Genomic DNA, 57,671 nt, shown 5'->3' with positions numbered 1-57,671 from the left:
GGACGAGCACCTGGTCTGGTCGAGTGTGCGCACTCAGCGGCACCGGTTGTCGATCCAGCTGCGGGAGACTCCGCGCGGCGGGACCCAGATCAGCATCCTGCTGACGTTGTCGGGTGATCAGGCACTTTCCCATCTGCGCAAGCGGATCGACGAGGCCATCGCGCGGCTGCGTGACCACCTCAACGCAGTGCCCGCCGAGCTTCCCCCCACGCCACGCGATCACCGGGGCTCGACGCTCAGCGTCGCCAGGACACTCATCAAGGCCGGCGTACTCGCCCCAGCCCGGCCGGATCGCACGATCAAACAGCTGACCTCCCTGGCGCGCTGGGGCGCCACAGTTGTCGGCGGGTATCAGGCAGCGACCGCTCACGGTCCGCACGTGATCGCGTACCAGGACGAACGCTCGAAGTACACGTTCGCCGAGCTCGAGGAGCGGACCAACCGGCTGGCCAACGCACTGACCAAGTACTGGGTCACCGCCGGGTCACGTGTCGCATTGATGTGCCGCAACCACGGCGTGATGCTCGAGGCGTTCATCGCGTGCGGCAAGCTCGGCGCGGACGTCGTGCTGATGAACACCGGCCTGGCGGCCAACCAGGTCGCCGAGGTCGTCCGGGAGCACGATCCCGTCCTGCTGATGGCCGACGACGAACTCGCATCGCTGACCCGGTTCGTGTCCACCGACCTGCCCAGGATCCGGACCTGGCCGGAAGGCAACCACCTCGGCCCGACCGTCGACGACCTGATCGCGGGCGCACCCGCGGACAAACTCACCCCGCCCAAGCAGCCTGGCAAGATCGTCGTGCTGACGTCCGGAACGACCGGCGCCCCGAAAGGCGCACGCAGGCCCACACCCCGCGGGCTGGGTGACGCGGCGGCAATTCTGTCGCGGATTCCCTTGCGGGCTGGGGAAAAGATGCTCGTCGCAGCGCCACTGTTCCACACGTGGGGCCTCGCGGCGATGCAGCTCGGCATGCCGCTGCGCGCGAGTTTGGTGCTGCAAAGGCGTTTCGACCCACAGGCGGCGTTACAGGCGATCGAGGAGCACCAGTGCACCTCGATGTTCGCCGTGCCGATCATGTTGCAGCGCATGCTCGACCTGCCGGACAGCCTGCGTTCCCGTTACAACACCTCGTCTTTACGTGTGGTCGCGAGCAGCGGATCGGCCTTGCCCGGACGGCTTGTCGAGCAGTTCATGGATGTGTTCGGCCCCGTGCTCTACAACCTATACGGTTCAACCGAAGTATCCTGGGCGACCGTCGCCGACCCCACGGATCTGAAAGCGGCCCGCACCACCGCAGGCCACCCTCCACTCGGGACTCGAGTCGGAATCCTGGACAGCAATGGAGTTCCCGCGCCACCGGGCACAGTTGGCCGGATCTTCGTCGGCAACGACATGTTGTTCGACGGCTACACCAACGGCGCGGCCCAGGTCTCGATCCAGCACGAGCTGATGGACACCGGCGACCGTGGCTACCTCGACGCCGACGGCCGGCTGTTCGTCGCCGGCCGGGACGACGAGATGATCGTGTCCGGCGGCGAGAACGTCTTCCCGCGCCCCGTCGAGGATGCGCTCGCCGCACTCCCCCAGGTGCGCGAGGCCGCAGTCGTGGGCGTGACCGACAACGAGTACGGCCAGCGCCTCGCCGCGTACATCGTTCTCAAACCCGGCGCACACCTTGACGCCGACACCGTGCGGACGTACGTGCACCAACGGCTGGCACGGTTTGCCGTTCCGCGGGACGTGATGTTCGTGGACAACCTGCCGCGCAACGCCACTGGCAAAATCCTCAAGCGGGTCCTGGAAGACGGTCATTGGTGACGTATTGACGTATTGGTCTAGTCCACCTACGTTGAGAATGGTTCGACCAAACCGCCGGCCAGGCGCGGGCTTCGCGGTTCCCTGCTGGGCGCGGTGCATTGCCGCACCGCTTCACCTTCCGGAGAACGCATGTCCAGATCTCCCCGGCGAAGGTTCCTCGCCCTCACCAGCGCCCTGGTCACAGCACTGGCGCTGGTTTCTCCCACGGCCCAAGCCGCTCCCAATGGCAACGTCCTCGGCTACTTCGTGCAATGGGGCGTCTACCAGCGCAACTACCACGTCAAGAACATCCGGACGAGCGGCGCGTCAAGCAAACTGACGCACATCAACTACGCGTTCGGCAACGTCGTGAACGGCCAATGCGTCCTGGGTGACACATACGCGGACTACGACAAGTTCTACGACGCCGCGTCCAGTGTGGACGGTGTCGCGGACACCTGGGACACCGGCGCCCTGCGCGGCAACTTCAACCAGCTGCGCAAACTCAAGCGCCTGCACCCCAACCTCAAGATCCTGTTCTCGTTCGGCGGCTGGACGTGGTCCGGCGGCTTCGGCCAGGCGGCGACCAACCCCACCGCGTTCGCCAACTCCTGCTACAACCTCGTCAACGACTCACGTTGGGCAGGCGTCTTCGACGGCATCGACATCGACTGGGAGTACCCCAACGCCTGCGGCCTGAGCTGCGACAGCAGCGGCCCCGAAGCCCTGACCAGACTGGCCCAGGCCCTGCGCAGCCGCTTCGGATCCAAACTCGTGACCGCCGCCATCACCGCGGACGCGTCGGCCGGCGGCAAGATCGACAAAGCGAACTACGCCTCGGCGGCCCAGTATTTCAACTGGTACAACGTAATGACCTACGACTTCTTCGGCGGCTTCAACACAAACGGCCCCACAGCGCCGCACTCGCCACTGACCTCGTACACCGGAATCCCCCAGGCAGGCTTCAACTCGGCTGAAGCCATCGCAAAACTCAAGGCCAAAGGCGTACCCGCCAGCAAACTCTGGCTGGGCATCGGCTTCTACGGCCGCGGCTGGACCGGCGTCACCCAGGCAGCCCCCGGCGGATCGGCCACAGGACCGGCCCCCGGAACCTACGAAGCCGGAATCGACGACTACAAAGTCCTGAAAACCAAATGCCCAGCCAACGCAACAATAGCAGGAACAGCCTACGCAAAATGCGGCTCCCAATGGTGGAGCTACGACACCCCCAGCACAATCACCGGAAAAATGACCTGGGCCAAAAACCAAAGCCTAGGCGGCTCCTTCTTCTGGGAACTCTCCGGAGACACAACAAACGGTGAACTGATCACCGCAATGAAAAACGGCTGACAAAAAGAGCCCTCGGGGGCAACTACAACCACCCCGAGGGCCCCAGCCACGCCGAAAACCAACCTGAAGACCCAAAAAATCTCTTCCCTTCCCACGACGCTAACGCGCTGGAACGTAACCAACACAATATGACCGGCGCCGGAAGCCGAAAAAGACGCTGGAAGCCGGGAACACCAACGTAACCAACAGCGCTAATGTGCCCAGCAATGCCCCCTTCAAAACCACTACCGGAACACCGCTATGACCGTGAACAGGCAGCAAGCTCCAACAAGAACACCCAATAGAGTGACGTCATTGCCGGGTTGTTCCGGTATGGTGAACATATGGGCGAGAATACGCTGTTTGCCCTCCGGGACACCAACCCGCCGGCAAACATCCCTATTCATCAGATGAACGCCAACCAGGTCCTCGACGGTCTGGTCGACGTGGACAAGGCCCGGGCTTTCTGCGACGCGCGCAAAGCCCGGCTCCTGGCCCGGTTCGCCGAATTGCGTGAACCCGGGCGTGCCGGAACCGACCTCGCCGACGGCGCTCCTGAGGAAGTCGCCCTCGAACTGGCCATGAACCCGCACACCGCAGCCATCCACATCTCCCAAGCCCGGGACCTGGTCACCCGGCTGCCCGCGACTACCGATGCGTTGGAGGCGGGTGAGATCGATTATGTGCGTGCCAAAGCGATGAACGACCTCACTTCGGTACTGACCGAAGACCAAGCCCGGCGGGTGGAGTCGAAGGTTCTGGCCTTCGGTAAGCGCGCCAATCCCAGCCGGTTCCGCCAGAGCATCCGCTACCACGTGATCGCCGTCGATCCTTCTGCTGCGGAGCGTTTGCGTCGTACCGCGAAGGCCGACCGTGATGTGACCGGCCGGGATCTGTCCGACGGCATGGGCCAGCTGGCCATCACGTTGGAGCCGCATGAAGCCCAGGCTGCCTATGACCAGATCAACATGCTGGCCAACAAGGTCAAAACACCGGACAAGACCTTGGCTCAGTGCCGGGCTGATGTGTTCATGGATCTGGTGCTGGGTAAGAACAACGAGCGGCTACGGGTAAACCTCAACGTCACCGTGCCCATGTCCACGCTGTTGGGGTTGACCCGGCTACCCGGTGAGATCAGCGGTTATGGCCCGATCACGGCCGAGTATGCCAGCGAGCTCGCGCGGGATGCGATGTGGCGGCGCGTCATCACCGATGACCATGGCCAGGTGTTGGAGGTCAGCCGGCGGCGGTATGCCTCAGCAGCCTTGGCACGCCACATCCGGCTTCGGGATCGGACCTGTCGGCAGCCTGGTTGCGGGCGCTCGGCCGATCGCTCGGAGATTGATCACACCGTGCGGTACGCCGATGGCGGTGTGACCTCAGCCGACAACACCAACGCCTTGTGCCGTAAACACAACCTCATGCGCGAGCGCAGCGACTGGGACATGACCCAGCCCTTGCCGGGCACACTGGTGTTCAGCACACCCGCCCACCGCGTCCACACCACCACACCCGAACCCTACGAACCCGCACCCTTCTAACCATCACCCAAGTACGTCGGTAGCCGGGTCTTTGTCCTTGCTTGCTGCCTGTTCCCGGTCAATGCGGTGTTGCGGTTGTGGTTTCAGGGGGTCATTGCTGGGCACGTCAGCGCTGCTGGTTACGTTGGAGTTCGACTTCCAGCCGAACGCTGCGGAACCAGCGCTGGTTACCTTGCGTTGGGTACGTTCCAGCGCCTAGCGCCGTGGGAAGGGAAGAGATTTTCCAGTTCCTAAGCCATTTTCCAGTGGGGCTGGGTCCAGTCCGTTCGTTTCTGGCCTGGGACACAGTGATGGGGTGAGCGGGTCCTCCCAGACCGCTCACCCCATCACTGGGAAATCTATTAGGTTGTTGCTTTTCTCAGGCTGCGGTTGGGGTTGAGCAGAGGCGGCGGGCTGTGGCTATTACCGCGTAGGCTGAGGGCAGCATTTGGTGGGGGCGTGGTTCGTTGATCCAGTGCCAGCCGCCGTTGCCGGCTTCGGTCGGGATCACTGTGTAGGCACCTGCCCCCGCGTGCCTGACTTCTTGGCCTTCGAGGCCGTCGACTATGTCGCCGCTGACCATTGTCGCTGCCTGGGTCAGGAAGGTCCATCGGCCGCCGTCCGGGTGGGCGATGAGTGGCCCGGCCAGCATCGCTATCCCGAGTTGGGCGTGCACCTGCTCGGCCAGGGCGGCCGGCATGGTGATCGCGTCCAGGGTCTGCCCCAGGGCCACCGCCAGCTGGCGCTGCCCCACCTGCACGGCCACTGGCCAGCCGAAAAGCTCCTCGTAGTGGGCCCGGGCAGCCGCCAGATCGCGCAGCCAGGCCGGGGCCGGTTGTGTCATCGTTGTCATCACTGTTCCCCTACATCGCCTGTGTATGTATTGCTCCATTCGAGCGATCCCCGTGTTCGCTGTTCTCATCGTACGTCACCAAACGTGACGTCGAACACAGGAATACCCCCTAGAGGCAAACTCCCCTTGCAGGCGCGGTTAGGGGTTTCCAAATACCCAGGTCAGCGGGTTCAGAGTGGGCGTGTCGCAGCGACACGCCGGACGCGGCGCTCGGTGAATACCCCGAAGATCAGCCCGATGGCCGTCCACAGCACCAGCTGCGTGCCCAAAGAGGCGAGCCGGAAGTTCCACAGCAGGCTCGCCGGGAATCCTTCGGGCACCTCGTTGATCCTCGGCAGCAGCAGCGCCACGACAGCCATGACCACCACGTAGCCGAGTGCGCCGAGCAGGATCGCGTTCCACGACCCGAGCCGGTCGGTCAGGCGACGGGCCAGAACGATCGCCAGCACGGCCACGACCAGCGAGATCAACACGGTCACGAAGTACAAGGTGGTGCGCTCGTTGATGGTGTCCGGGTTGCCGACGGCAGGCGGGTTCGCCGGGTACTTCAGGTACGGCACCAGGAACACGACCAGGAACGCCCCGACCGCCAGCACTCCCGCTGTGGCGCGGGCGCTCAGGTTGCCGATGCGGCCGTAGGCGAAGGCGAACGCGAGCGCGAACATCCCGCCGAACGCGAGCCCGTACGCACCGACAGCGGTGGCCAGGCCGACGGTGCTCTGAGTTCCCCGGCTCACAAGCTCTTCTTCAGAAGCGCCGTGTTCATGGGGCGCGGCGGACTCCTCCACCGCGATGGCGTTGTCGACCTGCGGCTCACCGAAGACCGACGCGAAGGCGAACGCGAACACGGCTGCGAGCAGTCCGGCGAGCATGCCGCGGACCAGCAGTTTTCCCATATTCATGTGTGTTGCCGAGCCCGATCAGTGGCAGGGGAAGCCGAGCAGGTGCCGGCCGTCGTGCACGAACTCATGGACCAGGTTGTCCGCGCCGATCAGTGCGCCCTGCTCACTGCCGACGAAGTACAGCAACATCAGTCCGAGGATCACCGTGAACACAGCCCACGGCAGGATCTGACGGACGGGAACAAGGACCGGAACCGGAACGGGAACTGCTGCGGTAGTCACCGGCGTGACCTCCTCGGGCTGACGCGACCCAACAGGCAAGCGGACCGGAGTGTCTGACTAGGCGGGTTTCCCGCATACAGTGGCGCGACCGTGCCGGATTCACACCGGCTTACTCCGACCAGTTGGTCTCAACTGGCGACAGGACCGTAGGCAGGAGCCACTGACCGTGTCAACGCCAGGAGACGCCGCTCACCCGAATGCCTCGACCAGGCTTGTTCTGGTCAGTCACGCCGGCACGACGGCGACCCGCCGGGCGGCCTTCCCCGATGACGAGCCGCTCGAGCGGCCCAGCGCGATACGACCGGTCGACCTTGGCCGTATCTCGTCGTTCCGCACGGGTCCCGAGCTTCGGTGCCGGCAGACCGCGGCCGCGCTCGGCTGGGACTGCTCGGTCGATTCCGCGCTGGCGGATCTCGACTTCGGGACGTGGCGCGGCCAGGCCCTGGACGAGGTCGTGGACACGAGTTGGCTGACCGATCTCAGCGCAGCGCCACACGGCGGCGAGTCCGTGCACGACCTCCTGGCTCGCGTGAGCGCATGGCTGGACGGGTTGCGTGGGCTGGGTGAGCGCGTGGCCGCAGTGACGCATCCAGCGGTCATCAGGGCCGCTGTGGTGCACGTGCTGAGCGCGCCGGCGCAGTCGTTCTGGCGCATCGATGTCGCGCCGCTCTCGTACACCCAGCTGTCGCATCGTGGCTCGCACTGGACCCTGCGCGAAACCGGCCACGCGGTGAATCAATAACCAACTCTAGGCATCGGTGAAGTCAAGGATTTACCATCTGACACGTCACTCCAGGCCGCTGGGGGTTTGCCGTGAACGAGATCGAGTTCCGCGTGCTCGGGCCACTTGAGGTCAGCATGACCGGGCAACGTGTCACGCTGGGCGGGCGCAAGCCGCGGATGCTGCTTGCCACGCTCCTGCTCGAGCCCAACACCATGGTCGGGGTCGACACGCTGGTCGACGTGCTGTGGCCGGATTCGCCACCGCGCTCCGCCGTGGCCAACGTCCGGACCTACGCGCACGCCCTGCGCAACGAGATCGGTGCCCGCGTGTGCACGCGGCCGGGCGGATATCTCGTCAACGTCGACCCGGACGAGCTCGACATGACGGCGTTCGAGGCCAAAGCCGAACTGGGCCAACTGGACGAGGCCACTGCGCTGTGGCGCGGCCGGATGCTGGCGGATCTGCCACGCAGCCCGGTCTGGGAGCCGACCCTGGCCCGGCTGGAGGAGTTACGGCTGTCGGTGATCGAACGCAGCCTGACCGTCCGCGAGGACACCATCCCAGAACTACGCGGCCTGCTCGCGGAGCACCCGCTGCGCGAGGAGCTGTGGCGGCACCTCGTCCTGGCGTTGCATCAGTCCGGGCGCACGGCCGAGGCGCTGCACGCCTATCACGAGGCGGAACGGATTCTGGCCGAGGAACTCGGCACGAGACCGGGCCCGGAACTGCGCCGGGCCGGTGACGAGATCCGCACCAGCGCGTTCCCGGTGTGCCAGCTGCCGATCGACATTCCCGACTTCACCGGCCGGATCGCCGTCGTACGCGAGATCGAGGACCTGCTGCACGGCCCCAAACCGGTCGTCGCCGTGCTGACCGGCGCGGCCGGTTCCGGAAAGTCCACTGTGGCCGTCCATATCGGACATAGGATGGCGCCGTCGTTCCCCGACGGCCAGCTGTACGTCGAACTGCGCGGTGACCGGGACCCGTTCGACGTGCTGGCCTATCTGCTTGACGCACTGGGCATCCAGGACATCCCGGGCACTCTCGAAGCACGAGCAGCCCGCTACCGTTCGGTGCTGGCGCGCCGGAAGATGCTCGTGATCCTGGACGACGCCACCAGCTCCACTCAGGTCACGCCGCTGCTGCCCGGGTCCGGGGGCTCGGCGGTCATGGTCACCAGCCGGACGCGGATTCCCGACTTGCACGGCGCGGTACCGATCTCTGTCAAGCCGATGAACGACAACGAGGCACGGGACCTGCTGGCCAGGATCACCGGCCGTAACCGGGTCGCCGACGAACCCGATCACGCCACCGGAATCCTGCGCGCGTGCGGGAACCTGCCGCTGGCCGTCCGGGTCGCCGGCGCCAAACTCGCGGCCAGACCCGCGATCCCGTTACGGGTGATCGCCGAACGGCTGCGTGACGAACGCGGCCGGATCGACGAACTGACCGCCGGGAACCTCACCGTCCGCACCAGTGTCACCGACAGCTACATACGGCTCACTCCAATGGCCGCACGGGCGTTCCGGTTCGCGAGCATGCTCGGCCCGGTGTCCTTCCCCGGCTGGGCGGTCGCCGCGCTGCTGGACCGGCCCCGCGCCGACGACACGCTGGACTCGTTGGTGGACGCCAATCTTCTGCACGTCACAGTCGACGTAACCGGTTCACCTCGCTACCGCATCCCTACTCTGTTCCGGTGTTACGCCGGCGAACGGCTGGCCGCCGAGCCACGCCAGGAACTACAGGCCGCCACCCGCCGGGTACTCAGCGGTTATCTCGCGCTGGCAACACATGCGGCAGCACGCATGCCAGTGCCGTTCTTCGGTGTGCTGCCGCACAACACTGTCACGGGCAACGGCCCCGGCGATCCGGCCGGCTGGTTCGACGCCGAGCGCACCGCGATGGCCGCGTTGCTGGAACTGGCCGCACGTCTGGGAGTCCAGCAGGACGCCTGGCAGATACCGGCCAGTTATGCCACGTACTTCGATCTGCGCGGGCACCACGCGGACTGGCTGAGAACCCACGAGATCGCGCTGGACGGCGCGCGCCAGGCCGGTGACCCGCACGGCGAGGCGATCGTGCAGCGCAATCTCGGCCAGGTGCACCTCTATCAAGATCGTTACGTACAAGCGGAATCCGCCATGCGGGAGTCGTTGCGGCTGTTCACCGAAGCCGGCGACGACAACGGCGCCGGCATCGCGCTGGCCGGAATCGGTACCACGCACCGGATTCACGGCAGGCTCCGCGACGCCCTGGCACACCAGCGCAAGGCGCTGGGGATCTTCATCCGGACGGAGCAACCCCATCTCGAGGCCGCCGCCCGCGTGGCGGCCGGCACGGTTCTGCTTGCCCAGAAAGAGTTCTCCGCCGCCGAGTCCTGGTTGACCGGGGCCCGCAAGCTGTCGGCGGCCATCGGCGACCGGCACCGCGAGGCGCACGCCCTGCAGCGGCTGGCCAAGCTGCGGGAGCCCGCACAGGCGCTGGACCACCTCGCGGAGGTCGCCGATGTGTTCCAGCAGCTGGGAGACGATCACTGCCTGGCCTACGCCCGGCATGCCACCGGCGAGCTGCACCTGCGGGCCGGAGATCGCGACCGCGCACAGGCTTTGCTGACGAAGTCGCTGGACGCGCACCTGCGCACGGGCGACCGGCGATCGGCCGCGGAGGTATCCCAGTTACTGGACGAGATCGGCTGAGTACTGAGTGGATCATCGCCTGCCGACACCCGGTGGACAGGGTCGAAATGATCATCAGTATCTTGTGCGGCCATGGCGGGCGTTGAGGAAATCCGAGCGGGAATCGCGATGGCGAACGAGAAGTCGCAAGCCGGGATCGCAGCTATCACACAAGCTTCACTACAACTCGACGACGCGCGCAACGCGCTGCTCGCCGCGACCCAGGGCAGCAACCAGGCCGACGTGGCGCAGGCGCAGGGGCTGCTGACCGAGGCGCTGCAGACGTTGTCCACCGCGCAGGCGGCCGTGCAGGCGAGCATCTCGTCCGCCGAGGGTTACGCGGCGCGGCTTTGACGATCGCGGAGCTGGCAGGTGCGCTGCGTGAGGTGACCGTCACCCTGGAGCAGGCTCAGGTGACCACTTCGAGCGCAGTGCCGTTACTGACTGAGTCAAGAGCGACCCTGACGGCGGTAGCGAGGGACCCGAACGGGTACCAACCCGTCGAGCTCGACCTGGCAATGGCACAGTTGAGTACGGCCCGGGATCTGATCGCCCAGGCTCGTCAGTCGATCTTGGACTACTTGATGAGGCTGTAGATGTTGGGCAGAGGCGAACGCCGGCAGCGTGCTCGAAACGCGCTGGAGGAGCTGCGGAAGGCGTTGCGGCTCGCGCTCGGCGCCGCCGCGGCGGCCAGACAGAACGCGCAGACCCGCAAGGACCAGCTCGAATTCGAGCAACAGGTGATGCGGCTGGGACTGGCCAGGGCGAGGCTGGACCCGGCGATCCTGGAAGCACGTCAGCAGCCCGCGTTGGCTCAGACGTGGGACAAGGTGATCGCTGAGCGCGACGAGCTCTACGCCGAATGGCACCCGAAAGGGCCCCATCGGTTGCGGGAACTTGTCAAGGAGCACTCGCCCGGGGTCGCGGGAGCACCCTGGCAGGAGTGGCTCGGCAACCCGGTGAGCCAGAAGACGGGCGGCGAAACGCCCGCGATGTGGCGCATCGGCCGGGCCGTGGTCGAGCAGGCACCGCACGAGGAGGAGTTCCCGGTCGCGGTGCCGCTGCTCGACCGCGCCCACCTGCGGGTGACTTCCGTGCCGGACAGCCGGTCCGTTGTGGACGCTCTGGTCGAGACGTTGCTGTTGCGGCTGTTGAGCACATACCGGCCCGGCCTCATCCGGGTGCATCTGTGGGACATCGGTCACCTGACCGGATCGTTGCCGAACCTGCAGCCGCTGACCGCGGCGGGGCTGCTGACCGTGCACGACCCGACCCGGCTCGACGATTTACTCGCCGACATGGCCGGTCACATCCGGCGAGTGCACGCCAAGGCGATGCGGGCGGGCGAGACGTCGCTGCGTTCGGTGTGCGTGACCAACGACGAGCGGATCGAGCCGTGGCGGGTCGTCGTGCTGTTCGGCAACGGCGACCGGCTACCCGACGAGCAGCAGCGTGAGCTGCAACGAGTCGCCCGCACGGGGCTGGACGCGGGTGTCCATCTGATCTGCGTGGACGTGCCGCTGTCGGCGAACAGTCCAATGGAGACGATCATGTTCTCCGACGCGCAGCATGCGACGACCACGATGACCGGCACAGGCGTGGCCTTCCATCCTGACCCGGCACCCGATGGGGGCATGGCCAGCCGTGCGGTCACGAAGATCGCCGAGGACCTGATCACCCGCCGGGGCAAGCCACGGACCTTCGCTGATTTACTGCCCGGCGAACTGGGGCAGCTCAGCTCGCGTGAGGAACTTCGCGCGCCGGTCGGGTTCGCTGACGGTGTTCCGGTCGAGGTGGTGCTCGGCGATGCCACGCCGCACGCGCTGATCGCCGGGCCCAGCGGGTCGGGCAAGACCAACTTCCTGTACGCGATGCTCGGCGGGCTGGCCGCCCGGTACTCCCCGGACGAGCTCGAACTGTACCTTTTGGACTTCAAGGAAGGGGTCTCGTTCGCCGGGCTCGCGCCCGGCCGCAAGGATCCGAGCTGGTTGCCCCAGGCCCGGCTGGTCGGCGTGAACGTCAACACCGACCGCGAGTTCGGCCTGGCGCTGCTGCGTTTCCTCACCCAGGAGCTGGCCAGGCGTGCCGAGGCGGCCAAACGCCAGGAGGTCACCAAGCTCTCCGAGCTGCGGGAGGCCGAGCCCGAGGGGCACTGGCCACGGATCGTCGCGGTGATCGACGAGTTCCAGGCACTGTTCGGCGGCCGGGACCGGATCACCCAGCAGGCCACGGTCCTGCTGGAGGACGTCGCCCGGCGGGGGCGTTCGCAGGGCATCCACCTCGTGCTGGCCAGCCAGGACATCGCCGGGATCGAGGCGTTCTGGGGCAAGCCCGCGGTGTTCGAGCAGTGCACCCTGCGGATCGCGATGCCCAAGGCCAAGCGGGTGCTCTCCGAGCACAACAACGCCGCGATCAGCCTGCCGCGCTGGCACGCCGTGATCAACCACGATTCCGGTGTGTCACACGGTAACCAGGTCGCGCACATCCCGGACGCCTCGGCCAAGGGCACGTTCGACGATCTGCAGAAGAAGCTCTGGGCCACCGGCACCTCACTGGCGCCTGCCCTGTTCGACGGCGCGCACCAGCCGTTGCTGGGTGACGCCGCGGACTTCGTCGACCCGTCCGGCCCGTTGCTCGGCCAGGTCATCGAGGTGTCCTGCCGCGCTGCGGCCGTCTCGCTGGACGCGGTGCCGGGCCGCAACCTCGCGGTAATCGGCACCGCGACCGAGGACGCACTGTCCATTATGGAAAGCGCGGCGTACTCGCTGGCCCGTAAACACGAGCCCGGTTCGTGCGATTTCAGCGTCTGGTGTGCGGTACCGGCCTTGCAGGAACGCGTCACCCGGTTGGCCCGGATCCTGGTCGCTGTCGGGCATTCGGTGGACCTGCGCACAGGTGAGGACATCGCGCAGCTTGTGCCGTCGTCAGGTGAGCGGCCGAGGTTCATCCTGTTCTTCGCCGTGGACTCCGCGCACCAGTGGCTGGAGCGTAAGGAGCCACCGGCGATGCGCAGTGGACTGGACGACTTCCGTGCCCTGTTGAAGAACGGCCCGGCCAACCACGTGCACACCATCGGCTGGTGGCGCGGCACCGGACGGCTCAAGGACACGCTCGGGTTCGGCGGCGCCGACGACATCGGCGCATGGGTCGCACTGGACGTGCAGGGCGCAGAGCTCAACTCGCTCGCCGCCGGTCAGGTCATCGACTGGTCGCCACGGCCCAAACGCGCGATCTTCTTCGACAAGTCGATCCACAGTTCGCCGGACGTGATCATCCCCTTCGACACCCTGGACCCCTCGTGAGCACCGATCCCGTGGCGGAGTACAAGGAGATCCTGGACGTCACCCGCCAGGCGGCCCTGAAACTGAGCGAGCGCGAACGCCGCCGCCAGGTCGAGATCGTCACCGAGATCGCCGCGGCAGGCAAACAGATCAAGGCCGCCGAGGCGGCCGAGGCCGAGCTGGGCAAGCAGATCTCCGACTGGTGGCGCCAGGCCACGGCCAAGCTCGTGGCCCTGAACTGGATCACCGCGGGCCGGCCGCCCGAGCCGGATCCGGCGGGCCGGCCCGAACTGCTCGACGACTACATCGCCGAGATCGAGCCGGCCACCAACGTCCTGTTCAACGCCCTGAGAAAGGCCGCATGGCCTAGGAAGCCCTCCTGAGCCGCAGAGTGAGGATCTGGAAGGGCCGCAACGACACCGGGATGCCCTCGCCGGTCACCTCGGCACTGCCGAGCGGCCTTTCCAGCAGGTCTGTCACCTCGGCACCGGCCAAGGCGAAGCTGGTCGTCAGCATCGCCTTGGCACGTCCGCCCAAAGCCTCGTAGAGCCGGACCACGACATCGCCCGACTGGTCGTCGGCCAGCTTGACCGCCTCGACCACGATCGCCGCAGTGTCCACTGTGATCAGTGGCTCGGGAACCACGCTGCCCTGCGCAGTTCGCACGGGCAGGTTCAACGCATACCCTTCGGAAACGGCGTCCGAGATCGACGCGCCCGGCAACAGCGCGTAGGTCATCACGTGCTTGCCTTGGTCCGCTTCGGGATCCGGGCACCGCGGCGCGCGCACCAGACTGAGCCGGACCGTGGTCGTCGTCCCGCCGTCTTCGCGTGTGGTCCGGCTGATGTCGTGGCCGTAGGTCGAGTCGTTGAGCACGGCCACGCCGTACCCCTGCTCGGCGACGTGCACCCAACGGTGGGCGTAGATCTCGAACCGGGCGGCATCCCAGCTGGTGTTGGTGTGCGTCGAGCGGTAGACGTGCCCGAACTGGATCTCCGCAGCCGACCGGTCGGCATGCACATCGACGGGGAAGGCCGCCTTGAGGATCTTCTCCGACTCGTGCCAGTCGATCTCCGTGCGGATGTCGATCCGCGAGGTTCCGGCCCGCACGCGAATCACCTGAGTGATCCGGGATGAGCCGAAGGAGCGGACGATCTCGATCGCGCCGTCGCCCTCGGTGCCGTCGCTGACCACCTTGATCGAGTCCACATCGGTCAGGTCGACATGCTTGCGCTTGTAGTGCGCGTCGATGTCCCAGGCATCCCAGTAGTTCGGCAGATCCGGGTGCAGTTGCAGCAGGTTTCCCGCTCCGGACAGTACTTCACGGTTGTTGACAAGGTCGGTCACTGAGCAGAACAGTCCGTTGTCATCGAGCTCGACCCGCACAAAACCGTTGTCCAGCAGCCGATCCGTCACGGTGACCGGCGCTGCCGCGATACAGGAGACGAACGCGGCGCCGAGTCCGGAGATTCCTGTCAGGTTCCCGTCGATGACTCCGCCGTTGAGGTGAGGGCTCGCGTTGAACAGGACTTTGCGGTGTCCTTCGCCTGCGAGGGCGGCGATCGCGGCATCGGTGATCGCGTTGAGCTCGGCTGCGACCGCAGCGTACGTGGCCTCGGCCTCCTTGTGCACCCAGGCGATCGAACTGCCCGGCAGGATGTCGTGGAACTGGTGCAGCAGAACGACTTTCCACAACCGGTCGAAGGCCTGGTACGGGTAGTCGAACGTGCCCGCCACGGCCGCGGTCGCCGCCCACAGCTCGGCTTCCCTGAGCAGATGCTCGCTCCGCCGGTTGCCCGCCTTGGTCCGGGCCTGCGTGGTGTAGGTGGCCCGGTGCAACTCCAGGTACATCTCACCGGACCACACCGGCGCGTCCGGGTACTCCTCCTGCGCGGCCCGGAAGAACTCGCCCGGCTTCTCGATCACGACCTTGGCCGTGCCTTCGAGGTCCTTCAGGCGCCGGGCCCGCTCCAGCATTTCCCGCGTGGGGCCGCCACCACCGTCGCCGTATCCGAACGGCACAAGCGACTTCGTGCCGCGGCCCTTCTCGGCGTAGTTGGCGACTGCGTACGCCATTTCCCTGCCGGAGAACTCCGAGTTGTACGTGTCCACCGGCGGCAGGTGCGTGAAGACGCGTGTGCCGTCGATGCCCTCCCACCAGAAGGTGTGATGCGGCATCTTGTTCGTCTGGTTCCACGACATCTTCTGCGTCAGGAACCACTTCGCCCCAGCCAGCCGGGCCAGCTGCGGGAAGGCCGCGGTGTAGCCGAAGGAGTCGGGCAGCCAGACCTCCTCGCACTCGTAGTCGAACTCGTCGAGGAAGAACCGCTTGCCGTGGATGAGCTGCCGGGCCAGCGCCTCGCCGCCGGGCAGGTTCGCGTCCGACTCCACCCACATGCCGCCGACCGGGGCCCACTGACCGGACTTCACGTTCGCCGCGATCCGTTCGAAGATCACCGGCTGGTGCTGCTTCACCCACGCGTACTGCTGGGCCTGCGAGCACGCGAAGATGAACTCCGGATATTCCTTGGCCAGCGCGGTAACGGTGGCAAAGGTCCGCGCGGTCTTGCGGATGGTCTCCCGCTGCGGCCAGAGCCACGCGCTATCGATGTGCGCGTGGCCGACCGCCGAAAGCGTGTGCGCGCTGGCGTGGGCCGGCCGGGACAGAACTCCGGCGAGCTCAGCCCGGGCGGCCTCGGCCGTGCCGGAGACATCCGCGACATCGATCGCGTCCATCGATCGCTCCAGCGCACGCAGGATCTCGTGCCGCCGCGGGTCTGAAATGGACAGTTCGGCCATCAGCTGGCTGAGCACTTCCATGTCCAGTTCCAGATGCCAGACTTCTTCGTCGAGCAGTCTGACGTCCGCGCCCGCGAGCACATACAGCGGCTCCTTGCCCGCGGTTGCCTTGTCCCCCATCGGAGTCGGCTGCATGCCGCCGCCGAGCACATCCGGGTTCGCGGCCGCTTCCAGCAGCAGCCCGACTTCCTCGGCGGTGATCGGGACGTGGTTGTTGCGTGGCGCGATGCCCTTGATCGGCTTGCCCGTCAGGTCGTAGGCCAGCGCCTCGGCCTGGAATCCCGACTGGGCCCGGGTGAAGCCGAGATCGATCACGGCCTCGACCCGATGACCGCGCCACTGCTCAGGAACCGTTCCGGTGACCCGGAACCAACTGGTCGACCAGGGCGCTCCCCACCGCTGGCCGACCGTCACCGGCTGATAGTCCGCAGCCAGAGCCTCACTCACCGGCACCGGTTCGTCCGGCACATGCCAGACCTCGATGTCCAACGGGACCGACCCGGCATACTTCGCCGGCGCGATCCTGGTGGTGAGCATCCGAGCCAACCGGTCCTCGACCAGCCGCCTGTCGTCGTGCACGGTTCCCTCCAGCGGTTATGTGACCCGCCGACGGGTATACCAGAGAGCCCTCTCATTCGGCCCAGGGAAGCGGGTGCCGTTCGTCGTTGCCGGGCGCCAGGGCGTGCCCGCCGACGGCCATGCACACCATCGCTTCGGCCGGGCCGTCGGCCACCTTGACCTGCCGCACCACACCGGCCGGCAGGATCACGGCCTGGCCGGGACCGGCCACGGTGCCTTCACCGTCCACAATGAACTCCAGAGAGCCGCTCAACGGCATCCAGACCTGCTCGCGGTCGATGATGTGCACCGGGCCCTGGGCGCCGGGCTGCATCGTCACCCGCCACGTGCTGAGCTCCTTGCTGCCCAGGCTTGGCGTGGCCAGGCTGTCGAGCTGGGCGTTCGGCGTCTCGGTGCGGCGCGCTGTCTTCACGAATATCACTTCGGTGACCCCCTTGAGTCAAGCAGCTTTACTTAGGTACGAGTAAAGCTTGTTGACTCAGATATGTCAAGATGGTTTCCATGACCGATGATCCGCTGGCGCGCACGGAGCTGACTTTCCTGCTCGGCCTGGGATTCCAGCTCATGCTGCGCGAATTCGTCACCCGGGTCGACGCCGCGGGCTACTCCGACCTGCGTCCCATCCACGGCATGGTCTTCCAGGCACTGCGCGCGGAAGGCGCGACGAGCACCGAGCTGGCCGGGCATCTGGGCGTGACCAAACAGGCCGCGGGCCAGATCGTCGACGAGCTCGAACGCAAGGGTTACGTCGCCCGCCGCCCGCACCCGGACGGCGGCCGACGCAAGCTGGTCGTCTTGACCGACAAGGCTTTCGAGCACCTCACAGTCGCCGGCGGGATCCTGCGCGGCCTGGAGGCGGAACTGGGCGAGCACGTGGACTTCGACGTCCTGCGCACCGAACTGACCAAGCTCGTACGCACGATGGCCGGGCCCACTTTGCCCGCCCTGCGCCCTTTCTGGTGACCTAAGGCAGGCTGACCACGTCCGCGAGGACGACGCCGGGCTCGATCAGCCGGGCCTCGGCCGGGGAGTCGTAGACCACCAGGAGTTCGTTGTCCGGCAACAGGGCGATGCCTTCGGCGTGGTCGTCACCCTCACCGAAGGGCAGATCGATCTCGCGGACGAGTTCGTCGCGGTGGACCACGTCGGCAGCCTGCAGGTCTGCGGCGCCGCGCCAACGGTAGACGCGGACAGGGCCGTCCAAGTCCATCGACGGGCCTGCCAGGATCAGCAGGTCGTCGCCGTCCACACAGAGGTCACGAATGCCGAGGCCGTCGATGTCCAGGAAGTGCTTGACGTAACGCTCGCCGTTGATCCTCTCCAGCTTCAGCTCGTCGCCGTCGGCCCGGGGTGCGAGCTGCAGGACGACCGCCCAGCCGCGCAGCACCGGGCCACGCAAACCCAGGAAGAGGCTCTCCTCCCCCGGCTGGCCACAGGCCGCGATGCCTTCGATGTCCAGGCCGTTGTCCTTGCCGGGGATCGCCAGGAACGGCGCCAGGTGATCGTCGTCCTCGAGGTAGTCGATCAGGCCGGGCTTGCCCAGGGCGGCACTGTGGTACCCGTCGCTGGTCTTGGCCACCGGCTGGTCGTCCTCGATCGCCAGCCGGGCGAGCACCCGGCGTGACGGCTCGGCGCTCACGCTCGCCAAACGCTTGGCGGCCTTGGCGTCGGAGTGTTCCTTCTTGAGCTTCTTGCGCTTGCTGCTGTGCGAACCGACCGCCCACAGGTACGGCCCCACCCGGGTGAGGCCTTCGACGTCGACTTCCTCGTCCGCGGCACCCGGCAGCTTGATCACGTCGGGTAACGGGAACGTGACGTGCTCGGCGTACTCGGCCGGACGCCCGATCTCGTCGGCAGTCAGCCGCTCGATCGTCGCCGTCTCGTCACCCGCGATCCACAGGTAACGCCCGTCGCTGCGCACCGCCGAGAGGTTGACGTGCGTCAACGACTCCACCGCACCGCTCTCGAAGCGCAGCCGTACCTGACGATTGATCGTCATCCGCCCCCCATTTTCCTGCGACGTCACTGCTGGGCGTCGACGATGAAGATCTGACCTTGCCGATGCTGATTAGCACGCGCCTCGGCCCGTTTCAAGACGCTCTTGCGGATCACTGCCCTTGTGGGCGGGAACAACAGCGCGATGGCGAGCAGGTCACTGACGAAGCCGGGCAGCACGACGAGCACGCCGGCCACCGCGATCAGCACGCCGTCGAGCATCTCGGCCTGCGGCGGCTGACCTGAGCGGATCTTGGACTGGAACGCCGTCACCGCCTTCATGCCCTCCCGGCGCAGCAGCACGACTCCGAGCACAGTCGCCAAGACCACCAACGCCAGCGTCGGCAGCAGGCCGATCACGTTGCCGATCAGCACCAGCACAGTGATCTCGATCGCGGTCCCCAGCAACAGCAGCATCAGGATGGGCATACCCGCTCAACGCACGAACCGCCCAAATAACTCCCTTAACCCTTCGTGGCGCCGCCGGTCAATCCCTTGACGAAGTGTTTCTGCAGGAAGAGGTAGAAAATCAGGACCGGCAGGGTGGCCAGGAACATCAGCGCGAACACGCTGCCGAAGTCGGCCTGGTACTGGCCGATCGAGCGGTAGATGCCGGTGGTGACCGTGGTGCCCTGGCTCGGGCCGAGGATGATCAACGGGTCGATGAAGTCGTTCCAGATCCAGACGCCCAGAAAGATCATCACGCTCGCGGTGGCCGGCCGCAGCAGCGGGAACACGATCCGCCAGAAGACCTGGCCGCGCTTGGCGCCGTCGAGGATCGCGGCCTCCTCCAGCTCCAGCGGCACGCTGCGGATGAACCCGGCGAAGACGAACACGCCGAACGGCACGTAGTAGCCGACGTTGAACAGGATCAGGCCCTGCAGTGTGGTCATCAGATTCGCGATGTTGAGCACGTCGGAGATCGGGATCAGGATCACCTGCGGCGGGATCATCAGGCCCGACAGCAACACCAGTGTCAGCACCCGGGTCCAGCGTTGCCTGGACCGGGCCAGGTAGTGCCCGAGCATCGCGCTCAGCACGGTCAGCACGGCCACGGACAGTGCCGTCACCACGATGCTGTTGGTAAGACTCACCCAGAACAGCTGATCCGGGCGAGTGATCACCGCTTCGATGTTGTCCAGAGTGGGCGGCAACGGCAACGCCGCGGGCTGCGAAGAGATCAGGTCGCCGCGCTTGAAGACGTTGGCCAGCACGAGGTACAGCGGCACGAAGAACACCGCGCTGACGAAGACCGCCACGAACGGCCGTGTCATAGATCCACCTCACGCCGTTGCAGCAGCCGGAGCACGATCGCGGTGACCACGGCGACGATCAGCAGCATCACGATCGCCATCGCGGAGGCGTATCCGACGTGGTTGGCGTCGAAACCCGTTGCCAGCACGTTGAAAGCGATGGTCGCGGTGGCCCCGGTGCCCGGCCCGCCGTTGGTGATCACCTTGACGAAGTCGTACGTCTTGAACGCGGAGATCAGCAGCACCACCGTGTTGATCGTCAACGCGGGCGCCAGCAGCGGCCACGTCACCGCCCGGAACCGCCGGACCGGCCCGGCGCCGTCGATCGCCGCGGCCTCAAGCAGTTCCTGCGGCACGCCCTGCAGCCCGGCCAAGTAGACCACGACACAGAACCCGAGCATCTGCCAGCACACGATCGAGGCCAGCGAGTACAACGCGATATCCGGATCCGACAGCCAGCCGGGCGGGTTACGCACCCCGAGGGCCCGCAGCAGCTGGTTGACCGGGCCTTCACTGTCCAGCAGCCGCGACCAGATGATGCTGACGACCACCGAACTCAGGATCACCGGAGTGAAGAAGACACTGCGCAGCGCGTTGTACAGCCAGCCGCGTTTGTCCAGCAGCAAAGCCACTGCGAGGCCGAGCACGTTCGGGACGATCACCACGATCAGCGTCAGGATCGACGTGACCTCCAGTGCTGTCAGGAACTCCTCGTCTTCGAACAGCAACCCGAAGTTGCGCAACCCCACGAACGTGGTCGGCGGGTTGAACGGGTTGTAGTTGGTCAGGCTGTAGTAGAAGCTGATCCCGATCGGCGCCAGGACAAAACACAGGTACACCAGCACTCCGGGCGCCGCGAACGACACGAAGTGCCATATCCGCGGCCAGACCGGCCGGCGGCGGACCGCGGTCGCCACGCCGCCACCCCTGCGTGGACTCTCCGGCGGCGCGGCGACCTCGGTGGCGGTCATCCCGCCTTTTCCCATTCGGTGTCCAGGTAGGCGCACGCGTCCGCCGCTGACTTGCGGCCGGTCACCAGGTCCTGGGCCACGGCGTAGAACTTCTCCTTGAATCCGGGCAGGAATCCGTCGTCCGCCGTCTCCCAGCCGAACGAGTTGACCACGGCCTTCTTGTCGACGGCTTCCTTGTAGAGCTCGTAACCGGCCTTGAGGACCGGGCCGATGTCGGAGGGCATCTGGTAGCCCTTGATCGCCGGGACCAGGCCGTCGGCCTTGACCGAGGCGTCGATCTGGCCCTTGTCGGTCTGGAACGCGATCGCGAAGCGTTTGGCGGCGTCCAGGTTCTTGGACTTGGCGTTGACGCTCATCCCGCCGCCGGTGTACGCCGGGACCACGAGTTTCCCGCTGTCGCTGGGGAAGTTGAACACGCCGATCTCGAAGTCGTGCTTCTTGGTGTCGGCGTTGGCGGCGAACCAGTTGCCCATCGGGTACATCGCGCCCTTGCCGTCCAGGAAGGCCTGCTCGGTGGCGGCGTAGTCCCGCGACACGCTGTCCTTGTCCAGCAACCCCTTGGCCGACAGGTCCGCGAACTTGGCCACCGCGGCCTGGAAGTCCGAGTCGGCGAACTTGACCTTGCCGGCCCGGCGCTGGGTCAGCCAGTCCGGGGTCTTGCCGTAGACGTCGACGCTGACCACACCGGTCATGATCATCGCGGCCGGGAAGCCGTCCTTGCCACCGCCGATCACGAACGGCTGCAGCCCTTTGGCCTTGAGTTTCTCACTGGCCTGGACCAGTTCGGCCCACGTCTTCGGGGTGGCGGTGATGCCCGCGTCGGCGAACATCTTCTTGTTGTAGTAGATCGGCGGGATGGTCTGGGTGTTGGCCGGCAGCTGGTGGTGCCCGCCCTTGATCGGGTTGGCGTCCGGGAACTGGAAGTCGCCCAGCTCCCCGGGTTTCCAGTCGTAGAGGTTGCCCGCCTCGGCGAACCCGGCCGGGTCGACCGCGATCATCACGTCCGGGAACTGGCCGGACTGCAGCAGCTGCTTGGCGTAGGCCGTGCGGCCCTGGGTGGTCGGCGCGACCTGCTTGTTGACCTTGATGTCCGGGTACTTGTCGGTGACCCGCTTGATCGCCGCGTCCCAGTAGGCCGGCGGCAGGTTCGGCGTCTCGAACGTGAGGAAGTTGATCTCCTTCGGCGTGCCGTCGCCGGCACCGCCCGTGTCCTGTTTGACCGAGCACGCGGTCAGTCCGACGGTCACGATGACCGCCGCGCCCAGCACCCCAAGCCTTCTCATCGCAGCCGACCTCCCTGTCGGTGACCGCCATCACAGCGGTCACTACGCAGGCCGGATTTTCATCGGATGACTGACCAGGTGTCAAGCCTTCTGCAAAGGATTACAGTATCGATACATCGGATGTATCAGGAGTAACTGACAGTCATGGACTAGGCGGACTGCCGGGCGGGGATGGCCAGGACGCCCTTCTCGATGGCGTACCGGGTCAGCTCGGAGCGCCGCCGCTGGCCGGTCTTGTCCCGGATCCGGTCCAAATAGGACCGGACAGTGCGGATGCTGATCGCGAGCTGGGCGGCGATGTCCTGGTCGCGCTCGCCGGAGGCGACCAGCGACAGCACTTCCCGTTCCCGGCCGGACAGCTCGATCATCGGCCCGGCCTGGCGCGCCGCGTTGAGCATGAAGGAGGCCAGCATCGGCGAGACGTAGCTCTCGCCCGCCCCGATCAGGTGCACAGCACGCAGGATCTCGTCACCGTCGACGTCCTTGGACAGGAAACCCCGTGCGCCAGCGGCCATCGCGCCGAGCACCTCACTCGGGCCGGCGTACGCGCTGACAACCAGAACCTTGTGGCCCATGGCGACTACTTCCATCACCGCGGCCGAATCCCGTACTCCCGGCAGCCGCAGATCCAGGATCACGACACTGTCGGCGTGCGTCCGGCGGGCCGCGAACTGGGTGACGGAGTCGGCGAGCGCGTCGAGCGTGATCCCCGGTGTGGCTTCGAGGAGCTGAGCCAGTGCCGAGCGGTAAAGCGGATGGTCCTCGATGACCCCGACGATGATCCCCTTGTCAGTCATCACACTCCTCCCCGGAAGCCTATGACGACCACGCTATGGGTTCACCCGCTCACGGCTTGACAGTCATTCACCCCTCATCCACGTGACCTCGACCCACAGCTGCCCGCCGCTGCGCACGGTCGACGCGGTGATCCCGTCATGGCCGATCTCCGGAACGCTGTCGGCCGGTGAGTCCGACACAACGCTGACCGTCACCGAATCCCCTGTTCCCACAACGGTTACCCGCGCGACACTGACCGCCGTGGCCAGCATCGCGACGGCCGGTTCGGTCAGTACGCGACGCGCTTCTTTCGGGACAGTGGGCCGTTGGCCACGTTCGGCGAACCGCACTGAGACACCGTTGCGTTCGGCCAGTTCGATGCAGCCACGCAGTTCGTGCAGCAACGGATCGGACGCGCCTTCGGCGAACAGCCGCCGCATCTTGGCCGCATCCAACGAACATCTCCGCCGGACGTCCTCGTCACCAGGGTCCAGGTCACCTGAGGCGAGACCGGCCAGCAGCGGCGCGGTGGTGTCGGCGACCACGGCATAACGGTCTCGGCGGTCGTTGTGCAGTTGGTTGGCCACGGCTTCGGACGTGCGCAGATCTTCCTCGTCCCGGGCGATCTTCGCGGCGGACACCGCGATTCCCCGCAGTACCATCGCGATCATGCCCACGGCCAGCAGGTAGCCCAGGCTGTTGAGGGTCGCGTTGACCACTCCGACAAAGGTCGCGGCCGACGAGCCACCGATGGCCACCTGCACGAACGTCAATGCGTACTGCGCGATGATGAGCCCCGCGTACACGAACAGCGATTCGGTGATCATCAACGCCGCCAACGACCAGGCCGCGTCCCCTTCCGACCAATGTGGCACACCGAGGCGGTACTCGGGCAGCACTGTCTGCGTCGCCAGGATCGCGACTACGAACAGCACCACCACAAGCGGCCAGCGCCACCAGGTGCTCGTGATCCCCCGCCACATGGTGAACGCCACCCACGGCGAGACCAGGGTGAACACGCCGAGTGCGACGAACTGCATGGTCACCGAGCTGTAGGCGTCCTGACCGGACAGCAGCTTGGGCAGGTCGAGTCCATAAAGGATGATCAGGTTCATGACCACGACGGCCCACCGCAGGCCCCAGTGGAACCGGCTCGCGATCAGCTCGGCGTCCCGGCCACCGGAGTCGCCCACGGTCACCGGGCTCTCCAGCCGGACCCGGGTGCCGTCCCCGGGTTTGCTGTCCACCTCGGCGTGGCCGCCGATCCTTGCCATTCGTTCGACGAGAGACCGTGCCACGCCGTAGCGGTTCTCCGGCACAGCCGCCGCGTCGAACCCGGCGCCTTCGTCGGAGATCTCCACCGAAACGGTGTCACCCTTGCGGTGGACCCTGATGAAGGCCTCGGACACGCCGGAATGCCGGACCACGTTGGTCAGCGCCTCCCGGGTGCCCCTGGACAACGCGATCCCGACGACCGCGAGCACGGTCAGCGATTCCGGGACTTTCCAGCGCACGGTCAACGGTGTCCGGCCGCTGACCTCCCGCAGCATCTCCAGCAGGTCGACCTCGCCTGCCGGGATGTCTTCCCGGCCACGGATGACCTCGAGATCACGGGCGGCCTGCTCGGCGAGCCAGCGTTCCGGTTTGGCCACGACCCCGGCACCGACCATGAGCAACGTGGCCGATGCCGTGTCGTGCAGGGCGGCGAGGTATTCACGCTCGTCAGCGCGCCGGGCGTCGGCGATGGTCGCTTCCCGGCGGATCTGCTCGTTGCGCGCGACGAGCAGATCCGCGCTTCGGGCACCATGTCTGACCAGCCGATACAGGCCGTACGAGAGACCTGGCTCGACGAGCATCCACAGCTGGACCGGTGCCGCGGCCAGCCACTCGTCCGGCCGGGCGAACGCCGCGCCGAACAGGAACGCCGTCATCAGGACCACGGTCGAGACCATGAGCGTCGGCAGATTCTGCTGCCACGGATACGTCACGACCGTGATCGACACGGCCACGAGCACCCAGCTCGAACTCTCGGCCGTGGTGCCCGGGCCGGAGGTCCAGACCTGCGTCAGGCACACTCCGGCCATCACCGCGACGTCGGCGACGATCAGCCACATCCCGTCGTCGCGCACCTTGCGGTACGCGTACCACGCGTTCCATCCGTTCAACGCCACGATGACCAGCGCGGTGAGCACGGGTTCCCTGGCCGGTTCCAGCAACAGCGAGACCAGGCTCGCCAATGCGACCACTGTCAGTCGCAACCCCAGTGCGTAGCGCAGCCCAGTGCGAAGCAGCTCCCGTTCGGCGGAGCCCATCAGCGGGCATCACTCATGGTTCCCATGTATATCAACGACTCCGGCATTCAGGGCCGGTATTTGTGACCACAGCCTCAGGCGTGTTCCAGCGCCACCTCAGGCAGCCGGCGCTCGATCCGGCGCGGCAGCCACCAGGCCGCCGGCCCGAACAGCCGCATCACCGCGGGCACGATCAGGCACCTGATCACCAGCGCGTCCAGCAGCACGGCCACGGCCAGGCCAAGACCGAACTGCTGCAGCATCCGGTCCGGGCTGAGCATGAACGCGCCGAACACCACGATCATGATCGCAGCCGCGGCCGTGATCACGCCACCCGTGCTGGCCATGCCCTCGCGCACGGCGAGCTCTGCGTCGCCGGTGCGGCGCCACTCCTCGTGCATCCGTGACAGCAGGAACACCTCGTAGTCCATGGACAGCCCGAACACGATCGCGAAGATCATCACGGGCACGAACGCCTCGATCGGCCCAGGCTGGACGCCGAACGCGCCGTCGCCGAACACCATGGTGACCACGCCGAGCGCCGCCCCGATGCTCAGCAGGTTCAGCACCGCCGCCTTGAGCGGCACCAGGATCGACCGGAACACGACCATCAGCAGCAACGCCGACAGCCCGACCACGACCAGGATGAACAACGGCAGCCGGTCGCTCACCGCCTCGGCGAAGTCGTCCGCCGCGGCCGTGGCCCCGCCGACCAGGTACGTACCTGGCAACTTCGGCAGGACGTCGTTGCGAAGCCGGTTGACCAGGTCGTGGGTCGCCACGTCCTGCGGTGCCGTGGTCGGATAGAGCAGTACCAGCGACGCGTCCGGCAGCTGGTGCGGCGGGAGGACCCTGGCCACACCTGGTGTCCTGGTCAGTGTCTCGACAAGCGCTGGTTGTTCGCCGCCTTTGGCGACCACGACCAGCGGGCCGTTGAAGCCAGGACCGAATCCCTTGGCGAGCAGATCGTAGGCCTGACGGCTGGTCGCAGTGGGCGCTTCGGTTCCCGCGTCCGCGAATCCCAGGCGCATTCCCAAGGCGGGCAACGACAACGCGGCGAGAGCAGCCACCGCCAGCACCAGAGCGGGCCACGGACGACGCTGGACCATCGACGCCCAAGCGCGCCACCTGTTTCCGTCCTGTCTGTGTGCGCGACGCATGACCGCGCGTTCAATCCGCTTTCCGAGCAGGGAAAGCAGTGCGGGCAACAGTGTCAGCGAAGCGACGAGTGTCAACAGGACAGTCAACGTCACCGCGAGCGCAACGCCTTGCAGCGAACCAAGTCCCAGTGCCAGCAAGCCCAGCAACGCGATGATCACCGTGCACCCGGCGAACAGCACCGACCGGCCCGCGGTGTCCAATGCCCTGGTGGCGGCCTGATCCCGGTCCGCGCCCCACAGCAGCTCGCTGCGGTAACGGGCGAAGATCAGCAACGCGTAGTCGACGCCCACCCCGAGCCCGACCAGGATCATCACCGGCGGCGCGTAGTCCGGCAGGTCGACCAGGTGCGAGGCCAGCATGATGATCCCGACCGTGCTGCCGACCGCGAACACCGCGGTGATCAACGGCAGCCCGGCGGCCAGCAGCGAGCCGAACATCAGCACCAGGATCACCAGCGCGGCAAGCATTCCCGCGCCTTCCGCGCCACCGCCGTCGGACTCCTCCGCGGCGCGGACCGGATCACCGCCGAGCTCGACCCGCAGATCGGTCGACTTCGCGGTGTCGATGATCCGCCGGACGTCCTCGCCTGGCACGCCTTTCGCGTCCAGCGTGACGGTCGCGAACGCGATCTGGCCCGAGACGGTCGGCTCCTCGATCGCGGCGACGTGCGGGAGTGACCTGATCTTGTCCAGGACCGCGGGGAACTTGCCCAGGTCTCCCTCGGCGACGACTTGGACCGTGTCGCCCGTCCCGTCCGGGAGCAGGTCCGCGACCTGCTGGGACTGGGTTCCGGGCAGGTCGTTGTCGTTGTGGTAGTCACTGCCGATCGCCTGCGAGGCAAGCGTGATCCCGGCCAGCGTCACCACCCAGAGAATCACGGCGAGCCAGCGGTGCCGTCGCGACCATCCCGCCAGCCGCTCGAACCGGCTGAGTGTCTGTGTGTTCACGCCGCAAAGGCTCGGCTACCAGCATGGTCGTAGTCGTCAGGCTGCGGCGGGCACTCGCCGTACCACCACGGTTGTTCCCTACTGGCGATCCCGTACGCCCCCGGTTGACGTCAGCCCAGCCAGCCCGGGGTGATCATCGCGGACTCGTACGCCAGGACGACCAGCTGCGCACGGTCGCGAACGTGCAGCTTGGTCATGATCCGGCTGACGTGCGTCTTGGCCGTGGCCGGGCTGAGCACCAGCTTCGCGGCGATCTCGTCGTTGGACAGCCCGGCCGCGACCAGGGTCATCACCTCGCGTTCCCGCTCGGTCAACGAGTTCAGCCGGGGGCTCGGCGCGGGCTTGTCCACCCGGCCGGCGAACTCCGCGATCAGCCTCCGGGTGACCGCGGGCGCGAGCAGGGCGTCGCCACGCGCGACCACCCGCACGGCGTGGATCAGTTCCATCGGCTCGGTGTCCTTGACCAGGAAGCCGCTCGCCCCCGCGCGCAGGGCGCCGTAGACGTAGTCGTCCAGGTCGAACGTGGTCAGGATGATCACCTTCACGGCCGAGGCCTGCACGATCTGGCGGGTGGCCGCCAGGCCGTCCAGCTCGGGCATCCGGATGTCCATCAGCACGACGTCCGGCTTCAGCTCGTGGGTGCTGCGGACCGCCTCGGCGCCGGTGGCCGCCTCGGCGATCACGGTGATGTCGTCCTCACCGTCCAAGATGGACTTGAAGCCGGCCCGCACGAGGCGCTGGTCGTCGGCCAGCAGGACGTTGATCACTCCGTCGCCCCGATCGGGAACCGGGCAGCGACCCGGACGCCGTTGCCGTCACTGTGCACACTCAGGTCGCCGCCGACGGCCTCGGCACGCTCAGTCATACCGCGAATTCCGTTGCCCGCCGTCACGTCTCCGCCGCGGCCGTCGTCGTCGACCTGCACTCGCATGTCCTTGTCGCCGTAGTGGATCCGTACGTGCACCTCGTGCGCGGACGCGTGCCGGGTCACGTTGGTCAGGGCTTCCTGGATTATCCGGTAGGCCGCCAGGTCCACCTCCGGCGGCAACGGGCGCGGCTCGCCGTCCACGTTCACCTTGATACCAGTGGCTCTCGTCCGCTCGACGAGCTCACTGAGTTGTTGCAGACCAGGCGGTTTGGTCGAGGCCTGCTCGTCGACCTGGCGCAGCAGGCCCAGCGTCGCGCGCAACTCCTTGAGGGCGTCCTTGCTGGCGTGCTTGATCGCTTCCAGTGCCTCGGTCTCGCCTTTCTTGCGGTGCAGCGCCGCGCTGGCCTGGACATTGATCAGCGAGATGTTGTGGGCGAGGACGTCGTGCAGCTCGCGGGCGATCCGCAGGCGCTCCTCCCCCGTGGCTCGTTTCTCGGCCTCGGCGACGAACGCGCGCCGGCTGTGGCGGGCCGCACCGAGCGCGATCACCGCGACCAACCAGCCCACCAGCATGAACAACGCGATGTCGTCGAGATGCCGACGAGGGCTGAGGATCTCGCCGGCCGCGATCCCGCCCATCGCCACGACAGCGATGACCGACGCGGCGACCAGCCGTCCGGCTGCCGCGACTGTGTACAGCGCGAACACGAACGCCGCCAGCAACGGACCGCCTGAGCCGACGAACGGGTAGTAGAGGCCGCAGCCGATGACCGTGCCGATCGCGACGGTGACCGGAAACCGGCGCCGGAACGCCAGAATCCCGCAGGTCAGCGCAATGGTGACAACGCCGGGCAGCTCGACGCCGCCCTGCACGGCTGTCGCCACGAGCACGCCTGCCAGCACCAATGCCGCGAACAGCGCGTCGCGCACCCACTGCTTCACGATGCTGAGTCTGCCACCCGTCGCGCTAGTTGACCGGTCAGTCAAGAGTCGATAGCGTGCCGGGGCATGCAGCAGGGCGTCATCTCCCGGGACCGGATCGTCCGGTCGGCTGCCAAGTTGTTCCTCACGCGCAGTTACAATTCGGTCGGTATCGCCGACCTGTGCACCGCCGCGGACGTGCGCAAAGGCAGCTTCTATCACTTCTTCCCGTCGAAAGCCGACCTCGCCAAGGCCGTGATCGACCTGCACGCGGCCGAATTCGAGCGCCAATTCGACGAAGCCGAATCAGCCTCCTCGGCCGAGCGGCTTTATGCCGTCGCCGGTGCGGTGGCACGTGTGCAGGGCGCTTTCGAGGCGAAATTCGGCCGGATCGTGGGCTGCCCGTTCGGCAATCTCGCCGCGGAACTCTCCACCACCGACGACGATCTGCGCGTACACGTCGCCGCGGTGTTCGAACGCTGGGAGCAGCGGATTCTGGCCGCGTGCCGGGGGGCGTCCCTGCGGGTGGAGCCGGAGACGCTCGCCCGGATGATCCTCGCCCAGATCCAGGGAATGATCCTGCTCGCGAAGGTCCGCGGGCTTGCGGCCGACGAGATCGCGGCCAATATCCGGACATTGATCCGCACCAGCCTCAAGGAGCCCTCTTGACCTCGTACGGTGGGGTGGACTTCCACTTCGATCCGATGTGCCCGTTCGCCTATCAGACCTCGGTGTGGATCCGCGACGTCCGGGCACAGCTCGGCATCACGATCAACTGGCGCTTCTTCAGCCTCGAAGAGGTCAACCGCTTTGAGGGCAAGAAACATCCATGGGAACGAGACTGGTCGTACGGCTGGTCGTTGATGCGGATCGGTGCGTTTCTCCGGCGTACCGACATGGCTCTGCTGGACGACTGGTACTTGCGAATCGGCGAAGCCCTGCACATGCGTGGCGAGAAACCACACGATCCCGCCGTCGCCCGGGAAATGCTCCATGACCCGGCCGTGCTCGATCAGGCGATCAGCGACCCGACCACACATGACGAAGTCAGAACCGACCACCAACGGGTGATGGACGCAGGCGGATTCGGCGTACCGACGCTGTTCTTCCCTGACGGCCAGACCCTTTTCGGCCCAGTCCTGGTCGACCCGCCGACCGGCCCCGAAGCCCTGCGCCTCTGGGACGTGGTGACCGGGATGGCGTCGATGCCGCACGTGTACGAGTTGCAACGCCCCAAATCACCCGCCGACCAGGCTTTGATCGCCCAGCACCTGCAGCCGTACCTGAGCGGGCGCGACTGGGTGAGCGTGAACCGCGGCGAGATCATCGACTTCGGAGGAACCCAGTGACCAAGGACGAAGCAGTCACCTTGCTGATCGACGAATGGTCCACAATAGACAAACTGCTGGAGCAACTGACCCCTCAGCAGTGGGCCACCCCCAGCGCCCTGCCCGGCTGGTCGGTACAGGACGTCGTCTCCCACATAGTCGGCGCCGAACTCGGTCTCGCCGGCCACCAGCCACCCCTGGACAAAGACGTACGCGCACTGCCCCACGTCCGCAACGACATCGGCGCACTCAACGAACACTGGGTGGAGTCCCTGCGATCAGCCTCACCGGCCGAAGTCCACCGCCGCTTCCGGGAGATCACGGCAACCCGCGCCGAAACCCTCCAGTCAATGTCCGAAGAGGACTTCCACGCCCCCTCCTGGACCCCCGCGGGCCAGGACACCTACGCCAGGTTCATGCGCATCCGCCTCTTCGACTGCTGGATGCACGAACAAGACATAAGAGACGCGGTAGGAATCCCCGGCAACGAAACCGGCCCCAGCGCCGAAACATCCCTCGACGAAATCTCTGTGGCCCTCGGCTACATAGTCGGCAAACGCGCGGCCGCCCCGAACGGCTCCTCAGTCACCTTCACCCTCAACGGCCCCACCGAACGGACAATCCACGTCGCGGTAGAAGGCCGCGCCAAGGTCATCGACACTCTCCCCCGGCCGGCGACAACCAGCCTCACCATGTCCTCGACCACCTTCACCCGCCTGACCGGCGGCCGGATCCCCGTGGAAGTAGGAGCAAGCCAGACCACGACCGAAGGTGACAAGGAGCTGGCCGACCGCGTCATGTTCGCCCTGCCCTTCACGATCTGAAGCCATGTCCGCCGGGAACAGCCTCAGTCGATATCGCCGACTTCGCCGCGGACGTTCGCGCAGTGGGCCGCCGGCAACTCGCAAGCCTTCCACTAACCTTCCACTAAAACGTGTCAGCGGGAAACCGGCGTGGGGGCAGGACAGGTGGTGAGCATGGTGGCCAGGGCGTCGTGTTCTTTCTGGTCCACTGTCAGCTGGTAGGCCACTTTGACTGTTATGTAGTTTTTCGCGTAGGTGCACCAATAGGTTTTCGTCGGGGGTTTCCAGGTTGCCGGGTCCTGGTCGCCTTTTGAGCGGTTCGAGGCCGCTGTCACCGCAATGAGCTGGGGGTGGTCGAGGTCGTTGGCGAACTGCTTGCGGCGTTCGTCCGTCCAGGTCGCGGCTCCGGAACGCCACGCTTCGGCGAGGGGCACCACGTGGTCTATGTCTACCTTGGTGGCTTCGGTGATCTCCGCACCGTCATAGGGGCTCAGCCATTTGCCTGATGTGGCACGGCATTTCGCATCCCGTGCCACCGCGGTTCCCTGACGCTGGAGAACTATCTCCCTGGTGTCGCAGGAGTCTCCGGTGCCTGATCCGGCCCAGTGCGGGAACCGGTCGCGGCTGTAGCCGCTCATGGTGCCCGCGGGCGCGATGGCCAGACTGGCCAGCTCGGGCGCGGGCTGGACGGGCGGCGAACTCGCGATCGACTCCCGGTTCAACCACCAGACCGTGACGACAAGCACCAGCAGCAGGATGACCGCGGTGACAAGGGTCGCGGTCGAGCGTTGACTCCGGCTCACGGTCCTGATCCAAGACGATCAGGACCGTGAGCCGGGTTAGGCTCGCCGTTCTAGACCTGCAACATCTGGTCGAACAACGACCGGTAGCGCTGCAGGGTCACCCTCAACCGCTCTGTGTCCACCGCGTCCGATTCGCCTTGCAGGGCGCGTTTCTGCGCCGCCAGCTGGGAGGTCAGGCTGTCCATCATCTGTGTTACCAACGTGTCGGCTTCGCGGACCGCGCTGCGCGGCTCGTCGACGAAGCCTGCCTGCAGTTCACGCCACTGCTCGCGGAACCGGGTGACCTCCTGCTCCTCGAAGAGCCTGGTCCGGGACGCCACCGGCGCCTGGTTCTCGGCCGCTGCGGGTTTCCTGCTGTCCGGGGCGTGGTGCTTGCTGTCCGGCCTGAGGCCGCCCTCCGGACGATTCTCCACCTTCGCGCGGTCCTGGTTCGCCACCGAGTCGGGACCCTGATCAGCAGCGTCCTTCTGAGCCGGGACGTCCTTCTGGGAAGGAACATCCTTCTGTGCGGAAGCACCGGCACGGCGGGCGCCCGTCTTGGCGGCGGCTCTCTCGGTCTTCTGCTGGGCTTCGTCCTGGAATTCCGGTGTGTGCTCGTGTTTGCGGTCGTTCGGTTGGAGAGTCATCCGCGCTGTACCGCCTCGGTCTTGTTGTGCTTGGTGTGCCGTCCGTCCACGCCGTGGTCCAGCAGGTCCTCGAACACCTTGCGGTAGCTGATAAGCGCGGTACGCAGGTCGTCGGTCGAAGCGTCCTGACGCACGTGAGTGTCGTGCGCGGTGCGGTAGTGCTCCACGGTGTGCGCGTGCCGAACAGAGAGATCTGCGAGCTGACGGTCATAACCCTCGGACGGGTAGCCCAGGTCGGCGACCACGACGTTCACCAGACGGTCGGCTTGCGCGACGGACTCGACGGGCTCATCGACGAACCGCTCCTGCACGCGGTTCCACTCGGCGCGATACTTTTCCCGGTTCTCCGGGGGAATCGGGTGCAGGTCGTACTCGGAGTGCCGGCGTTCCCGGTCGGTGAGTTCCTTCTCCGCAGCGCGGCGGTCACCGTTGTTGGAGACCGCGTGGTCGTACTCCGGGCCGAACCTGCGGCGCAGGCGCTGGCTTCGCATCTGGGGCATTAACAGGAACACGGCCGCCGCTACTACCAGCACCACCACGACTATGATCGCGATGATCGCACCGGTTGACATCACAACCTCCTAGGCGATGTACATGTTTGCCAGGAGGGTGCCCTCGGCGACGCCGGTTACACGTGCGTCATGGAGAATCCGTGGGTGCTCAAGCGGCTACGCACCCGATACATATGGGTCGATCATCTGTTTCGCACACTTGACCGGTACATCGAGCACAACGCGTACCAGTACGCGGCGGCGATCACGTACTTCAGCGTCCTGTCGGTGATACCGATCCTGATGGTCGGGCTGTCGATCGCCGGTTTCATCATCGCCGACGACGCCCAGGTCACCGCCGAGCTGCGGAAGACCATCGTCGAGGCACTGCCGAGCGGACTCGACACGTTCGTCAACGAGGTCTACGACAACGTCCTGACGCAGCGCACGTCACTCGGTGTGTTCGGTCTGGTGATCGCCCTTTACGCAGGCTGGAACTGGATCAACGCCCTGCGCGACGCGTTGACCGCGATGTGGGAGCTGGAACGCCCTGAGCTGCCGTTCTTCCGGACCATCCTGTGGGATCTGCTGTCGCTGGTGAGCCTCGCGGCCGCGATTGTGCTGTCGTTCGCCCTGTCGGCCGCGGGCGGATGGCTCAACGGGTCGATCCTGCGCTGGATCGGCCTGGACCACGAGCCGTGGGCAGGCACGGTGTTGTCGATTTTGTCCATTCCGCTGGCGATCGTCGCCGACTGGATGGTGTTCCTCTGGGTGCTGGCCCGGCTGCCGCGGACCAAGGTCAAGGTGCGCTACGCCGCCCGCGGTGCGCTGGCCGCGGCCGTCGGGTTCGAGATCCTCAAGCAGGCCGCGAACATCTTCCTCAGCCTCCTCGGCAAGTCACCGACCAGTGCCGCGTTCGGTTCGGTGATCGGTCTGCTGGTGTTCATCTACCTCGTGGCGCGGCTGTTGTTGCTGGTAGCGGCGTGGACGGCGACCGCATCCACCCCACTGGTGGCTCACCCCGCAGACCCGCCGGAGTACCTTGGGGTGACCACTGCCGGGCCGACGGCCCCGCCGCTGCGCCTGGCTACCGCTGGTTGGCTGGTGGCGACAGGTGCCGTGGCGGCCCTGGTGCTCCAGCGGACCTTCCGCCGGAAAACGCGGCTGAAGTAGGGAGAAATGGTGTCCGACCCGGACGTGATCCAGATCAAGCTGGAACGTCACCCCTCCGCGGTGACTGTCGCGCACGTGACCGGAGACATCGACCTGGCTTCGGCGGACGTGTTCAGAGAAGGCCTCGCCGAGAGCGTGGCCAGCGGCGATGCCTTCGTGCTGAACCTGGACGGGGTGACGTTCATGGGTTCGCTCGGCTTCTCGGCCCTGGTCGAGACGCACCACGAGACCGAGCGCCGCAACATCAGGTGGGCCATCGTCACCGGGGGCTCCCCGATCAGCCGGCCGCTGCGGATCACCGGCCTTGAGCAGGTCCTGCCGATCTACCCGTCGGTGCCGGACGCCCTGGAGGCGATCGGCTCAATAGGGCTGAACGGCGAGTAGCGCGATGTCGTCGTGGTCGTTGCCGCCGAGCCATTCGGCGACGCCCGCGTTGATGTCGGCGAGGATCGTGTCGATGGGTTTGCCCAGGCAGGCGGCCAGCAGATCGTTCAGCCTGGCCTCGCCGAACATCTCGTCGCCGGTCGGGCCGCCCCGGGCCTCGGTGATCCCGTCGGTGTAGAGCAGGCACACGTCGCCACGGTCGAGCTCCACGCTCTCCTGGCCGAACTTCGCGCTCGCGGTCACCCCGACCAGCATGCCGGGGATGATGATCTCTTCGACCCGGCCGTCCCCACGCAGCACCAGCGGGCACGGGTGGCCGCCGGAGCCCAGCGCCACCCGCATGGTGTCGGCGCCGCGGGTGGTCATCGAGCCGACGACCAGGCTGGCGAACCGGCTGCGCCCGGTGGCCAGCAGCATCTGGTTGACCAGGTCCATCAGCTTGTGCGGCTCACGCTCGACCAGGTGCAACGCGCCGAGCGCGTGCCGGATGCTGCCGGTCAGCGCGGCCGCCTCGGGGCCGTTGCCGCACACGTCGCCGAGGACGAACAGCATCGTCCCATCCGAGCGTGGGTGCACGTCGTAGAAGTCACCGCCGACCCGTAGCGGACCTGCGGCAGGCCGGTACAGAGCCGCCATCCTGGCGCCGGGAACGGTCGGCAGCTCCGCCGGGTGCAGCGTGGTCTCCAGGCCTTCGATCGCGGCGAGCTGTTTGCCGTACAGGCTCGCCGCGCCCAGAGCGGCGCCCGCCCTGCTGGCAAACTGCCTGGTCATCTGCTGTTCCGGCTCAGTCACGGGCTCGCTGCGGGCGAGGATCAGCACACCAGGCGTCACGCCCTGGTCGGTGACCAGCGGGACCACGGAGATCTCGCTGAAGTCGCCGAGCGCGTCACGCAGTGGCCCGGGGAACACGCTGACCTCGGCGCGCGGGATCACCCGGAGCGTGGTCTGGGACGCGACCATTGCCCTGGCCAGCACGGGCGCGACCGACGGGGCCAGTCTGCGGACCTTGCCGTGCAGCGTGCGGCCGTCCAGGACGTGACACCACCACTCCCACCGGCCCCGGGAGGCGGGCAGGAGCACGATCGCGCGTTCGGCGAGCACGGGACTGGCCAGCTCGGCCACAGCGGAGGCCGTACCGGCGATGTCCAGGCTGCCGCAGAGGCGCCCGCCGACATCGGCCAGGAACGCGGCCTCTTCCTGCTGGGCAACGGCTGGACGTGCCGATGCCGCTGCATCGGTCATCCGGCACCTCGCTGACGCTTCGGCAACTTCCCGACCTAACCGTAGCGCCTGCGTCACAGTCACGAGCCAACCGTGGCAAGGTTAAGCGCGGAACCACGCCTCGATCCGGGGAGAAGTGCCGGTGACTACCCACATCAACCGCGAATCCGTGGGCCAGGACGGCGAGGACACGACACTCGACCGCCTGCTGGCCGCGATGGAAGACCTGCGCGACGGCAACTTCCGGCGACGGATCGTGACCAAGGGCGACGGCCGCGCGGCGCAGCTGGCGGCGGCGTTCAACGAGATCGCCGAACGCAACCAGCAGATGGTGAACGAGCTGCTCAGAGTGCGTGACCACGTGGCGACCGAGGGTCTGCTGCACGAGCGGCTGCGCACGGTCGGCGACGCGGGTGGCTGGGGTGTCGCGACCGGGGTCGTCAACGAGCTGATCGACCACCTGACCAAGCCGACGGTCGAGCTGACACGCGTGCTGACCTCCGTGGCCGAGGGCGATCTGACCAAGCGGATGACGCTGGAGATGGACAACCGGCCGCTGACCGGGGACTTCCTGGAGCTGGGCAACACCGTCAACGGCATGGTCGACCAGCTGTCGCTGTTCGCGAGCGAGGTCACGCGGGTCGGCCGGGAGATCGGTACCGAGGGCATCCTCGGTGGCCAGGCCCGGCTGCCCGGAGGTGCGGGGATCTGGCGTGACCTGACCGACTCGGTGAACCTGATGGCCGGCAACCTCACCGACCAGGTCCGCGACATCGGCCGGGTGGCGACCGCGGTGGCCCGGGGCGACCTGACGCAGAAGATCAACGTCGACGCCCGCGGCGAGATCCTCGAACTCAAGAACACGCTCAACACCATGGTCGACCAGCTCTCCGCCTTCGCCGACGAAGTCACCCGCGTGGCCCGCGAAGTCGGTACCGAAGGCATCCTCGGTGGTCAGGCCCAGGTCCCCGGCGTCGCCGGTACCTGGCGAGACCTCACCGACTCGGTGAACCTGATGGCCGGCAACCTGACCGACCAGGTCCGCAACATCGCGACCGTCGCGACGGCCGTGGCCCGGGGCGACCTGACGCAGAAGATCAACGTCGACGCCCGCGGCGAGATCCTCGAACTCAAAAGCACCCTCAACACCATGGTCGACCAGCTCTCCGCCTTCGCCGACGAAGTCACCCGCGTGGCCCGCGAAGTCGGTACCGAAGGCATCCTTGGTGGTCAGGCGCAGGTCCCGGGTGTCGCTGGAACGTGGCGTGACCTGACGGACTCCGTGAACTTCATGGCGGGCAACCTGACCGACCAGGTCCGCAACATCGCCCAGGTCGCGACGGCCGTGCAGCGAGGCGACCTGACCCAGAAGATCAACGTCGACGCCCGCGGCGAGATCCTCGAACTCAAAAGCACCCTCAACACCATGGTCGACCAGCTCTCGGCGTTCGCCGACGAGGTCACCAGAGTGGCCCGGGAGGTCGGCAGCGACGGCCGGCTGGGTGGTCAGGCCCAGGTCCCCGGTGTGGCCGGGACGTGGCGTGACCTCACCGACTCGGTGAACTTCATGGCGTCGAACCTGACCGACCAGGTCCGCAACATCGCCCAGGTGACCACGGCGATCGGTCGCGGCGATCTGACCCAGAAGATCAACGTCGACGCCCGCGGCGAGATCCTGGAGCTCAAGAACACCCTCAACACCATGGTCGACCAGCTCTCCGCCTTCGCCGACGAAGTCACGCGCGTGGCCCGCGAGGTGGGTACGGAAGGCAAGCTGGGCGGTCAGGCTCAGGTCCGTGGCGTCGCGGGAACGTGGAAGGACCTGACCGACAACGTCAACGTCATGGCCGAGAACCTGACCACCCAGGTGCGCAGCATCGCGACGGTCGCGGCGGCGGTGGCCAACGGCGACCTCGGCAAGAAGATCACGGTCGAGGCCAAGGGCGAGGTCGCGTCGCTGGCCGACACGATGAACGGCATGGTCGACACGCTGCGGCTGTTCGGTGACGAGGTCACGCGTGTGGCCCGCGAGGTCGGCACCGAGGGAACGCTCGGCGGTCAGGCGCGCGTGCCGAACGTGGCCGGCACGTGGAAAGAGCTGACCGACAACGTCAACGTCATGGCCGAGAACCTGACCACCCAGGTCCGCAACATCGCGCAGGTGACCACCGCGGTGGCCAACGGCGACCTGTCGAAGAAGATCGACGTGAACGCCCGGGGTGAGATCCTCGAGCTCAAGAACACCCTGAACACCATGGTCGAGCAGCTCTCGTCGTTCGCCGGTGAGGTCACGCGTGTGGCCCGCGAGGTCGGCACCGAGGGCAAGCTCGGTGGCCAGGCGAACGTGGTCGACGTGTCCGGCACCTGGCAGCGGCTGACCGAGAACGTCAACCAGCTCGCCGGCAACCTGACCACGCAGGTGCGTGCGATCGGCGCGGTCGCCACGGCCGTGACGGCGGGCGACCTGACCAGGCAGATCACCGTGGACGCGTCCGGTGAGCTGGCGGATCTGAAGAACAACATCAACCAGATGATCCTGACCCTCAAGGAAACCACCCGCACCAACGAGGAACAGGACTGGCTCAAGACCAACCTGGCCCGGATCTCCGGCCTGATGCAGGGCCACCGGGACCTGGCCGCGGTCGCCTCGCTGATCCTGAGCGAGCTCGCTCCCCTGGTCCGCGCCCAGTACGGCGCCGTGTTCCTCGCCGAAAGCAACGACACGGGCATATGGCTGCGGCGGATCGCGAGCTACGGCCGTGCCGAAGGCGATGGCACGGTGAAGTTCGCGTTCGGTGAGTCGCTGGTCGGCCAGGTCGCGGTGGACAAGCGAACCGTGCAGATCACCGGCGCCCCACCGGACTACATCAAGGTCTCCTCCGGGCTCGGCTCGGCCGCGCCGAAGAACGTGATCCTGCTGCCGGTGCTGTTCGAGGGCCAGGTGCTCGGCGTGATCGAACTGGCCTCGGTCAACGACTTCACCTCGGTGCACCACGACTTGCTGGAGCAGCTCAAGGAGACCATCGGCGTCAACATGAACACGCTGCTGGCCAACGCCCGCACCGAGGCGCTGCTGGCCGAGTCGCAGCGCCTGACGCGCGAGCTGCGGGCGCGTTCGGAGCAACTGCAGGCACAGCAGGACGAGCTGCAGAGCTCCAACACCGAACTGGCCGAGAAGGCGGCGCTGCTGGCCAGGCAGAACCGGGACATCGAGGTCAAGAACTCCGAGATCGAGCAGGCCCGCCAGGAACTGGAGGACCGCGCGCAACAGCTGGCCACAGCGTCGAAGTACAAGTCGGAGTTCATGGCGAACATGTCGCACGAGCTGCGCACGCCGTTGAACAGTGCGCTGATCCTGGCCAAGCTGTTGTCGGACAACCTGGAGGGCAACCTCACCGCCCGCCAGCGCGAGTTCGCCAAGACGATCTACTCGGCCGGCAGCGACCTGCAGCAGCTCATCGACGACATCCTGGACCTGACCAAGGTCGAGGCCGGGCACCTGGAGCTGCAGACCAACGACTTCGCACTGCCTGAGCTGGTCAGCTACGTCGAGGCGTTGTGCCGTCCGCTGACCACGGAGAAGGGCCTGGACTTCGCGGTGACGGTCGAGCCGTCGGTGCCGTCGATCCTGCACACCGACGAGCACCGGTTGCAGCAGATCCTGCGAAACCTGCTGTCCAACGCGGTGAAGTTCACCCACGAAGGCAGTGTCCAGCTGCGAATCACCATGGCCGACCCGGCGGTCACGCACACCACGCGGTTGCGTAGCGCGGCCGCGGTCATCGCGTTTGTGGTCGAGGACACCGGAATCGGGATCGCGCAGGACAAACTCGCGGTGATCTTCGAGGCGTTCCAGCAGGCCGACGGCACCACAAGCCGCAAGTACGGCGGCACCGGCCTGGGCCTGTCGATCAGCCGGCAGCTGACCCAGCTGCTCGCCGGTGAGCTGCACGTGACCAGCGAACCCGGCGTGGGCAGCACATTCACGCTGTATCTGGCCGTACAGCAGGCAGACGTCCTGCGCCCGCTGCCCCCGGCACCGCCGCAGCTGCCCGTCATCGCCGAAACCGCTGAGGAAGAACTTCCGGAGATCGAAGGCACCCCGTCGATCCGGTTCCACGGCGAGAAAGTCCTGATCGTCGACGACGACCTGCGCAACGTGTTCGCGTTGACCGCGATGCTGGAACAGCACGGCCTGGACGTCGTCTACGCGGACAACGGCGTCGCCGGCGTGCGCGCTTTGGAGCAGTACACCGACATCGCGCTCGTACTGATGGACGTGATGATGCCCGAGCTGGACGGAAACGCGACCATCGCGGCGATCCGGGAAATGTCGTCACACGCGGACCTGCCCGTGATCGCGGTGACCGCGAAGGCGATGCCGGAGGACCGCGAACGGACACTGGCCGCGGGCGCGAACGACTACGTGACAAAGCCAGTCGACACCAACCGGCTGCTCCGCCTGGTCGCCAAGCACCTGGAAGTGGAGGAGTCCGTCAGCTGATTTTCCCCATGGATGTAGCGTTCAGTCCCATGCAGAGCTTGGCTTTGATCGACGAATGGCCGGTCGACAATGTGGCGGCGGCCGTGGTCGCGGCGGATGGGACTGTGCTGGGGGCGCGCGGTGACCAGGCGAAGGTGTTTCCGCTGGCGTCGGTGACCAAGCTGCTGACCACGTATGCGGTGCTCATTGCCGTGGAGGAGGGCGCGGTCGAGCTCGATGAGGCGGCCGGGCCGGAGGGGTCCACGATCCGGCATCTGCTGGCACACGCGTCGGGCCTGGCGATGGCCGAGGACAAGATCCAGGCGCAGCCGGGCACCAAACGGATCTACTCCAATGTGGGGTTCGAGACGCTCGCGGAGACTGTCCAGCAGGCGTCCGGAATTCCGTTCAACGCGTACCTCGCCGAAGCCGTGTTCGCGCCGCTGAAGATGAACGACACGATGCTCAAGGGAAGTGCGGCGTATGCCGGGGCGTCGACTGTCGTCGATCTGACCCGGTTCGCGGCCGAGTTGCTGGCGCCGAAGCTGGTGTCGGCGGAGCTTTTCAAGGAGGCGACGACCGTTGTCTTCCCGGGGCTGAACGGGGTTCTGCCCGGGTTCGGGCACCAGAAGCCCAACGACTGGGGGCTGGGGTTCTCGTTGCGGGACCACAAGAGTCCGCATTGGACCGGCAAGTCGAACTCGCCGGAGACGTTCGGGCACTTCGGACAGAGCGGCACATTCCTTTGGGCCGACCCGAAGGCGGGCATTTCGGCGATCGCGTTGACCGACCGTCAGTTCGGTGAGTGGGCGGCCGAGGTGTGGCCGGTCTTCAGCGAAGCGGTGCTCAACGAGGCCAGCTGAGTGGCAGGTGCGTGATGCCGTTGATGAAGTTCGACGTCAGCCGCACCGGCGGACCGGCGAGCTGAACCTCCGGCAGCCTGGTCAGCAACTCACGGAAGAAGATCCGCAGCTGCAACCGGCCGAAGTGCGCGCCCAGGCACAGATGCGGGCCTTGGCCGAACGCGATGTGGTCGTTGGGTTCCCGCGTGATGTCGAACCGGAACGGATCGGGGAACTGCCGCGGGTCGTAATGCGCCGACGCGTGATACACGACGACCTTGTCACCGGCCCGGATCTGTTGCCCGGCAAGGACAACGTCCTGCGCCGCCGTCCTGCGGAACGACAGCACCGGCGGGTGCCAGCGCAGCATCTCCTCGACCGCGCTGGGCAGCAGGTCCAGATCGGCTCGTAGTCGCCGGTACTCCTCGGGGTGCTCGACCAGAGCCAGCACCCCGCCGGGCAAAGCGCTGCGGACCGTGTCGTTACCGGCGATCACCACGAGAAAGAAGAACATCTGCAGTTCGGCGTCGTCCAGGGTTCGTCCGTCCACAGTGGCACTGACCAATGCGGACATCAGGTCTTGCGCGGGGTGTTTCTTCTTGTACGCGGCCAATTCGCTGGCGTAGGCGAACATGTCCGCGAGCATCGCGGGCGAGCGCGGATTCAGCGGCTTCCCTGCGGCGTCCCGCTTGACTTCACCGGCATGCTCCGGATCCTGGTAGCCGATCACGCGATTCGTCCAGCGCAGCAACAGGTTCCGGTCGGACGCGGGCACGCCGAGCAGGTCCGCCAGGTTCAGCAACGGAAAGTCGTCGGTCACGTCGACGGGAAGATCGCACGAGCCTTGCGAGACGACCGAGGAGATCAGGCCCGCGGCCCGCGAAGTGATCTCGGCGGCGGACTGATCGAGCCGCCTCCGGGTGAAGACCGCCGCGGCGATCTTGCGCAGCCGTTGGTGCTCCGGCGGGTCCATGTTGAGGATCATCCGCCGGATGAAGGCCAAGTCGTCCGGTTCGGGATCGCGGATCTGCGTCGCGCCCAGCCACGAGGAGAACACCTCGGGTGTCCGCAGCACGTGCCTGACGTCGGAGTAACGTGTCACCGCCCAGTACCCGGGTCCCGCCGGCCAGTCGAGCACCTCGTGCTCGTCCTGCCAGCTCACAGGCGCTGAATCGCGCAGTTCCCGGAACGCGTCGTGGGGCAGACCGGCCGCGAACACCCGCGGATCGAAGACGTTCGGCACGCCCGGAACCTAACCCATGACCCATCTCACATTCCTGCACAACGGGCAAAGTTGCACGTTAGGCAAAACTACTCGTAGCCTGATCGTGTGACACCCAAACCGGGGCTCCGTGAGGCGAAGAAATACGAGACGCGACGTGCGCTCAGCTTCGCCGCGTTCGAGCTCGCCTCGGAACGGGGCCTGGACGGGTTCCTGGTCGAAGACGTCACCGACCGCGTCGGCGTCTCCCGCCGCACCTTCTTCAACTACTTCAACCGCAAGGAAGAAGCCGTTGTCGAGGTCAGCGGGTTCATGTTCGACGACGCCGTCAGCGAGCTGCACGACCGTCCCGCCGACGAGCCGCTGTTCGACTCGTTGCGCGCCGTGGTCGAACTGGTCGTCGGCCCCAGGAACTTCGTCATGATCAACACACTGTCCCGGATGGCCGGGAACTATCCCGAGCTCGTGCCCTACGAGCTGGCCGCCCGGGAACGGATGGTGATCGGGGCACACGACGCGCTGCTGGAGAAGATCCCGCCGCCGCAGCGCAGCACCTTTCTCCCGCTCGCCCTGGTGCACGCCGCTTTCGGCGTGATCCAGGCAGCGATCACCCACGCCGGTGAGCACAGCGAAACCGACATCTCCAGCCTCATGGACGAGGCCTTCGGCTACCTGCGCACCGGTTTTGACGCACCCCAGAGCTGATCAACGCCGATCGGTCCTACCCCAGAACACGCTTGAAGGAGCCGAGACGTGGCCAAGCTGTTGTACCGACTCGCGCACGCCGCCAGACGGCGCCGGGGACTTGTCCTCGGTGTCTGGCTGCTGGTGCTGCTCATCGCCGGAATCGGCGCGCTTGGCCTGTCCGGCCAGACCACCAACCAGTTCTCCATCCCCGGCACACAGTCCCAGCAGGCGCTCGACCACCTGCAGGAGAAGCTTCCGCAGGCCGCGGGCGCGTCCGGCCGGATCGTGTTCGCCGCGCCGCAGGGCCGCACGCTCGCCGAGTCGCAGCCGCTGATCGACGGCGTGATGGCCCAGATCGGCAAGACCGAGCAGGTCGCGGGCGCGTTCAGCCCGTTCGTCACCCAGGCCGTCTCGCCGGACCAGCGCATCGGCCTGGCGCAGGTGCAGTTCTCGGTCTCCCCGCCGGAGGTGAAGGAGTCCACGAAGGACGCGATCAAGAGCGCGGTCAAGACGGCCGAGAACGCGGGCCTGGAAGTGGCCTACAGCCAGGAGATCGCCGGTGAGATGGTCGCCATCGGCGCCACCGAGGGCATCGGTGTGCTGATCGCCGCGCTCGTGCTGGTGATGACGTTCGGCTCGCTCGTGGCCGCCGGGCTGCCGCTGCTGACCGCGATCGTCGGTGTGGGCATCGGCATCGGCGGGCTGTACGGGCTGACCAGCGTGATCGACATGTCGTCCACCGCGCCCGTGCTGGCGATGATGCTTGGTCTGGCCGTCGGCATCGACTACGCGCTGTTCATCGTGCACAGGCACCGCAAACAGGTACTGGCCGGAATGGACGTCGACGAGTCCATCGCGCGGGCCATCGGCACCGCGGGCAGCGCCGTGTTCTTCGCCGGCCTGACCGTGATCATCGCGTTGGCGGGCCTGACGATCGTCGGCATCCCGTTCCTGTCGGTGATGGGCCTGGCCGCCGCGGCGACCGTGGCGATCGCGGTCCTGGTCGCGTTGACGCTCGTGCCGGCGATTCTCGGGTTCGTCGGCGAGCGGATCGTGTCCAAGAAGGCCCGTGCCAAGGCCTCCGACGAGGTGCCGACCAAGGAGCCCTTCGGCTACCGGTGGGCTCGTGGCGTGGCGCGCCGTCCGATCACCGCGCTGGTGCTGATCGTGGTCTCGCTGGGCGCACTGGCGATTCCGGCGTTCTCGCTGGAAATGGGCCTGCCGGACGACTCCACCGCGACCGAGGGCAGCCCGCAGCAGAGGGCGAACGCACTGGTGACGCAGGCGTTCGGGCCTGGCTTCAGCGGTCCGCTGATCGTCGTGGCCGATCTCCCGCAGGGCACCGACCCGCAGGCCGCGGTGGGTGCGCTGGCCGGCAAGCTCAGCTCGGTGCCGGACGTCACCCGCGTGGTGCCCGCCGGCCTCAGCGAGGACCGGACAACCGCTGTCCTGCAACTCATCCCGAACAGCGGGCCGTCCACCGAGGCCACAAAGGACCTGGTGTCGCGGCTGCGGGAGCTGACCGGCGAGATCCAGGCGCAGACCGGTTCGAAGATCGGCGTGACCGGGCAGACCGCGCTCAACATCGACGTCTCGCAGAAGCTGGCCGACGCGCTTCCGCTGTACCTGCTGGTCATCGTGGGCCTGTCGCTGATCCTGCTGGCGATCATGTTCCGGTCGATCCTGGTGCCGGTCAAGGCGACCGCGGGCTTCCTGCTGACCGTGGCCGCGTCCATCGGGGCCGTGGTGGCGATCTTCCAGTGGGGCTGGCTGGGTGACCTGCTCGGTGTGTCGCACGGCTCGCCGATCATCAGCTTCCTGCCGATCCTGATGACCGGCATCCTGTTCGGCCTGGCCATGGACTACGAGGTGTTCCTGGTGTCGGGCATGCGGGAGTCGTTCGTGCAGGGCTCGTCGCCCCGCGAGGCGGTGGTCGACGGGTTCGGCCACAGTGCCCGAGTGGTCACCGCGGCTGCATTGATCATGACCGCGGTGTTCATGGGCTTCGTGTTCTCCCACGACACGGTCATCAAGTCGATGGGCTTCGCGCTGGCGTTCGGCGTGCTGATCGACGCGTTCGTGGTCCGCATGACGCTTGTCCCCGCGTTGATGACCTTGTTCGGCAAAGCGGCATGGTGGTTCCCCCGTCTGCTCGATCGGATTACCCCGAACGTGGACGTCGAGGGCGAAACCCTGGCCCGGCACATCGGGCAGCGCGAAGAGCACGAAAAGGTTCCCGAACCGGTGTGACAATTTGGCGGCCGCACCGCGTAAGTTTGGTGCGGCCGCCAAACACACCGACGACCAGAACCTCCTACGTGAACATTTGGGATTGCGCTGCCCGGTGGTCCGCCCGGCGCTGGTTGCGTCGGCTGGACTCCCGGCTGCAGGCTGGGCACGTGGCCGCCGACCACGACCCGATCATCGCCGCGGCGCTGGCCAGCCATGTCCAAGTGGTACGGACCCAGATCAGAATCGACGCCTCGGCCCGGACCGGGCTCGTCCAGGCGCCGCAACTGGTACTTCTCGCAGTGTACGCCGAAGAGATCTACCAGGAGGCCGTCCGGGCCGGGTGGCAGCCGCCTCTCGTGTGGACCTCCCTCGACGGCCTGTCGCTGCGGTTACTCGCGTGCTGCGCCCTGGCTAGTACTCGTCCAGACGCGCCCGTTCGACGCTGAGCCGCAGCGCCTCCAGCAAGTCCATCGTGGTGTCACCTGCCCGCTGGGGCGGGATCGGCGGCGGTTGCGCGTCGTCAGCCTTCGCGTCGATCATCTGCGCCAGCGCCTGCTGATAGTCGTCGGTGAACTCCTCTGGCCGGAAAGGCGCGCTCATACTCGTCACCAACGCGGTGGCCGCGGTCAGCTCCTGTGGACGGACCGTCACTTCCCTTTGCTGGAAAGGGAAATCCGCCGGCCGTACCTCGTCGGGCCACAACATGGTGTGCAGCATCATCATGTCGCCCCGCGTGTGCAGGGCGGCCAGCACCTCCCTGCGACGCATGGCTATCTTCACGATCGCGGCGCGCTGGGTCCGTTCCATCGCGAGTCTCAGAAGGACATACGGCTGCACCGCGTTGTCCTCCGGCTCAAGGTAATAGCTGCGCTGAAAGAAGATCGGATGCAGATCGCCTGCCGGAACGAAATGCACCACCCGGATCGCCCGGTCGGTCACACTCGGCAACGATTCGAAGTCATCCTTGCCCAGCAGCACAAGCCTGCCGTCGGGCAGCTCGTAACCCCGTGCCACATCAGCGAAGTCGATCTCCTCGCCGCACGCCTCACACTCCCGCCGGTACCGGATCCGGCCCGCGTCGGCCCGATGCACGTGATGGAACCGGAAGTCATGATCCTGCGTGGCCGCCAGCACCCGCACCGCGATCGACACCAACCCGATCGACACGGTCCCACGCCACACAGCTCGCATGTCTCCGGCGTACCTCCCGCAGCCCGGCAAAACAACCACCATTAGGGGACGGCGCCGGACGAATCACGACTGGCCACTGAGCATCCGCAAATGGTTGTCGATCAACTGAATCAGGCGGTCCGGCGGGAACCGGTCCGGGTCGAACAGGGCTTGCACGACGATGCCATGCGTGAGCGCGGCGGCGGCTGTGGTCACGTCGTCGATGTCAACGGTGGCAGGGATTTCCCCTGCGGCGACTGCTGCTTCGACGTGTGGGCGGAGTTTGGTGCGCCACCTTTCGTAACGGGCTTTCTCGCCGGCGCCCAGTTCTGGGTCGCCGATGGCGGCATCCCAAAAGCTGACCCAGACGCGGTTCATCACGGTCGCCTCCGGGGTCAGCGGCACCACGTCGAGCAGGGCTTCCCGAAGTGACGCAAGGCCTTTCGCGGGCCGGGCCGGGACGTTCGTGTGGTCCTCGGCGACCGCGTGGGCATAGCGGACCAAGGCGTTCTTGGACTGGAAGTAGTGCGTCAGCATGCCGGTGGACACGCCCATCTCCGCCGCGACGGCACGCAGCGTGAGATGGCCGAAACCGTGTGCTGCCAGGACTCGCCAGACCGCCTCGGAGACGTCTCGGCGCCTTGCGTCGTGGTCACCAGGGGCAGGCGGCATGGCACCATGGTACATAACAAACGTTTGGTACGGAGGTTCGAATGCTCATCCTTCCCCTGGCCGACGGTGCCGAGCTGCGTGCCCTGGAGCCGTGGAACGCCGCCGAGTTCGCCGAACACATCGACCGGGCCCGCGAGAACCTGCGGCCGTGGATCGCCTGGGCGACCACACTCGTCGACGAGGAGACATGCCGGGCGTTCCTGAAGCAGTACACCGACAAGCAGGCCTCCGACAGCGGACGGCTCTACGGCATGTGGGTCGACGGAACCCTGGTCGGCGGAACACTGTTTCGGACGTTCGACACCAGGATGGGCTCGTGCGAGGTCGGCGTCTGGCTCGAACCGGCCGCGAGCGGCAGGGGCCTGATCACCGCCGCTGTCCGGCACATGATCGAGTGGGCGGTATGCGCACGCGGCATGTCCCGGGTGGAATGGCGTTGCTCACCCGCGAATGAGCGCAGTGTTGCTGTGGCACAACGACTTGGCATGACCAAGGAGGGTGTCCTGCGGTCGGAGTACCCCCTGAACGGCACCCGCCAGGACGCGGCGGTCTACTCCGTACTGGCAACAGAATGGCTTGCCAGAAAGTAGAATCAGGAAGGTGACGAACAAGGACGACCTGGTCGCCGGCCGCTACCGGCTGGTCGGCCGGATCGGCCGTGGCGCGATGGGGGTCGTGTGGCGGGCACACGACGAACGCCTGGATCGCACGGTCGCCGTGAAGCTCCTGTCGTTCGACGCCGCCCTGGCGGGCACTGAGGGCGGGCAGGCCGACGAGCGGGTGATGCGGGAGGCCCGCCTCGCTGCAAAACTCCAGCATCCCAACGCCATCGCCGTGCACGACGTGGTCGAGCACGAAGGCAGGCCGTGCCTGGTCCTGGAATACCTGCCCTCGGAGAGCCTCTCGGCGGTGATGGCCGAGCGCGGCGCGTTGCCGCCCGACGAGGTCGCCAAGATCGGCGCCCAGCTCGCCGACGCACTCGCGGCCGCGCACGAGGTCGGCATCGTGCACCGCGACATCAAGCCGGACAACGTCCTGATCGCCCCGGACGGCACGGTGAAGATCACCGATTTCGGGATCTCCAAGGCGATCGGCGACGCGACCATGACCAGCGTCGGTGTCATCGCGGGCACACCGGCGTTCCTGGCGCCCGAGGTCGCCGGCGGCGGCAAGGCCGGGTTCCCCTCTGACGTCTTCTCGCTAGGCGCCACGCTTTACGCCGCGACCGAGGGCGTCCCGCCGTTCGACTTCGACGACAACACCATCGCCCTGCTGCTCAGGGTCGCCAGCGGGAACATCATCCCGCCCCGGCAGGCCGGCCCGCTGGCGCCGATGCTGATCTGGATGCTGCGCGCCGACCCGAACGAACGCCCCACCATGCGCCAGGCCCAGGAGCACCTGGCCAAAGGCAAGCCACCACCGCACTTCCAGCCGCGGATCACCGCGACCATGACGCTGCCGCCGCCGAAACCGCGCAGGCGTGGCGTTCTGATGTCCACGATGGCGATTCTGCTGGTGGCCATCGGCCTCGTGGTCGGCCTCGTCATCAACAAGAGCGGCAACCCACAGCAACCAACCGGCTTCCCCAACGCACTGAGCCCGCTCCCGTCGTCCGCCACCGCGCCGCCGTCAGTCGGCTGCGAGGCCGTCTACGTGATCACGAACTCCTGGAACGACGGCTACCAGGCCGAGGTGACCGTCCGCAACAGCGCCACCCACCCCCTTGACGGCTGGACCGTCACCTGGACCCTGCCCGGCGGCCAGAAGATCAACGATCTCTGGAACGGCACACTGTCACAGGACGGCAAAACAGTCCGCGTCGCAGCCGCTCAATGGAACGGCGACGTCGACAAGACAACCTCATTCGGTTTCATCGCCGGCACCACCGGCCCGAATCCGGTCAAACCCCCCGTCCAGTGCATCGCTGACTAGGGCGCTCATCAGGACGCCATCTGTCCCGAGTCGAGGTCGGCGGCGGGGACGAGCCGGTTGGCGATGACGTCCAGGCGCATCCGGAGGCGAACGACGTCGCCGCGGAAGGCGTTGAGCCGCTCGGAGCCGAGGGTCCACCGTTCGACGAACAGGCAGCATTCGTCCAGCACGCGGTTGGCTGCCGCGAGCGCGGCAGGCGGCTGCGGGCTGTCGGCGGCGAGCAGGTCGGCCATGTGGCCGGCGAGCTCTTCGACGTCGCGGACGACGTCCGCGACGGCCCGGTCGGGGAGCAGGACCGGGCGGTACATCACCAAGTGCACCCAGACCAGCGGGCCTAGCATGCGATCCTCGGCGCCCATCAACATGCGGCGCGGTTACCCAGTCCGTCCAGCTGTCAAACCACTGTCGACGGGAACCACACCAACTTTTCTCAAGTTGGTCCATTTGTCCGAACCTGCCCCTCACAGGAGGTACTCCCAATGGCCCGGTGGCCCCGTGCGACCGCATATCTAGGGTTGTCTGGAGCCGCGGCAGCGGTCCTGCTCATCGGGTTACTGCACGTGATCCCGCCGTCATCGCAGGTGAGCGTGGTCCGGCGGACCATCAGCGAGTACGCGTTGCTGGAGGACGCCTGGGTGTTCAACCTCGGGGTGCTCGCGCTGGCGTTCGGCTCGCTGGCGGTGATCGCCTCACTGGCCGGCCATAAGCTGATCAAGGCCTACTCGCCGGCGGCCATCCTGCTGGTGATCTGGAGTCTGTGCCTGCTGGCGATCGTGGCGTTCCCGAAGAACAACTGGGCCATCGGCCCGAGCTTCGGCGGCATGATCCACCGCTATGCCAGCGTGGTCGCGTTCGTCAGCCTGCCGCTCGCCGCGATCCTGATCGGCCGGGCCACCCGGTCTTCGCTGCCCGTGTGGCTCGGTGTGATCTCGTTGGGCTGGTTCGGCTTCATCCTCGGCGCGGTGGTCCTGCAGCCGTTCACCGGAACCCGGTGGTGGGTCGCGATCCCGCTCGGCGCCGTGGAACGCGGGCTGCTGATCACCGAGGTCGCCGCGGTGGCCTCGCTGGCCGTGCTGGGCCTGGCCCGCAAAGCAGTGCCGTCACCCTCGGTACTCGCCCGGGCCTGAAACCGAAGTTCTACAAAAGGCTGACGTGACGTAAAATACATGTATCATGCTCGGGATGAGCAGACCGATGGTCACCCGGCGCCGGGAGGTCAGTCACACCAGCGCACGCTCGCTGCTGATGACTTTACTAGGTGAGTACGTCCTGCCCCGCGAGCGACCCGTATGGACTTCGGTCCTGGTGAACACGCTCGCCAGGTTCGACGTCGAGGAGAAGTCCGCGCGCCAGGCGCTGGCCCGCACCGCGGCCGAGGGCTGGCTGGTCTCCGACCGTGTGGGCCGCCGGGTCCGCTGGTCGCTCACGCCGCCCGGCCGCAAGCTGCTCACCGAGGGTGCCCGCCGGATCTACGAGTTCGGCAGCGTGGAAGAGCCGTGGGACGGGCGCTGGCTGGTACTGCTGGTGTCGGTGCCGGAGTCCAAACGCGACCTGCGGCACCGGTTGCGGACCCGGCTGACGTGGGCCGGTTTCGGCTCCCCCGAGGCCGGGGTGTGGATCTGCCCGGACGCCGGGCGCCAGCAGGAGGCCGCCGAGATCCTCAGTGGCCTGGAGCTTTCCCGCGGCGCGATGTCGTTCGTGGCCGAGTACGGCTCGATCGGCCAGGTCGGCTCGATGGTCGCCCGCGCCTGGGATCTGTCCGAAGTGGAGACACGGTACGAGGAGTTCATCGACGAGTTCGGCACGCTCACCCCGCAGGACGGGCCGGCCGTGCTGCACGCACAGACGATGATGGTGCACGAGTGGCGCCGGTTCCCGTTCCTCGACCCGCGGCTTCCCGCCGACCTGCTGCCGGCCAACTGGCGTGGCAAGCAGGCCGCGGAACTGTTCCACCGCAGGCATCTCGGCTGGCGCCCGGCCGCCCAGCAGCACTGGGACGAGCTCGATTGAACCGATTTTGCCCTGCCTGGAATAATGGACAAGGTGCAAGCAGACGTTGGACTGGAACTGGCCGCACGGGTAGCCGCGGCCGTGAAATCGTCACTGGATCTGGACATCACCGCGGCGGAGGCACTGATCCGCCCGTCGAGCCGACCCGGTGCCGACTACCAGTGCAACGCCGCCATGGGCCTGGGCAAGCGGATCGGCCGTCAGCCGCGCGAGGTGGCCACCGCGATCGTCGAGGCGCTGGACGCCGGCGACCTGGTCGAGCAGCCCGACATCGCCGGACCCGGCTTCATCAACCTCACGCTGCGTGACTCGTGGCTGGCCGGGCACATGACCGATCTGCTCGCCGACGAGCGGCTCGGCGTGCCCGAGACGGACGCGCCGCGGCGGATCGCGATCGACTACTCCAGCCCGAACGTGGCCAAGGAGATGCACGTCGGCCACCTGCGGTCGTCGATCATCGGCGACGCGCTGGTCCGGCTGATGCGGTTCCAGGGCCACGAGGTCATCCCGCACAACCACCTGGGCGACTGGGGCACGCCGTTCGGCATGCTCATCGAGCACCTGCTCGACGAGGGCTTCGGCGCGGACCACACGATCAGCGACCTCAACGGCTTCTACCAGGAAGCGCGCAAGAAGTTCGACGCCGACCCGGACTTCGCCGAGCGGGCCCGCCAGCGCGTCGTCCAGCTGCAGAGCGGCGACGAGAAGACGCTGGAGCTGTGGCACGAGCTGGTGGAAGAGTCCATGCGGCACTTCCTGAAGGTCTACCAGCTGCTGGGCATCGGCCTGACGCCTGAGGACAACTACGGCGAGAGCTTCTACAACCCGTTCCTCGCCGACACGGTCACCGAGCTGGAGCAGAAGGGGCTGACCCGGGTCAGTGACGGCGCGTTGTGCGTCTTCCCGGCGGGCTTCACCAACCGCGAGGGCGAGCCGCTGCCGTTGATCGTCCGCAAGAGCGACGGCGGCTACGGCTACATGAGCACAGACCTGGCCACGGTCCGGTACTGGACGGGCGAGCGCGGGGCCACCGACCTGCTGTACGCGGTGGGAACGCCCCAGTCGCAGCACTTCCAGATGATCTTCACGGCCTCCCGGGACGCGGGTTGGCTCGGCCCGGACCACCGCGCGGTGCACGTGAACTTCGGGTCGATCCTCGGCGAGGACGGCAAGATGTTCCGGACCAGGGCGGGCGGCTCGGTCAAGCTGATCGACCTGCTCAACGAAGCGATCGAGCAGGCGACCAAAGTCCTGGACGCCCGCGAGGACAACAACTTCGACGCGACCGAGAAGACCACCGTTGCCCGTGCGGTGGGCATCGGTGCGGTCAAGTACGCGGACCTGTCCAACGACCGCGAGAAGGACTACGTCTTCTCGTGGAAGAAAATGCTGGCCACAGACGGCAACACGGCGACCTACCTGCAGTACGCCAACGCCCGGCAACTGTCGATCCTGCGCAAGGCGGGCCAGGCCCCAGGCCCAGGCACCAAGGTCATCCTCGCCGAGCCGGCCGAACGCGCCCTCGCGATCCAGCTGATCCAGTTCCCAGCCGCGATCCAGGCCGCAGTCGACGGCTACACCCCGCACAAGCTGTGCACATACCTGTTCGACACCGCGACCGCCTTCTCCAAGTTCTACGACGAATGCCCCGTGCTCAAGTCGGAAGGCGAGACACGGCAGTCACGCCTGGCGATGTGCGCACTGACGTCGAAGGTGCTCACGCTTGGCTTGTCGCTGCTGGGTATCGAGGCCCCGGCTCGCCTGTGAGAAAGCGGCCATCTGCTCAGTAGACTGGGCACATGGCCGAGCCTGGCGATAACCGCAATGAGATCAGCGGCTCGGTCCAGGCAGACGGTGTCGTTCAGGCCGGTGAGATCCACGGCGATGTCCATATCGGAGCGCGGCGAAGACCGCTGCTGGTCATGGCCTCGGTCGCGACCACAGCCGTGGTGGTCGCCGCGATAACGCTGTGGCCGAAACCAACCCCACCCGCCGATCAGCCTCCACCGGCGGCGCTCACCCTGACCGCCGTGTGGGACACCCGATGCGTGTACCGGCTGGCCGGCGACGACCGCCCGCCTGGCATGCCGGACGCCCTCACGGCCTCGGCCGACCTGTTCGTCGGCGCGCAGAACCGCAGCGAGGAGGAAGTGATCATTCTGGGGATCAGAGTGGTCCTTCGCCACCGTGCCGGGCCTCCCACCACCGGCGAGCTGACGCTGGTGGAGCCGTGCCCCGCCTCGCGGCAGCCCTTGCACGGCATGATCGTGGATTTCGACACCGAACCGCTGCAAGTCCGGATGGTCCCGGAGGACCCGGGGCCGGCGCTGGTGGGCACCACGCCGACCCCCGCACAGCCGTCCGCCGTGTTCCCGTTCAAGGTCAGCCGCGGGGATCCCGAGGCGTTCCGGTTCAACTTCGAGTCAGCGCGCTGCGACTGTGTGTTCGACCTGGCTGTGGACTGGGTCTCCAACGGTGAGCCGCGGGAGTCCGCATTGGGGCCTTACCGGATCGTCCCGCATGTCGAGGCCCTCGTGCGGAAGTGACTCAGACGATCAGGTAGCCGAAGAGGAATTCGAACTTCTCGCCTTCGCATTTCGCGCTGACCGAGTCGAAGTGGCCGCCGCTGTAGGTGCAGCGGTGCAGGGGGACTGTCTGTACGCCGGTGGGTTTGGTGGTGAAGATGTAGCCGAGGATGCCGACCTGGCGGTTTCCTTCGCAGCCTGGGTCGAATGAGGTCATCCGGTCCTCGGAGGCGACCAACTGGCAGGCGTAGATGCGGCGGGTGCCTGACTCCTGGGCTTCCACGAGGTTGCCCATCAGGTTCTCCCTGTTGAACCCGGCCGGAGGCGGGACGTTCGGGGTCGCGCTGAAGTGCGGGCCCTTGGGATTGTTGTAGCGGGTCAACGGGATCAGGACCCGTTGGGGCTTCTCGGGTTCCTGCGGTGGAGGTGGTCCGCCGGGTGGCGGGCCACCGGTCGGCTGTCCTGGGGCGGGGCTGCCGCCTGGGGCCGGTTTGGTGACCGTCACGGTTCCCGGTGCTGGGGCTGAGGACACTGTGGACGGTACCGAGACTGTCGTCGGCGGGACGGAACTCGGTGTCTCGCTTGGCGTTCCGGTCGGGGCCACTGTGGAGGTCCCGGCCGGCGGGGAGGCTTCGCTGCGCTGGTAGCCCGGTGAGATCAGGAAGACCGCGACCAGCGCGGCGACCACCACCACTCCTGCCCCGCCAAACAACAACACCCTGCCACGGCCGGATTTCTTCTTCGGGGCCCAGTCGTCCTCGGCCCAGTTCACCGGCACGGGCGCGGCCAGCGGCATCTCCGCCGGGTACGACTCCTGCCATGGTTCGCGCGGCAATGTGTCCCGCCGGACGGCGTGGACCTGCACGGTCGGGGCGTCCACGACCTGCGTTGTGTCGGCCATGACCTGAGTACCGGTCAGCATTTGCCGGGTCTGGGCCAGTGTCAGCCGCTGCTCCGCGGGCTGTGCCAGCAGTCCCAGGATGATCTGGGTCAACGGGCCCTGGCACCGGACCAGCTGGGGGTCGTCGTACATGATCGCGTGCATGGTGGCCGCGGTCGTCTCGCGGTTGAACGGCGAATGCCCTTCGACCGCGTGGAACAGGGTCGCGCCGAACGCCCACAGGTCGGATTCCGGGCCGGGCTGCGATCCGGTGAACAGCTCGGGCGCCATGTAGCCCGGCGAGCCCATGATCGCGCCGGTCATCGTCAGGTTCGGGTCGTCCATCGCCCGCGCGATGCCGAAGTCGGCCAGTTTCACGCGATCGCCCGACGTCACCATGATGTTGCTGGGTTTGACATCCCGGTGCACGATCCCCGCCGCGTGCGCGGTCTCCAGCGCGCCCAGCACCTGCAGGCCCAGCGCCATGACCCGGTCGGCAGGCAGCGGGCCCTCACGGGCGATCACGTCAGCGAGGGTCGGGGCTTCGACGAGCTCCATCACGATGTAGGTGATGCCGTCCTCGGAGACCACGTCGAACACCGTGACCACTGCCGGGTCGTTGAGCCGCCCTGCGGTCCGGGCCTCACGCAGCACCCGTTCGAGGTACGTGGCCCGTTCCTGGCCGGTGACTCCCCGGGGTGAGGGCAGTTCCTTGAGCGCCACCTGGCGGCCGATCACCTGGTCGTCAGCACGCCAGACGATCCCCATGGCACCGCGGCCGAGTTCGTCGCGAATGGCGTATCTGCCAGCCACCACCCTCACGGCTTCCCCCCATTTGATCAGCCCAGGCCACGCATAGTAGCCGGGCTGATCAGCGGGTCTATCGCAGGGCGGCCAGCAACATGGGCAGTTGCACGCCTGCTTGCTCGGCGAGCGTGCGGACCTGTTCCGGGGCCGGCACCAGCGGGTGAATGTCGCGGGTGGACGGCAGGCCCTCGCCACCGCCGAACTTCGACTGCGGCGTGGTCGGCGGCACGATCCTGTAGATCCGCCAGCGCGGCACGGTCGAGTCGGCCATCGCCAGCGTCGAGTCCCGCCACAACAGCACAGTCGATTTCTTGCTGTTACGAGCAAGCACGACGCAAGCACTGCCGATCAACGTCGCCGCACGCGCGGCCGCACGCAGTGGCGTCCGGAAATCGCCGTCGATCACCCACACGCCGTTCATCAGCTCCGCGCGGAACCCTTCGGCGTCCAGCGCGGCCACGAGTTCGGCGTTCGGGTCGTCCGCGGCGGCCATCGCCAGTTCGACCACGTCCTGGACTTCGGACTCGGTCGCCACGCGGGCGTGCAGCTGCGTGGACGGCACCAGGAACTTGCCGACCACCGACTCGTCGGCGTAGGCCACCCATTCCTGGCTTTCGTCCCACGCCGACTTGGCGATCAGGTCCGCGCCCGCGCCGCCGTGCAGATTGGCCTCCTGCAACAGCAATGCCAGCCCGATCGCGATCAGCGCGTTGAGCTCCTCGAGCTGCTCGCCGGTCGCGTTCGCCTGGTCGGTCTCACTGGGCCGCAACGCGTGCACGAGATCGCGCACGTCGGCCCGCCAGCTCTCGTCGACGCCCCACACGCCGGCGGCGAGCAGTCGCAGATATCCACGGGTCACCGTGATCCGCTGTGCCACGGGCGAATCCGGGCCGGCCGCGGCGAGCCATCTGCGCGCCATCGTCCGGTGCTCGGCATGCTCGGCCTGCGGAATGCTCTCGGGTAGCCGGTTTACCTGGGACTCGATGTCATTACCTTCGGTGACAGCCTGGTCGCTCAGGGGTCCCCCTCCTTCACGCGCGAGTCCTGCGCACTAGCCTGACCCAGCTTGGGGGCTAGTGCAAGATCAATTAACTGCGGGTTCGGTGACTCTCGACGCAACCTGACGCGGGCGCCTGGCGTCATTGTGAATGAATCACCACAGACTGGGACATTGGGGGCACCTTGGTGCGCAAACCGTTTCTGCTCGGCTTGACGCTTGTCGTGGTGACCGGGTGCAGTACGTCCGCACCAGCCAAAGAGCCGCCGGGGATGGCGCCCCGCGGCACACAGATGACCACAGCCAAGCCGTCACGTCAGGACCTCACCAACAAGGTCAGCCTGGCCGGCAAAGTCGTCATCAACCCCGTTTTCGGACTGGTGTCCCCAGTTGGCGGGCAGATTCGCTACTTGGACGTGAAACCGCCCGAGAAGACCCCGGCAAAACCGACCAAAGTGGCCACTGTGGTCGTTTCCGGCAAAGCCACCCCGATCGAGGTCCCGGCCGGGGCCACGTTCGCCGGGCGGCTGGTCGACGACAAGGCGACCGTGACCGCCGGAATGCCGGTCGTCTCCGCGAAGTACGTCGGCTACGGGATCACCGCGGACATCAAGGGCGAACAGGCGTACAAGATGTCGGAGACGCTCAGTTCGATCATGGCACAGATCAAGAACGGCCCTGGCCCGTTCCCGTGCGCGGTGCTCGGCACGATCGCGGCACTGCCCGCGGGCACCATTCCCGAGCCGCCTCCCGAGACGCCGCAGCCCCCGGCGTCCGGCCAGCCGACGCCGCCGCCCGCTGCGGAAACGCCCAAAAAGGATGAACAGAAACAGCAGCCGTCCGAGGCGACCGGAATGCGACTGGTGTGCACCGCGCCGTCCGACGTCAAACTGATCAACGGCGCGGAGGCCACCGTCGAGGTGATCACCGAGAAGGTCGCGAACGTGCTCGTGCTGCCGGTCGAGGCGGTCGCCGGTGGTCAGGGCAAAGGCAAGGTCGACGTGATGTCGCCGGACGGCACCAGGAAGACCACTGACGTGGTGCTCGGCCTGACCGACGGCAAGGTCGTGCAGATCAAGTCGGGTCTCACCGGTGACGAGACGGTCGCCGTGCCCGGCCCCAACATCCCCGCCGCACCGGACAACCCCAACGGAGGTCCGGGGAAATGACGCGGCTGATCCAGCTTTCCGCGATCACCAAGACCCTCAAGGGCCAGCAGCAGCCCCGGACC

General features: G+C 66.9%; 53 protein-coding genes (2 of these 53 cut by a window edge). 28 read left to right on the top strand and 25 right to left on the bottom strand.

The window, feature by feature from the left end; genetic code table 11:
• From JOF56_RS28915 to JOF56_RS28905, 3 genes are all read left to right on the top strand, one after another.
• Window positions 1-1,822, top strand: partial view of an AMP-binding protein gene (locus tag JOF56_RS28915; protein ID WP_209642637.1) — the 3' portion only. Its footprint begins 206 nt before the window's first position; the window shows 1,822 of its 2,028 coding nt (coding positions 207-2,028); its start codon lies beyond the left edge, outside the window; its stop codon occupies window positions 1,820-1,822.
• 129 nt (window positions 1,823-1,951) lie between these two features.
• The gene (locus JOF56_RS28910; RefSeq protein WP_209642636.1) at window positions 1,952-3,151 is read left to right on the top strand and encodes a glycoside hydrolase family 18 protein; all 1,200 of its coding nucleotides are present in this window, start codon (window positions 1,952-1,954) and stop codon (window positions 3,149-3,151) included.
• Window positions 3,152-3,474: 323 nt separating this feature from the next.
• The gene (locus tag JOF56_RS28905) at window positions 3,475-4,671 is read left to right on the top strand and encodes an HNH endonuclease signature motif containing protein (RefSeq protein ID WP_209642635.1); all 1,197 of its coding nucleotides are present in this window, start codon (window positions 3,475-3,477) and stop codon (window positions 4,669-4,671) included.
• A 358-nt stretch (window positions 4,672-5,029) separates the two neighbouring features.
• On the opposite strand, the gene JOF56_RS28900 is transcribed toward JOF56_RS28905, so the two are convergent.
• The 3 genes from JOF56_RS28900 to JOF56_RS28890 all read right to left on the bottom strand — a co-directional run bounded on the left by JOF56_RS28900 (window position 5,030) and on the right by JOF56_RS28890 (window position 6,627).
• Window positions 5,030-5,503 carry a hypothetical protein gene (locus JOF56_RS28900; protein ID WP_209642634.1) on the bottom strand — a complete coding sequence of 158 codons (474 nt, stop codon included), beginning with the start codon at window positions 5,501-5,503 and terminating at the stop codon, window positions 5,030-5,032.
• A gap of 170 nt (window positions 5,504-5,673) precedes the next feature.
• A complete protein-coding gene (locus JOF56_RS28895) occupies window positions 5,674-6,399 on the bottom strand; it encodes a CbtA family protein (protein WP_209642633.1) in 726 nt (241 codons plus the stop codon).
• Between the two features lie 24 nt (window positions 6,400-6,423).
• A complete protein-coding gene (locus JOF56_RS28890) occupies window positions 6,424-6,627 on the bottom strand; it encodes a CbtB domain-containing protein (protein ID WP_443667626.1) in 204 nt (67 codons plus the stop codon).
• A gap of 166 nt (window positions 6,628-6,793) precedes the next feature.
• Here JOF56_RS28890 and JOF56_RS28885 point away from each other — a divergent pair, with 166 nt between their 5' ends.
• The 6 genes from JOF56_RS28885 to JOF56_RS28860 all read left to right on the top strand — a co-directional run bounded on the left by JOF56_RS28885 (window position 6,794) and on the right by JOF56_RS28860 (window position 13,690).
• Window positions 6,794-7,369 carry a histidine phosphatase family protein gene (locus JOF56_RS28885; RefSeq protein WP_209642632.1) on the top strand — a complete coding sequence of 192 codons (576 nt, stop codon included), beginning with the start codon at window positions 6,794-6,796 and terminating at the stop codon, window positions 7,367-7,369.
• A gap of 71 nt (window positions 7,370-7,440) precedes the next feature.
• Window positions 7,441-10,047 (top strand): AfsR/SARP family transcriptional regulator, encoded by a 2,607-nt coding sequence (locus tag JOF56_RS28880; RefSeq protein ID WP_209642631.1) that lies wholly within the window; start codon window positions 7,441-7,443, stop codon window positions 10,045-10,047.
• Window positions 10,048-10,119: 72 nt separating this feature from the next.
• The gene (locus tag JOF56_RS28875) at window positions 10,120-10,380 is read left to right on the top strand and encodes a hypothetical protein (protein ID WP_209642630.1); all 261 of its coding nucleotides are present in this window, start codon (window positions 10,120-10,122) and stop codon (window positions 10,378-10,380) included.
• Window positions 10,377-10,622, top strand: a complete 246-nt coding sequence (locus tag JOF56_RS28870; protein WP_209642629.1) for a hypothetical protein — start codon at window positions 10,377-10,379, stop codon at window positions 10,620-10,622. Before JOF56_RS28875 ends, JOF56_RS28870 begins: the two co-directional genes overlap by 4 nt.
• The gene (locus JOF56_RS28865; RefSeq protein WP_209642628.1) at window positions 10,623-13,328 is read left to right on the top strand and encodes an FtsK/SpoIIIE domain-containing protein; all 2,706 of its coding nucleotides are present in this window, start codon (window positions 10,623-10,625) and stop codon (window positions 13,326-13,328) included.
• Complete coding sequence (locus tag JOF56_RS28860; RefSeq protein WP_209642627.1) at window positions 13,325-13,690, top strand: hypothetical protein; 366 nt, start codon at window positions 13,325-13,327, stop codon at window positions 13,688-13,690. Before JOF56_RS28865 ends, JOF56_RS28860 begins: the two co-directional genes overlap by 4 nt.
• On the opposite strand, the gene JOF56_RS28855 is transcribed toward JOF56_RS28860, so the two are convergent.
• Window positions 13,674-16,685, bottom strand: coding sequence for an alpha-mannosidase (locus JOF56_RS28855; protein WP_209642626.1), 3,012 nt, complete (start codon window positions 16,683-16,685; stop codon window positions 13,674-13,676). The genes JOF56_RS28860 and JOF56_RS28855 overlap by 17 nt on opposite strands.
• Window positions 16,686-16,737: 52 nt before the next feature.
• Window positions 16,738-17,097, bottom strand: a complete 360-nt coding sequence (locus JOF56_RS28850; protein ID WP_209642625.1) for a cupin domain-containing protein — start codon at window positions 17,095-17,097, stop codon at window positions 16,738-16,740.
• 89 nt (window positions 17,098-17,186) lie between these two features.
• On the opposite strand from JOF56_RS28850, the gene JOF56_RS28845 reads away from it, so the two are divergent.
• Complete coding sequence (locus tag JOF56_RS28845) at window positions 17,187-17,648, top strand: MarR family winged helix-turn-helix transcriptional regulator (RefSeq protein ID WP_209642624.1); 462 nt, start codon at window positions 17,187-17,189, stop codon at window positions 17,646-17,648.
• 1 nt (window position 17,649) lies between these two features.
• Here the strand turns inward: JOF56_RS28845 and JOF56_RS28840 are convergent, their stop codons facing one another.
• The 10 genes from JOF56_RS28840 to JOF56_RS60235 form a co-directional block, all read right to left on the bottom strand.
• A complete protein-coding gene (locus JOF56_RS28840) occupies window positions 17,650-18,684 on the bottom strand; it encodes a DUF3616 domain-containing protein (RefSeq protein WP_209642623.1) in 1,035 nt (344 codons plus the stop codon).
• Window positions 18,685-18,707: 23 nt separating this feature from the next.
• Window positions 18,708-19,109 carry an FxsA family protein gene (locus JOF56_RS28835; RefSeq protein WP_209642622.1) on the bottom strand — a complete coding sequence of 134 codons (402 nt, stop codon included), beginning with the start codon at window positions 19,107-19,109 and terminating at the stop codon, window positions 18,708-18,710.
• Between the two features lie 35 nt (window positions 19,110-19,144).
• Window positions 19,145-19,954, bottom strand: coding sequence for a carbohydrate ABC transporter permease (locus tag JOF56_RS28830; protein ID WP_209642621.1), 810 nt, complete (start codon window positions 19,952-19,954; stop codon window positions 19,145-19,147).
• Window positions 19,951-20,919 (bottom strand): carbohydrate ABC transporter permease, encoded by a 969-nt coding sequence (locus tag JOF56_RS28825; protein ID WP_209642620.1) that lies wholly within the window; start codon window positions 20,917-20,919, stop codon window positions 19,951-19,953. Before JOF56_RS28825 ends, JOF56_RS28830 begins: the two co-directional genes overlap by 4 nt.
• Entirely contained in the window at window positions 20,901-22,187 is a 1,287-nt protein-coding gene (locus JOF56_RS28820; protein WP_209642619.1) for an ABC transporter substrate-binding protein, read from the bottom strand. The genes JOF56_RS28825 and JOF56_RS28820 overlap by 19 nt, the downstream gene beginning before the upstream one ends.
• Before the next feature lie 149 nt (window positions 22,188-22,336).
• Window positions 22,337-22,984, bottom strand: coding sequence for a response regulator (locus JOF56_RS28815; protein ID WP_209642618.1), 648 nt, complete (start codon window positions 22,982-22,984; stop codon window positions 22,337-22,339).
• Window positions 22,985-23,047: 63 nt separating this feature from the next.
• Window positions 23,048-25,276, bottom strand: a complete 2,229-nt coding sequence (locus tag JOF56_RS28810) for a sensor histidine kinase (RefSeq protein ID WP_209642617.1) — start codon at window positions 25,274-25,276, stop codon at window positions 23,048-23,050.
• A gap of 74 nt (window positions 25,277-25,350) precedes the next feature.
• The gene (locus tag JOF56_RS28805) at window positions 25,351-27,363 is read right to left on the bottom strand and encodes an MMPL family transporter (protein ID WP_307855301.1); all 2,013 of its coding nucleotides are present in this window, start codon (window positions 27,361-27,363) and stop codon (window positions 25,351-25,353) included.
• 110 nt (window positions 27,364-27,473) lie between these two features.
• The gene (locus JOF56_RS28800) at window positions 27,474-28,130 is read right to left on the bottom strand and encodes a response regulator (protein ID WP_209642616.1); all 657 of its coding nucleotides are present in this window, start codon (window positions 28,128-28,130) and stop codon (window positions 27,474-27,476) included.
• Window positions 28,127-29,173 carry a sensor histidine kinase gene (locus tag JOF56_RS60235; protein ID WP_209642615.1) on the bottom strand — a complete coding sequence of 349 codons (1,047 nt, stop codon included), beginning with the start codon at window positions 29,171-29,173 and terminating at the stop codon, window positions 28,127-28,129. Before JOF56_RS60235 ends, JOF56_RS28800 begins: the two co-directional genes overlap by 4 nt.
• A 66-nt stretch (window positions 29,174-29,239) precedes the next feature.
• On the opposite strand from JOF56_RS60235, the gene JOF56_RS28790 reads away from it, so the two are divergent.
• From JOF56_RS28790 to JOF56_RS28780, 3 genes are read left to right on the top strand one after another with little or no spacing between them, the layout of a single operon-like run.
• Window positions 29,240-29,821: a TetR/AcrR family transcriptional regulator gene (locus JOF56_RS28790; RefSeq protein ID WP_209642614.1), complete on the top strand. Its 582-nt coding sequence runs from the start codon at window positions 29,240-29,242 to the stop codon at window positions 29,819-29,821.
• Entirely contained in the window at window positions 29,818-30,501 is a 684-nt protein-coding gene (locus tag JOF56_RS28785) for a mycothiol-dependent nitroreductase Rv2466c family protein (protein ID WP_245378439.1), read from the top strand. Before JOF56_RS28790 ends, JOF56_RS28785 begins: the two co-directional genes overlap by 4 nt.
• Entirely contained in the window at window positions 30,498-31,304 is an 807-nt protein-coding gene (locus tag JOF56_RS28780) for a maleylpyruvate isomerase family mycothiol-dependent enzyme (protein WP_209642613.1), read from the top strand. Before JOF56_RS28785 ends, JOF56_RS28780 begins: the two co-directional genes overlap by 4 nt.
• Window positions 31,305-31,417: 113 nt before the next feature.
• Here the strand turns inward: JOF56_RS28780 and JOF56_RS28775 are convergent, their stop codons facing one another.
• From JOF56_RS28775 to JOF56_RS28765, 3 genes are read right to left on the bottom strand one after another with little or no spacing between them, the layout of a single operon-like run.
• Window positions 31,418-32,086: an HNH endonuclease family protein gene (locus JOF56_RS28775; RefSeq protein WP_372448254.1), complete on the bottom strand. Its 669-nt coding sequence runs from the start codon at window positions 32,084-32,086 to the stop codon at window positions 31,418-31,420.
• A gap of 50 nt (window positions 32,087-32,136) precedes the next feature.
• A complete protein-coding gene (locus JOF56_RS28770; protein ID WP_209642612.1) occupies window positions 32,137-32,712 on the bottom strand; it encodes a hypothetical protein in 576 nt (191 codons plus the stop codon).
• On the bottom strand, window positions 32,709-33,284 hold the full coding sequence (locus JOF56_RS28765) for a hypothetical protein (protein ID WP_209642611.1): 576 nt from the start codon (window positions 33,282-33,284) through the stop codon (window positions 32,709-32,711). The genes JOF56_RS28770 and JOF56_RS28765 overlap by 4 nt, the downstream gene beginning before the upstream one ends.
• A gap of 69 nt (window positions 33,285-33,353) precedes the next feature.
• On the opposite strand from JOF56_RS28765, the gene JOF56_RS28760 reads away from it, so the two are divergent.
• Together JOF56_RS28760 and JOF56_RS28755 are read left to right on the top strand one after the other, a co-directional pair.
• The gene (locus JOF56_RS28760; RefSeq protein WP_209642610.1) at window positions 33,354-34,376 is read left to right on the top strand and encodes a YhjD/YihY/BrkB family envelope integrity protein; all 1,023 of its coding nucleotides are present in this window, start codon (window positions 33,354-33,356) and stop codon (window positions 34,374-34,376) included.
• Between the two features lie 9 nt (window positions 34,377-34,385).
• Window positions 34,386-34,760, top strand: a complete 375-nt coding sequence (locus JOF56_RS28755; RefSeq protein ID WP_209642609.1) for an STAS domain-containing protein — start codon at window positions 34,386-34,388, stop codon at window positions 34,758-34,760.
• On the opposite strand, the gene JOF56_RS28750 is transcribed toward JOF56_RS28755, so the two are convergent.
• Window positions 34,737-36,002, bottom strand: a complete 1,266-nt coding sequence (locus tag JOF56_RS28750; RefSeq protein ID WP_209642608.1) for a PP2C family protein-serine/threonine phosphatase — start codon at window positions 36,000-36,002, stop codon at window positions 34,737-34,739. The genes JOF56_RS28755 and JOF56_RS28750 overlap by 24 nt on opposite strands.
• A gap of 196 nt (window positions 36,003-36,198) precedes the next feature.
• Between JOF56_RS28750 and JOF56_RS28745 the strand changes: the two genes are divergently transcribed.
• Together JOF56_RS28745 and JOF56_RS28740 are read left to right on the top strand one after the other, a co-directional pair.
• Window positions 36,199-40,485 (top strand): HAMP domain-containing protein, encoded by a 4,287-nt coding sequence (locus JOF56_RS28745; RefSeq protein ID WP_209648542.1) that lies wholly within the window; start codon window positions 36,199-36,201, stop codon window positions 40,483-40,485.
• 29 nt (window positions 40,486-40,514) lie between these two features.
• Window positions 40,515-41,327 (top strand): serine hydrolase domain-containing protein, encoded by an 813-nt coding sequence (locus JOF56_RS28740; protein ID WP_209642607.1) that lies wholly within the window; start codon window positions 40,515-40,517, stop codon window positions 41,325-41,327.
• On the opposite strand, the gene JOF56_RS28735 is transcribed toward JOF56_RS28740, so the two are convergent.
• Window positions 41,311-42,549 (bottom strand): cytochrome P450, encoded by a 1,239-nt coding sequence (locus tag JOF56_RS28735; protein WP_209642606.1) that lies wholly within the window; start codon window positions 42,547-42,549, stop codon window positions 41,311-41,313. The genes JOF56_RS28740 and JOF56_RS28735 overlap by 17 nt on opposite strands.
• A gap of 87 nt (window positions 42,550-42,636) precedes the next feature.
• Between JOF56_RS28735 and JOF56_RS28730 the strand changes: the two genes are divergently transcribed.
• The 3 genes from JOF56_RS28730 to JOF56_RS28720 all read left to right on the top strand — a co-directional run bounded on the left by JOF56_RS28730 (window position 42,637) and on the right by JOF56_RS28720 (window position 45,893).
• A complete protein-coding gene (locus JOF56_RS28730) occupies window positions 42,637-43,233 on the top strand; it encodes a TetR/AcrR family transcriptional regulator (protein WP_209642605.1) in 597 nt (198 codons plus the stop codon).
• 48 nt (window positions 43,234-43,281) lie between these two features.
• The gene (locus JOF56_RS28725; RefSeq protein WP_209642604.1) at window positions 43,282-45,465 is read left to right on the top strand and encodes an MMPL family transporter; all 2,184 of its coding nucleotides are present in this window, start codon (window positions 43,282-43,284) and stop codon (window positions 45,463-45,465) included.
• Window positions 45,466-45,533: 68 nt separating this feature from the next.
• The gene (locus JOF56_RS28720; RefSeq protein ID WP_209642603.1) at window positions 45,534-45,893 is read left to right on the top strand and encodes a DUF6401 family natural product biosynthesis protein; all 360 of its coding nucleotides are present in this window, start codon (window positions 45,534-45,536) and stop codon (window positions 45,891-45,893) included.
• On the opposite strand, the gene ku is transcribed toward JOF56_RS28720, so the two are convergent.
• Both ku and JOF56_RS28710 read right to left on the bottom strand, forming a co-directional pair.
• A complete protein-coding gene (gene ku / locus JOF56_RS28715) occupies window positions 45,859-46,638 on the bottom strand; it encodes a non-homologous end joining protein Ku (RefSeq protein WP_209642602.1) in 780 nt (259 codons plus the stop codon). The genes JOF56_RS28720 and ku overlap by 35 nt on opposite strands.
• Window positions 46,639-46,701: 63 nt before the next feature.
• Window positions 46,702-47,289, bottom strand: a complete 588-nt coding sequence (locus JOF56_RS28710; RefSeq protein ID WP_209642601.1) for a TetR/AcrR family transcriptional regulator — start codon at window positions 47,287-47,289, stop codon at window positions 46,702-46,704.
• Window positions 47,290-47,330: 41 nt separating this feature from the next.
• Between JOF56_RS28710 and JOF56_RS28705 the strand changes: the two genes are divergently transcribed.
• Window positions 47,331-47,879: a GNAT family N-acetyltransferase gene (locus JOF56_RS28705; protein WP_209642600.1), complete on the top strand. Its 549-nt coding sequence runs from the start codon at window positions 47,331-47,333 to the stop codon at window positions 47,877-47,879.
• 10 nt (window positions 47,880-47,889) lie between these two features.
• On the top strand, window positions 47,890-49,221 hold the full coding sequence (locus JOF56_RS28700; RefSeq protein WP_209642599.1) for a protein kinase domain-containing protein: 1,332 nt from the start codon (window positions 47,890-47,892) through the stop codon (window positions 49,219-49,221).
• Between the two features lie 8 nt (window positions 49,222-49,229).
• On the opposite strand, the gene JOF56_RS28695 is transcribed toward JOF56_RS28700, so the two are convergent.
• Window positions 49,230-49,562 (bottom strand): hypothetical protein, encoded by a 333-nt coding sequence (locus JOF56_RS28695; protein ID WP_209642598.1) that lies wholly within the window; start codon window positions 49,560-49,562, stop codon window positions 49,230-49,232.
• A 138-nt stretch (window positions 49,563-49,700) separates the two neighbouring features.
• Here JOF56_RS28695 and JOF56_RS28690 point away from each other — a divergent pair, with 138 nt between their 5' ends.
• The 4 genes from JOF56_RS28690 to JOF56_RS28675 all read left to right on the top strand — a co-directional run bounded on the left by JOF56_RS28690 (window position 49,701) and on the right by JOF56_RS28675 (window position 53,777).
• Window positions 49,701-50,348 carry a DUF998 domain-containing protein gene (locus JOF56_RS28690; RefSeq protein ID WP_209642597.1) on the top strand — a complete coding sequence of 216 codons (648 nt, stop codon included), beginning with the start codon at window positions 49,701-49,703 and terminating at the stop codon, window positions 50,346-50,348.
• Between the two features lie 67 nt (window positions 50,349-50,415).
• Window positions 50,416-51,231, top strand: a complete 816-nt coding sequence (locus JOF56_RS28685; protein ID WP_281065792.1) for a PaaX family transcriptional regulator — start codon at window positions 50,416-50,418, stop codon at window positions 51,229-51,231.
• A 24-nt stretch (window positions 51,232-51,255) separates the two neighbouring features.
• On the top strand, window positions 51,256-52,998 hold the full coding sequence (gene argS, locus JOF56_RS28680) for an arginine--tRNA ligase (RefSeq protein WP_209642595.1): 1,743 nt from the start codon (window positions 51,256-51,258) through the stop codon (window positions 52,996-52,998).
• A 32-nt stretch (window positions 52,999-53,030) separates the two neighbouring features.
• Complete coding sequence (locus JOF56_RS28675; protein ID WP_209642594.1) at window positions 53,031-53,777, top strand: hypothetical protein; 747 nt, start codon at window positions 53,031-53,033, stop codon at window positions 53,775-53,777.
• A 1-nt stretch (window position 53,778) separates the two neighbouring features.
• Here the strand turns inward: JOF56_RS28675 and JOF56_RS28670 are convergent, their stop codons facing one another.
• Together JOF56_RS28670 and JOF56_RS28665 are read right to left on the bottom strand one after the other, a co-directional pair.
• Entirely contained in the window at window positions 53,779-55,458 is a 1,680-nt protein-coding gene (locus JOF56_RS28670) for a serine/threonine-protein kinase (RefSeq protein ID WP_307855299.1), read from the bottom strand.
• 58 nt (window positions 55,459-55,516) lie between these two features.
• Entirely contained in the window at window positions 55,517-56,362 is an 846-nt protein-coding gene (locus tag JOF56_RS28665; RefSeq protein WP_209642593.1) for a hypothetical protein, read from the bottom strand.
• A 266-nt stretch (window positions 56,363-56,628) separates the two neighbouring features.
• Here JOF56_RS28665 and JOF56_RS28660 point away from each other — a divergent pair, with 266 nt between their 5' ends.
• Together JOF56_RS28660 and JOF56_RS28655 are read left to right on the top strand one after the other, a co-directional pair.
• On the top strand, window positions 56,629-57,609 hold the full coding sequence (locus JOF56_RS28660; protein ID WP_307855298.1) for an efflux RND transporter periplasmic adaptor subunit: 981 nt from the start codon (window positions 56,629-56,631) through the stop codon (window positions 57,607-57,609).
• Window positions 57,606-57,671, top strand: the 5' portion of a protein-coding gene (locus JOF56_RS28655) for an ABC transporter ATP-binding protein (RefSeq protein ID WP_209642591.1). The gene runs 633 nt beyond the window's last position; only the first 66 of its 699 coding nucleotides appear in the window; it begins with the start codon at window positions 57,606-57,608; its stop codon lies off the right edge, out of view. Before JOF56_RS28660 ends, JOF56_RS28655 begins: the two co-directional genes overlap by 4 nt.

The organism is Kibdelosporangium banguiense, from assembly GCF_017876405.1.
In the GTDB taxonomy this organism is placed as follows: Bacteria; Actinomycetota; Actinomycetes; order Mycobacteriales; family Pseudonocardiaceae; genus Kibdelosporangium; species Kibdelosporangium banguiense.
The sequence above is the reverse complement of the archived record's forward strand: the minus strand, read 5'-3'. Positions and strand labels throughout refer to the sequence as shown.

Bases quoted from the DNA above. Each gene is read 5' to 3' on its own strand.
- JOF56_RS28910 (WP_209642636.1), top strand. From the start codon at position 1,952: ATGTCCAGATCTCCCCGGCGAAGGTTCCTCGCCCTCACCAGCGCCCTG.
- JOF56_RS28905 (WP_209642635.1), top strand. From the start codon at position 3,475: ATGGGCGAGAATACGCTGTTTGCCCTCCGGGACACCAACCCGCCGGCA.
- JOF56_RS28900 (WP_209642634.1), bottom strand. From the start codon at position 5,503: ATGACAACGATGACACAACCGGCCCCGGCCTGGCTGCGCGATCTGGCG.
- JOF56_RS28895 (WP_209642633.1), bottom strand. From the start codon at position 6,399: ATGGGAAAACTGCTGGTCCGCGGCATGCTCGCCGGACTGCTCGCAGCC.
- JOF56_RS28875 (WP_209642630.1), top strand. From the start codon at position 10,120: ATGGCGGGCGTTGAGGAAATCCGAGCGGGAATCGCGATGGCGAACGAG.
- JOF56_RS28865 (WP_209642628.1), top strand. From the start codon at position 10,623: ATGTTGGGCAGAGGCGAACGCCGGCAGCGTGCTCGAAACGCGCTGGAG.
- JOF56_RS28845 (WP_209642624.1), top strand. From the start codon at position 17,187: ATGACCGATGATCCGCTGGCGCGCACGGAGCTGACTTTCCTGCTCGGC.
- JOF56_RS28840 (WP_209642623.1), bottom strand. From the start codon at position 18,684: ATGACGATCAATCGTCAGGTACGGCTGCGCTTCGAGAGCGGTGCGGTG.
- JOF56_RS28835 (WP_209642622.1), bottom strand. From the start codon at position 19,109: ATGCCCATCCTGATGCTGCTGTTGCTGGGGACCGCGATCGAGATCACT.
- JOF56_RS28830 (WP_209642621.1), bottom strand. From the start codon at position 19,954: ATGACACGGCCGTTCGTGGCGGTCTTCGTCAGCGCGGTGTTCTTCGTG.
- JOF56_RS28825 (WP_209642620.1), bottom strand. From the start codon at position 20,919: ATGGGAAAAGGCGGGATGACCGCCACCGAGGTCGCCGCGCCGCCGGAG.
- JOF56_RS28820 (WP_209642619.1), bottom strand. From the start codon at position 22,187: ATGAGAAGGCTTGGGGTGCTGGGCGCGGCGGTCATCGTGACCGTCGGA.
- JOF56_RS28815 (WP_209642618.1), bottom strand. From the start codon at position 22,984: ATGACTGACAAGGGGATCATCGTCGGGGTCATCGAGGACCATCCGCTT.
- JOF56_RS28810 (WP_209642617.1), bottom strand. From the start codon at position 25,276: ATGGGCTCCGCCGAACGGGAGCTGCTTCGCACTGGGCTGCGCTACGCA.
- JOF56_RS28790 (WP_209642614.1), top strand. From the start codon at position 29,240: ATGCAGCAGGGCGTCATCTCCCGGGACCGGATCGTCCGGTCGGCTGCC.
- JOF56_RS28770 (WP_209642612.1), bottom strand. From the start codon at position 32,712: ATGACTCTCCAACCGAACGACCGCAAACACGAGCACACACCGGAATTC.
- JOF56_RS28765 (WP_209642611.1), bottom strand. From the start codon at position 33,284: ATGTCAACCGGTGCGATCATCGCGATCATAGTCGTGGTGGTGCTGGTA.
- JOF56_RS28760 (WP_209642610.1), top strand. From the start codon at position 33,354: ATGGAGAATCCGTGGGTGCTCAAGCGGCTACGCACCCGATACATATGG.
- JOF56_RS28750 (WP_209642608.1), bottom strand. From the start codon at position 36,002: ATGACCGATGCAGCGGCATCGGCACGTCCAGCCGTTGCCCAGCAGGAA.
- JOF56_RS28745 (WP_209648542.1), top strand. From the start codon at position 36,199: ATGGAAGACCTGCGCGACGGCAACTTCCGGCGACGGATCGTGACCAAG.
- JOF56_RS28740 (WP_209642607.1), top strand. From the start codon at position 40,515: ATGCAGAGCTTGGCTTTGATCGACGAATGGCCGGTCGACAATGTGGCG.
- ku (WP_209642602.1), bottom strand. From the start codon at position 46,638: ATGCGAGCTGTGTGGCGTGGGACCGTGTCGATCGGGTTGGTGTCGATC.
- JOF56_RS28710 (WP_209642601.1), bottom strand. From the start codon at position 47,289: ATGCCGCCTGCCCCTGGTGACCACGACGCAAGGCGCCGAGACGTCTCC.
- JOF56_RS28705 (WP_209642600.1), top strand. From the start codon at position 47,331: ATGCTCATCCTTCCCCTGGCCGACGGTGCCGAGCTGCGTGCCCTGGAG.
- JOF56_RS28695 (WP_209642598.1), bottom strand. From the start codon at position 49,562: ATGCTAGGCCCGCTGGTCTGGGTGCACTTGGTGATGTACCGCCCGGTC.
- JOF56_RS28690 (WP_209642597.1), top strand. From the start codon at position 49,701: ATGGCCCGGTGGCCCCGTGCGACCGCATATCTAGGGTTGTCTGGAGCC.
- JOF56_RS28685 (WP_281065792.1), top strand. From the start codon at position 50,416: ATGGTCACCCGGCGCCGGGAGGTCAGTCACACCAGCGCACGCTCGCTG.
- argS (WP_209642595.1), top strand. From the start codon at position 51,256: ATGGACAAGGTGCAAGCAGACGTTGGACTGGAACTGGCCGCACGGGTA.
- JOF56_RS28675 (WP_209642594.1), top strand. From the start codon at position 53,031: ATGGCCGAGCCTGGCGATAACCGCAATGAGATCAGCGGCTCGGTCCAG.
- JOF56_RS28665 (WP_209642593.1), bottom strand. From the start codon at position 56,362: ATGGCGCGCAGATGGCTCGCCGCGGCCGGCCCGGATTCGCCCGTGGCA.